At 72.4% G+C, this 57107-nt stretch carries 52 protein-coding genes and 2 pseudogenes (1 of these 54 cut by a window edge); 25 read left to right on the top strand and 29 right to left on the bottom strand.

The window, feature by feature from the left end:
- From ACIRG9_RS10810 to purS, 4 genes and pseudogenes are all read right to left on the bottom strand, one after another.
- Positions 1-120, bottom strand: the beginning of a protein-coding gene (locus tag ACIRG9_RS10810) for a 2-phosphosulfolactate phosphatase (RefSeq protein ID WP_402853392.1). Its footprint begins 630 nt before the window's first position; only the first 120 of its 750 coding nucleotides appear in the window; its start codon is at positions 118-120; the stop codon falls past the left edge of the window.
- Positions 121-591: 471 nt separating this feature from the next.
- Positions 592-3013 (bottom strand): annotated as a pseudogene (purL, locus tag ACIRG9_RS10805) (phosphoribosylformylglycinamidine synthase subunit PurL); the annotation flags it as partial.
- A 67-nt stretch (positions 3014-3080) separates the two neighbouring features.
- On the bottom strand, positions 3081-3764 hold the full coding sequence (gene purQ, locus ACIRG9_RS10800; protein ID WP_402853389.1) for a phosphoribosylformylglycinamidine synthase subunit PurQ: 684 nt from the start codon (positions 3762-3764) through the stop codon (positions 3081-3083).
- On the bottom strand, positions 3761-4024 hold the full coding sequence (gene purS, locus ACIRG9_RS10795) for a phosphoribosylformylglycinamidine synthase subunit PurS (RefSeq protein WP_402853386.1): 264 nt from the start codon (positions 4022-4024) through the stop codon (positions 3761-3763). The genes purQ and purS overlap by 4 nt, the downstream gene beginning before the upstream one ends.
- 420 nt (positions 4025-4444) lie before the next feature.
- Between purS and ACIRG9_RS10790 the strand changes: the two genes are divergently transcribed.
- Positions 4445-5011, top strand: coding sequence for a YbjQ family protein (locus tag ACIRG9_RS10790; protein WP_402854239.1), 567 nt, complete (start codon positions 4445-4447; stop codon positions 5009-5011).
- A 101-nt stretch (positions 5012-5112) separates the two neighbouring features.
- On the opposite strand, the gene purB is transcribed toward ACIRG9_RS10790, so the two are convergent.
- Complete coding sequence (gene purB, locus ACIRG9_RS10785) at positions 5113-6546, bottom strand: adenylosuccinate lyase (protein ID WP_402853383.1); 1434 nt, start codon at positions 6544-6546, stop codon at positions 5113-5115.
- A gap of 209 nt (positions 6547-6755) precedes the next feature.
- Here purB and ACIRG9_RS10780 point away from each other — a divergent pair, with 209 nt between their 5' ends.
- Positions 6756-7496 carry an SDR family NAD(P)-dependent oxidoreductase gene (locus tag ACIRG9_RS10780; RefSeq protein ID WP_402853380.1) on the top strand — a complete coding sequence of 247 codons (741 nt, stop codon included), beginning with the start codon at positions 6756-6758 and terminating at the stop codon, positions 7494-7496.
- A gap of 51 nt (positions 7497-7547) precedes the next feature.
- On the opposite strand, the gene ACIRG9_RS10775 is transcribed toward ACIRG9_RS10780, so the two are convergent.
- The 4 genes from ACIRG9_RS10775 to ACIRG9_RS10760 form a co-directional block, all read right to left on the bottom strand.
- The gene (locus ACIRG9_RS10775; protein WP_402853375.1) at positions 7548-9467 is read right to left on the bottom strand and encodes a hypothetical protein; all 1920 of its coding nucleotides are present in this window, start codon (positions 9465-9467) and stop codon (positions 7548-7550) included.
- Positions 9464-9973: a SigE family RNA polymerase sigma factor gene (locus tag ACIRG9_RS10770; protein ID WP_402853372.1), complete on the bottom strand. Its 510-nt coding sequence runs from the start codon at positions 9971-9973 to the stop codon at positions 9464-9466. Before ACIRG9_RS10770 ends, ACIRG9_RS10775 begins: the two co-directional genes overlap by 4 nt.
- A 72-nt stretch (positions 9974-10045) precedes the next feature.
- Positions 10046-10774 (bottom strand): GntR family transcriptional regulator, encoded by a 729-nt coding sequence (locus ACIRG9_RS10765; protein ID WP_402853370.1) that lies wholly within the window; start codon positions 10772-10774, stop codon positions 10046-10048.
- 1 nt (position 10775) lies between these two features.
- A complete protein-coding gene (locus tag ACIRG9_RS10760; protein WP_402853368.1) occupies positions 10776-11336 on the bottom strand; it encodes a UTRA domain-containing protein in 561 nt (186 codons plus the stop codon).
- A 454-nt stretch (positions 11337-11790) separates the two neighbouring features.
- Between ACIRG9_RS10760 and ACIRG9_RS10755 the strand changes: the two genes are divergently transcribed.
- Both ACIRG9_RS10755 and ACIRG9_RS10750 read left to right on the top strand, forming a co-directional pair.
- Positions 11791-12141, top strand: a complete 351-nt coding sequence (locus tag ACIRG9_RS10755) for a hypothetical protein (protein WP_402853365.1) — start codon at positions 11791-11793, stop codon at positions 12139-12141.
- Between the two features lie 26 nt (positions 12142-12167).
- A complete protein-coding gene (locus ACIRG9_RS10750; protein WP_402853363.1) occupies positions 12168-12680 on the top strand; it encodes a hypothetical protein in 513 nt (170 codons plus the stop codon).
- Positions 12681-12813: 133 nt separating this feature from the next.
- Here ACIRG9_RS10750 and ACIRG9_RS10745 read toward each other — a convergent pair whose 3' ends face one another.
- A complete protein-coding gene (locus tag ACIRG9_RS10745; RefSeq protein WP_402853360.1) occupies positions 12814-14106 on the bottom strand; it encodes an acetyl-CoA C-acetyltransferase in 1293 nt (430 codons plus the stop codon).
- 54 nt (positions 14107-14160) lie between these two features.
- On the opposite strand from ACIRG9_RS10745, the gene ACIRG9_RS10740 reads away from it, so the two are divergent.
- From ACIRG9_RS10740 to ACIRG9_RS10715, 6 genes are all read left to right on the top strand, one after another.
- Positions 14161-15519 carry a 3-oxoacyl-ACP reductase gene (locus ACIRG9_RS10740; RefSeq protein ID WP_402853357.1) on the top strand — a complete coding sequence of 453 codons (1359 nt, stop codon included), beginning with the start codon at positions 14161-14163 and terminating at the stop codon, positions 15517-15519.
- Between the two features lie 317 nt (positions 15520-15836).
- Positions 15837-16670: a MaoC/PaaZ C-terminal domain-containing protein gene (locus tag ACIRG9_RS10735; protein ID WP_402854236.1), complete on the top strand. Its 834-nt coding sequence runs from the start codon at positions 15837-15839 to the stop codon at positions 16668-16670.
- An 81-nt stretch (positions 16671-16751) separates the two neighbouring features.
- Positions 16752-17504: an NUDIX domain-containing protein gene (locus tag ACIRG9_RS10730; RefSeq protein WP_402853354.1), complete on the top strand. Its 753-nt coding sequence runs from the start codon at positions 16752-16754 to the stop codon at positions 17502-17504.
- The gene (locus ACIRG9_RS10725) at positions 17501-18475 is read left to right on the top strand and encodes a serine/threonine protein kinase (protein WP_402853351.1); all 975 of its coding nucleotides are present in this window, start codon (positions 17501-17503) and stop codon (positions 18473-18475) included. Before ACIRG9_RS10730 ends, ACIRG9_RS10725 begins: the two co-directional genes overlap by 4 nt.
- Before the next feature lie 10 nt (positions 18476-18485).
- Positions 18486-19445, top strand: a complete 960-nt coding sequence (locus ACIRG9_RS10720; protein ID WP_402853349.1) for a hypothetical protein — start codon at positions 18486-18488, stop codon at positions 19443-19445.
- Positions 19442-20719 carry an adenylosuccinate synthetase gene (locus tag ACIRG9_RS10715; RefSeq protein ID WP_402853347.1) on the top strand — a complete coding sequence of 426 codons (1278 nt, stop codon included), beginning with the start codon at positions 19442-19444 and terminating at the stop codon, positions 20717-20719. Before ACIRG9_RS10720 ends, ACIRG9_RS10715 begins: the two co-directional genes overlap by 4 nt.
- Here ACIRG9_RS10715 and ACIRG9_RS10710 read toward each other — a convergent pair.
- The gene (locus ACIRG9_RS10710) at positions 20688-21332 is read right to left on the bottom strand and encodes a TetR/AcrR family transcriptional regulator (protein WP_402853344.1); all 645 of its coding nucleotides are present in this window, start codon (positions 21330-21332) and stop codon (positions 20688-20690) included. The genes ACIRG9_RS10715 and ACIRG9_RS10710 overlap by 32 nt on opposite strands.
- A 75-nt stretch (positions 21333-21407) precedes the next feature.
- Here ACIRG9_RS10710 and ACIRG9_RS10705 point away from each other — a divergent pair, with 75 nt between their 5' ends.
- The 4 genes from ACIRG9_RS10705 (at position 21408) to ACIRG9_RS10690 (ending at position 26329) form a co-directional block, all read left to right on the top strand.
- Complete coding sequence (locus ACIRG9_RS10705) at positions 21408-21860, top strand: SCP2 sterol-binding domain-containing protein (RefSeq protein ID WP_402853341.1); 453 nt, start codon at positions 21408-21410, stop codon at positions 21858-21860.
- Position 21861: 1 nt separating this feature from the next.
- Positions 21862-23076, top strand: a complete 1215-nt coding sequence (locus tag ACIRG9_RS10700; RefSeq protein ID WP_402853338.1) for an acyl-CoA dehydrogenase family protein — start codon at positions 21862-21864, stop codon at positions 23074-23076.
- A 28-nt stretch (positions 23077-23104) separates the two neighbouring features.
- Positions 23105-24670, top strand: coding sequence for an AMP-binding protein (locus ACIRG9_RS10695; RefSeq protein ID WP_402853335.1), 1566 nt, complete (start codon positions 23105-23107; stop codon positions 24668-24670).
- Positions 24671-24769: 99 nt separating this feature from the next.
- Complete coding sequence (locus ACIRG9_RS10690; protein WP_402853332.1) at positions 24770-26329, top strand: N,N-dimethylformamidase beta subunit family domain-containing protein; 1560 nt, start codon at positions 24770-24772, stop codon at positions 26327-26329.
- A 336-nt stretch (positions 26330-26665) separates the two neighbouring features.
- Here the strand turns inward: ACIRG9_RS10690 and purD are convergent, their stop codons facing one another.
- The 3 genes from purD to ACIRG9_RS10675 form a co-directional block, all read right to left on the bottom strand.
- Positions 26666-27913 (bottom strand): phosphoribosylamine--glycine ligase, encoded by a 1248-nt coding sequence (gene purD, locus ACIRG9_RS10685; protein ID WP_402853329.1) that lies wholly within the window; start codon positions 27911-27913, stop codon positions 26666-26668.
- Between the two features lie 91 nt (positions 27914-28004).
- Positions 28005-28934: a type IV toxin-antitoxin system AbiEi family antitoxin domain-containing protein gene (locus tag ACIRG9_RS10680; RefSeq protein ID WP_402853326.1), complete on the bottom strand. Its 930-nt coding sequence runs from the start codon at positions 28932-28934 to the stop codon at positions 28005-28007.
- A gap of 164 nt (positions 28935-29098) precedes the next feature.
- A complete protein-coding gene (locus ACIRG9_RS10675; RefSeq protein ID WP_402853324.1) occupies positions 29099-30388 on the bottom strand; it encodes an adenylosuccinate synthase in 1290 nt (429 codons plus the stop codon).
- Positions 30389-30510: 122 nt separating this feature from the next.
- Between ACIRG9_RS10675 and ACIRG9_RS10670 the strand changes: the two genes are divergently transcribed.
- Both ACIRG9_RS10670 and ACIRG9_RS10665 read left to right on the top strand, forming a co-directional pair.
- Positions 30511-31509, top strand: coding sequence for a diacylglycerol kinase family protein (locus tag ACIRG9_RS10670; RefSeq protein ID WP_402853321.1), 999 nt, complete (start codon positions 30511-30513; stop codon positions 31507-31509).
- Positions 31510-32052: 543 nt separating this feature from the next.
- A complete protein-coding gene (locus ACIRG9_RS10665) occupies positions 32053-33813 on the top strand; it encodes a chromosome partitioning protein (RefSeq protein ID WP_402854233.1) in 1761 nt (586 codons plus the stop codon).
- A 144-nt stretch (positions 33814-33957) separates the two neighbouring features.
- Here the strand turns inward: ACIRG9_RS10665 and ACIRG9_RS10660 are convergent, their stop codons facing one another.
- A complete protein-coding gene (locus ACIRG9_RS10660) occupies positions 33958-34386 on the bottom strand; it encodes a DUF3151 domain-containing protein (RefSeq protein ID WP_402853318.1) in 429 nt (142 codons plus the stop codon).
- Positions 34387-34669: 283 nt separating this feature from the next.
- Here ACIRG9_RS10660 and ACIRG9_RS10655 point away from each other — a divergent pair, with 283 nt between their 5' ends.
- Positions 34670-35881 (top strand): hypothetical protein, encoded by a 1212-nt coding sequence (locus ACIRG9_RS10655; protein WP_402853315.1) that lies wholly within the window; start codon positions 34670-34672, stop codon positions 35879-35881.
- Positions 35882-35938: 57 nt separating this feature from the next.
- Here ACIRG9_RS10655 and fbaA read toward each other — a convergent pair whose 3' ends face one another.
- Positions 35939-36961: a class II fructose-bisphosphate aldolase gene (fbaA, locus tag ACIRG9_RS10650; RefSeq protein WP_402853313.1), complete on the bottom strand. Its 1023-nt coding sequence runs from the start codon at positions 36959-36961 to the stop codon at positions 35939-35941.
- A gap of 131 nt (positions 36962-37092) precedes the next feature.
- Complete coding sequence (locus tag ACIRG9_RS10645) at positions 37093-37476, bottom strand: phage holin family protein (RefSeq protein ID WP_402853311.1); 384 nt, start codon at positions 37474-37476, stop codon at positions 37093-37095.
- Positions 37477-37664: 188 nt separating this feature from the next.
- Here ACIRG9_RS10645 and ACIRG9_RS10640 point away from each other — a divergent pair, with 188 nt between their 5' ends.
- On the top strand, positions 37665-37877 hold the full coding sequence (locus tag ACIRG9_RS10640) for a hypothetical protein (protein ID WP_402854230.1): 213 nt from the start codon (positions 37665-37667) through the stop codon (positions 37875-37877).
- Between the two features lie 89 nt (positions 37878-37966).
- On the opposite strand, the gene ACIRG9_RS10635 is transcribed toward ACIRG9_RS10640, so the two are convergent.
- Positions 37967-39028 (bottom strand): LCP family protein, encoded by a 1062-nt coding sequence (locus tag ACIRG9_RS10635; RefSeq protein WP_402853309.1) that lies wholly within the window; start codon positions 39026-39028, stop codon positions 37967-37969.
- Positions 39025-39507 (bottom strand): SigE family RNA polymerase sigma factor, encoded by a 483-nt coding sequence (locus ACIRG9_RS10630; RefSeq protein ID WP_402853307.1) that lies wholly within the window; start codon positions 39505-39507, stop codon positions 39025-39027. Before ACIRG9_RS10630 ends, ACIRG9_RS10635 begins: the two co-directional genes overlap by 4 nt.
- 127 nt (positions 39508-39634) lie before the next feature.
- On the opposite strand from ACIRG9_RS10630, the gene ACIRG9_RS10625 reads away from it, so the two are divergent.
- The 4 genes from ACIRG9_RS10625 (at position 39635) to ACIRG9_RS10610 (ending at position 44593) form a co-directional block, all read left to right on the top strand.
- Positions 39635-39766, top strand: a complete 132-nt coding sequence (locus tag ACIRG9_RS10625) for a hypothetical protein (RefSeq protein WP_402853306.1) — start codon at positions 39635-39637, stop codon at positions 39764-39766.
- Positions 39767-39778: 12 nt separating this feature from the next.
- Complete coding sequence (locus ACIRG9_RS10620; protein ID WP_402853304.1) at positions 39779-41233, top strand: 3' terminal RNA ribose 2'-O-methyltransferase Hen1; 1455 nt, start codon at positions 39779-39781, stop codon at positions 41231-41233.
- A complete protein-coding gene (locus ACIRG9_RS10615) occupies positions 41230-43746 on the top strand; it encodes a polynucleotide kinase-phosphatase (RefSeq protein WP_402853301.1) in 2517 nt (838 codons plus the stop codon). Before ACIRG9_RS10620 ends, ACIRG9_RS10615 begins: the two co-directional genes overlap by 4 nt.
- A 79-nt stretch (positions 43747-43825) precedes the next feature.
- Positions 43826-44593, top strand: a complete 768-nt coding sequence (locus ACIRG9_RS10610) for a DedA family protein (protein WP_402854227.1) — start codon at positions 43826-43828, stop codon at positions 44591-44593.
- 189 nt (positions 44594-44782) lie between these two features.
- Here the strand turns inward: ACIRG9_RS10610 and ACIRG9_RS10605 are convergent, their stop codons facing one another.
- The 10 genes and pseudogenes from ACIRG9_RS10605 to ACIRG9_RS10560 form a co-directional block, all read right to left on the bottom strand.
- Complete coding sequence (locus tag ACIRG9_RS10605) at positions 44783-45160, bottom strand: helix-turn-helix transcriptional regulator (RefSeq protein ID WP_007073957.1); 378 nt, start codon at positions 45158-45160, stop codon at positions 44783-44785.
- Positions 45161-45217: 57 nt separating this feature from the next.
- A complete protein-coding gene (gene pyrE / locus ACIRG9_RS10600) occupies positions 45218-45757 on the bottom strand; it encodes an orotate phosphoribosyltransferase (RefSeq protein WP_402853297.1) in 540 nt (179 codons plus the stop codon).
- Between the two features lie 165 nt (positions 45758-45922).
- Positions 45923-46732: an SDR family NAD(P)-dependent oxidoreductase gene (locus tag ACIRG9_RS10595; RefSeq protein WP_402853294.1), complete on the bottom strand. Its 810-nt coding sequence runs from the start codon at positions 46730-46732 to the stop codon at positions 45923-45925.
- 143 nt (positions 46733-46875) lie between these two features.
- A pseudogene (locus ACIRG9_RS10590) lies at positions 46876-47469 on the bottom strand (hypothetical protein); the annotation flags it as partial.
- Between the two features lie 72 nt (positions 47470-47541).
- The gene (locus ACIRG9_RS10585) at positions 47542-48345 is read right to left on the bottom strand and encodes a hypothetical protein (RefSeq protein ID WP_402853292.1); all 804 of its coding nucleotides are present in this window, start codon (positions 48343-48345) and stop codon (positions 47542-47544) included.
- A 140-nt stretch (positions 48346-48485) separates the two neighbouring features.
- Positions 48486-49115, bottom strand: coding sequence for a DUF4178 domain-containing protein (locus ACIRG9_RS10580; protein ID WP_402853289.1), 630 nt, complete (start codon positions 49113-49115; stop codon positions 48486-48488).
- A gap of 79 nt (positions 49116-49194) precedes the next feature.
- On the bottom strand, positions 49195-50268 hold the full coding sequence (locus tag ACIRG9_RS10575; RefSeq protein ID WP_402853287.1) for a hypothetical protein: 1074 nt from the start codon (positions 50266-50268) through the stop codon (positions 49195-49197).
- A 69-nt stretch (positions 50269-50337) separates the two neighbouring features.
- On the bottom strand, positions 50338-50715 hold the full coding sequence (locus ACIRG9_RS10570; RefSeq protein WP_402853284.1) for a hypothetical protein: 378 nt from the start codon (positions 50713-50715) through the stop codon (positions 50338-50340).
- Positions 50716-50808: 93 nt separating this feature from the next.
- Positions 50809-53400 carry an ATP-dependent chaperone ClpB gene (gene clpB, locus ACIRG9_RS10565; protein ID WP_402853281.1) on the bottom strand — a complete coding sequence of 864 codons (2592 nt, stop codon included), beginning with the start codon at positions 53398-53400 and terminating at the stop codon, positions 50809-50811.
- A 98-nt stretch (positions 53401-53498) separates the two neighbouring features.
- Positions 53499-54599, bottom strand: a complete 1101-nt coding sequence (locus tag ACIRG9_RS10560) for a hypothetical protein (RefSeq protein ID WP_402853279.1) — start codon at positions 54597-54599, stop codon at positions 53499-53501.
- A gap of 31 nt (positions 54600-54630) precedes the next feature.
- Here ACIRG9_RS10560 and ACIRG9_RS10555 point away from each other — a divergent pair, with 31 nt between their 5' ends.
- The 3 genes from ACIRG9_RS10555 (at position 54631) to ACIRG9_RS10545 (ending at position 56945) form a co-directional block, all read left to right on the top strand.
- Positions 54631-55131 (top strand): cation:proton antiporter regulatory subunit, encoded by a 501-nt coding sequence (locus tag ACIRG9_RS10555; RefSeq protein ID WP_402853276.1) that lies wholly within the window; start codon positions 54631-54633, stop codon positions 55129-55131.
- A gap of 7 nt (positions 55132-55138) precedes the next feature.
- On the top strand, positions 55139-56347 hold the full coding sequence (locus ACIRG9_RS10550) for a cation:proton antiporter (RefSeq protein WP_402853273.1): 1209 nt from the start codon (positions 55139-55141) through the stop codon (positions 56345-56347).
- Between the two features lie 169 nt (positions 56348-56516).
- Positions 56517-56945 (top strand): hypothetical protein, encoded by a 429-nt coding sequence (locus ACIRG9_RS10545; protein ID WP_402853271.1) that lies wholly within the window; start codon positions 56517-56519, stop codon positions 56943-56945.
- The last annotated feature ends 162 nt before the right edge of the window (positions 56946-57107 follow it).

The raw sequence follows: 57107 nt of genomic DNA, 5'->3' as shown, positions 1-57107 counted from the left end.
GGTGGTGAACGAGAGCACGTCCACCACCACCAGGGCGGCACAGACCCGGCCGAGTTCCGCCGCCCCGGTCAGCCCCCAGTCGAACCGGGCGCCGGCGCCGGGTTGGGCGAAAACGGCCAAGGCCAGGGCCTCAGCGCTGGTCCGGCGCCGGGTCCGGGTCACCGGGAGTCGCCGCGGAGTCCGCCGGCCCGGCTTCGGCCGGAGCGGAGGTCGCCTCGGAGGCCGCCTCGACGGGGTTGGCGGGGATGTCGCCGGCCGCCTCCGCCGGGGCGTCCGCGCCCTGCGTCGACGGCTCCATCGGACCGGCCTGCGTCGAGCTGGTCCGCAGCGGACCAGCCTGCGTCGAGTCGGCCTGCGTCGGGCCAGCCTCGGCCTCTGCCGGCGCCTGCACGACCGCCGCCGAGCTGTCCGCGCTCGCCGCCGGAGCGTCCGGGGCCTCGGCCGGATCGGTCTGGGCCACTGCCGGCTCGGTCACCGCCTGCGTCGGCTCGGTCACCGCCTGCGTCGGCTCGGTCACCGCCTGCGTCGGCTGGTCATCCGCCGCTACGTCCACCGGCTGCTCGACGGTGGCCGGGCCGCCGACCGGGGCCGCCTCCGAACCGCCGAAGAGGCGCGGCAGGGTCTCGCTGTGCGCGGCGCGCAGCTCGTCCAGGCCGATCCGGAACTGGTCGTGCACCTCCAGGCCCCCGCCGGTCGGGTCGGTGACCCCGATGAACTCCCACGGCACCCCGTGCTCGACGCAGAGGGCGGTGAACGCCTTCTCCTGCCCGCGGGGCACCGAGACCAGCACGCGGCCGGCGGACTCGCTGAACAGGAAGACGAACGGCATCGACCCGCTGGCAAAGTGCTCCGGCACCACCACCCGGGCGCCGACGCCACGCCGCAGGCAGGACTCGACCAGGCTCTGGGCGAGACCACCATCGGAGAGGTCGTGCGCGGAGCTGAGGTGCCCCACCCGGGCCGCGGCGGCCAACAGCTCGGCGAGCTGCCGTTCGCGGGCCAGGTCGACCCGCGGCGGGATGCCGCCCAGGTGTTCGTGAGTCACCCAGGCCCACTCCGAGCCGGAGAGCTCGACGTTGGTCTCGCCGAGCAGGAACAGCTGGTCGTGGTTGCCACCCGGACGCGGCACGAAGCCCATCGGCACACGCTCGGCGACGTTGTCCAGCACGCCCAGCACGCCGACCACCGGAGTCGGGTGGATGGCCGCCGCGTTGGTCTGGTTGTAGAAGCTGACATTGCCGCCGGTCACCGGGATGCCCAGCTCCAGGCAACCGTCCGCCAGGCCGCGGACGGCCTCGGCGAACTGCCACATCACGCCCGGGTCCTCCGGGGAGCCGAAGTTGAGGCAGTTGGTCACCGCGATCGGCTTCGCGCCGGTCACCGCCACATTCCGGTACGCCTCGGCCAGCGCGAGCTTCGTCCCGTGGTACGGGTCGAGGCGCGCGTACCGGCCGTTGCCGTCGACGGAGAGGGCGACGCCGAGGCCGGTCCGCTCGTCGATCCGGATCACGCCGGAGTCCTCCGGCTGGGCGAGCACGGTGTTGCCCAGCACGTACCGGTCGTACTGCTCGGTGACCCAGGTCTTGTCGGCCAGATTCGGCGACGCGATCATGCGCAGCACGGTCTCCCGGAGCGCCTCCGGGTTGTTCGGCCGGGGCAGCGTCTCCGCCCGGTCGGCCTGGAGCAGGATCAGGTCGGCCGGCTCACGCATCGGGCGGGCGTAGACCGGACCGTCGTCGACCAGCGAACCCGGCGGCACATCCACCACGAGCTGATCGCGCCAGGTGATGACCAGCCGGCCCGGCTGCCCGTCGGCGGCCGGCGGGGTCACCTCGCCGATGGCGGTGGCCCAGACGCCCCACTTCTCGGCGGTCTTGAGCACCGCCTCGAGCTTGTCCGGGGCGACGACCAGCAGCATCCGCTCCTGCGACTCGCTGGCCAGAATCTCGTGCGGCTCCATCGAGGGCTCGCGCAGCGGCACCCGCTCCAGCCACACCCGCATGCCGGTGCCGGCCGCCGCGGCGGTCTCGGTGAGCGCGCAGGTCAGGCCGGCACCGCCGAGGTCCTGGATACCGACGACCAGCTCGGCGTCGTACAGCTCCAGGCACGCCTCGATCAGCAGCTTCTCCATGAACGGATCGCCGACCTGCACGGAGGGACGGCGCTGCTGGCTCTCGTCGTCGAAGGTGGCGCTGGCCAGCACCGACACGCCGCCGATGCCGTCCCGGCCGGTCTTGGCGCCCATCAGCACCACGACGTTGCCGGGGCCGGCGGCCTCCTTCTTCTGCAGCCGGTCGACCGGCAGCACGCCGAGGCAGAGCGCGTTGACCAGCGGGTTGCCCTGGTAGCAGGGGTCGAAGACCACCTCGCCGCCGATGTTCGGCAGGCCGAGGCAGTTGCCGTACCCGCCGACGCCGGCGACCACGCCGGGCAGCACCCGGGCGGTGTCCGGGTGGTCGGCCGCGCCGAAACGCAGCGGATCCATCACCGCGACCGGACGCGCGCCCATCGCGAGGATGTCGCGGACGATGCCGCCGACGCCGGTCGCCGCGCCCTGGTACGGCTCGACGAAGCTCGGGTGGTTGTGCGACTCGACCTTGAAGGTCACCGCCAGCTCGTCGGAGACCTTGACCACACCGGCGTTCTCGCCGATGCCGGCCAGCAGCCGATCGCTCGGCGGGGCCTTCTCGCCGAACTGACGCAGGTGCACCTTGCTCGACTTGTAGGAGCAGTGCTCGCTCCACATGATCGAGTACATGGCCAGCTCGGCCTGGGTGGGCCGGCGGCCGAGGATGTGCCGGATCCGGTCGTACTCGTCGTCGCGGAGGCCCAGCTCCGCGTACGGCTGGAGTTCGTCCGGCGTGCCGGTGGCCCGGGGCACGGTGTCCACGCCCGGGGCCCAGTCGTCGGCCGGGCCGGCCTGCGGCAGCACGGCGGCCGTACGCGGCTCCGCCGGGTCGGCCGGGAAGGCGCCCGGCGTCTCCCGCAGGGCCGGGTCCGGATGAGTGGTCATGACCTCTCCTCGCTGCGCTCGCCGCCGCACGGGCGGGGGAGCCGACCGATGATTCCGCCGCGAACGGTCACGCGGGGGCCCCCACCAGGTGCTTGAGCACCGAGGTGAAGAAGCCGAGACCGTCCAGGGAGGGGCCGGTGAGCGCCTCCACCGCGTGCTCGGGATGCGGCATGATGCCGACCACGTTGCCGGCCTCGTTGGTGATCGCGGCGATGTCGCGCTGCGAACCGTTGGGGTTGCCGCCCAGGTAGCGGGCGACGACCCGACCCTCGGCCTCCAGCCGGTCCAGCGTCGCCGGGTCGGCGACGTAGCAGCCCTCGCCGTTCTTGACCGGGATCAGCACCTCCTGGCCCGGCTGGAACGCGTTGGTCCAGGCGGTGCCGACGGCCTCGATGCGGAGGAACTGGTCCCGATTACGGAAGTGCAGGTGCTGGTTGCGGGTGAGCGCCCCGGGCAACAGGTGGGCCTCGCAGAGGATCTGGAAGCCGTTGCAGATGCCGAGCACCGGGAGGCCGCCCCGGGCGGCGTCCACGATCGTCTCCATGACCGGGGCGAACCGGGCGATGGCTCCGCAGCGCAGGTAGTCACCGTAGGAGAAGCCGCCGGGCAGGACCACGGCGTCCACCCCGTAGAGCCCCGGATCCCCGTGCCAGAGCCGGACCGGCTCGGCGCCGGCGACCCGGACTGCCCGGGCCGCGTCCCCGTCGTCGAGCGAGCCGGGGAAGGTCACCACACCGACCCGGGCGGTCACCGGCCCGCGTCCACGGTCTCGTCGGCCTCGACAAGTCGGATGGTGTAGTCCTCGATGACCGGGTTGGCGAGCAGCTGGTCGGCGATCTCCCGGGCCCGGTCCAGGTCCGGCTCACCGGTTAACTCGATCTCGATCCGCCTGCCGATCCGGACCGAGGCGACGTCGCTGACGCCGAGCCGGGGCAGCGCGTTTGCGACGGCCTGGCCCTGAGGATCGAGGATCTCGGGCTTGAGCATGACGTCGACGACGACGCGAGGCACTGGGCACTCCTGACTGTGTACGCAGTTGGGTGCCGGCCCAACAACGGGCGAGCCCAGCCAGCCTACCTGGCAGATTCCGCCTCGACCGCACCGGCCGGGGACAGTTCAGGCAGTGATCGACATTACCGGCGGGGTGCGGGAATGCGGGATGTCCGCGCTTTGCCGGAACGTCCCCCGAGCAGGGGCTTCGCCGCGCCGGAGGACGCCAAATCGTTACATCCACCAATCCCGATCAATCCCTTGCAATGGCAACGGACGATCCCCATTCCGCATCGGCGGAGCTCGATACTATTCGACCCAGAACGTCCAGAAGTCGGATCCAACCGGGTCCGGATAACCTCCGTGGCCCGAGTCTGACCGTCCGGCCCTCCGGCGGTCCGTCTGCGAGGTGACGGCCGGTTGACGCCGCGCGCCACGCAGATGGTCGGCAGCGCGCCGACCGTCCGCGCCGACCCCTTTTGCAGCATCCGATCACGTGGCCACGGCAGACGATCGGGTCACCGCCCGACTGACAGCATCGGAACCGTGCTGGTCGTGACGACGGATCAACTACCCGGCTACGAGATCCGCCAGATCCTCGGCGAAGTGGTCTCCTCGCTGGCGAGGACACGCAACCCCTACCGCGAGGGGGTCAAGAACCTCCGCGGCGGCGCGTACGACCCGATGGCACCGGACAACCTCACCCGCTGGCGTACGGACTCCGTGGCGCGGCTGGGCGAGGAGGCCCAGCGGCTCGGCGCGAACGCGGTGATCGGCATGCGCTTCGACAGCCGGGACTGCGGCGAGATGTGGATGGAGATCTGCGCGTACGGCACGGCGGTGGTCGTCGTACCCAAGATGCCCGAGGTCATGCCCCCCGACCAGCCCATCGTCGCGGCCGACACCGCGCACGAACCGGAAATCGCGACCGCTCCCGGCGGCGTCGCCGAGCCGCCGAGCGCCCCCAACCTCAGCTCCGCCGCCGAAACCCCCACCCGCAACTCCTGACCGGCCGCCAGCGGCGTCGATCATGAGGTTGGCGGCGGAATCAGAGATCCACCTCACCGCCAACCTCATGATCAATCAGGTTCGGGCCGGGGGGTGGGCGGTTAGAGGATGGGGGGTGGGGTGTAGGCGGCGGCCTGGGGGTGGGACTGGACGATTTTGGCGATGCGGGCGGTTACCCGGTCGACCTGGGTGGCGGCGGCGCCGACGAAGGCGTTGCGGTCGGCGACCAGGGTGTCGATGTCGGCGCGGGTCAGGCCGAGGCGGGCGTCCGCGGCGAGGCGGTCGAAGAGGTCGTTCCCGGCCGCGCCCTGCTCCCGCATGGCCAGCGCCACGGCGACCGCGTGCTCCTTGATCGCCTCGTGCGCGACCTCCCGGCCGACGCCGCGCCGGACCGCCGCCACCAGGATCTTGGTGGTGGCCAGGAACGGCAGGAAGCGCTCCAGTTCCCGGTTGATCACCGCCGGGTACGGCCCGAACTCGTCCAGCACGGTGAGGAAGGTCTGGAACAGCCCGTCGGCGGCGAAGAACGCGTCCGGCAGCGCCACCCGGCGGACCACCGAGCAGGAGACGTCCCCCTCGTTCCACTGGTCGCCGGCCAGCTCGCCGACCATCGACAGGTAGCCCCGGATGATCACGGCGAAGCCGTTCACCCGCTCCGATGAGCGGGTGTTCATCTTGTGCGGCATCGCGCTGGAGCCCACCTGGCCGGGCTTGAAGCCCTCGGTGACCAGTTCCTGGCCCACCATCAGCCGGATCGTGGTGGCCAGCGACGACGGCGCCGCGGCCACCTGGGCCAGCGCGGCGATGACCGCCATGTCGATCGAGCGCGGATAGACCTGCCCGACGCTGTCCAGCACCCGGCTGAACCCGAGGTGCTCGGCGACCCGGCGCTCCAGCTCGGCCACCTTGTCGGCGTCACCGTCGAAGAGGTCGAGCTGGTCGGCGGCGGTGCCCACCGGACCCTTGATGCCGCGCAGCGGGAACCAGTCGATCAGATCTTCCAGCCGCTCGTACGCGATCAGCAGCTCCTCGGCGGCGGAGGCGAAGCGCTTGCCCAGCGTGGTGGCCTGCGCGGCGACGTTGTGCGACCGGCCGGTCATCACCAGGCCGGAATACTCGTGGGCGTGCCAGGCAAGCCGGACCAGGGTGGCGACCACCCGGTCCCGGATCAGCTCCAGTGAGGCACGGATCTGGAGCTGCTCGACGTTCTCGGTGAGGTCCCGCGAGGTCATCCCCTTGTGCACGTGCTCGTGCCCGGCGAGCGCGCTGAACTCCTCGATCCGCGCCTTCACATCGTGCCGGGTGACCCGCTCGCGCGCCGCGATCGAGGCCAGGTCGACCTCGTCGACCACCCGCTCGTACGCCTCGACCACCCCGTCCGGCACCGGCACGCCGAGGTCCCGCTGGGCCCGGAGTACGGCGAGCCAGAGCCGCCGCTCCATCCGTACCTTCTCCTCGGGCGACCAGAGGGCGACCAGCTCGGGCGAGGCGTACCGGTGGGCGAGCACGTTCGGGATCGTCGTCACGGCCCTCATTCTCCCGCACCGACCAGGGCGATCTTGGTCGCCCCCGCCGGGTCGGCATGATCCACTCCATATGCGGCATGTGGGGGTATCCGGCCTCCAGAAGACCGCGATGTGCCGCATCCCGAGTCACCCCAACGCCCAGGGCGGACCGATCGGGCGGCCCGGCGAGCCGGATAGGGTGATCATCCTCCCGAGTCGACCGACAGGAATGGGGAAGCGTGTCCAGACTTACCGGCAGGGTCGCCCTCGTCACCGGCGGGAGCCGCGGGATCGGCGCCGCCGTCGTACGCCGGCTGGCCGAAGACGGAGCCCACGTCGCGTTCACCTACCGCTCGGCCGAGGACAGCGCGAAGGCCGTGGTCGCCGACATCGAGTCGTACGGCCGCACCGGCCTGGCGATCCAGGCCGACAGCGCCGACGGTACGGCGGTGGTCGACGCGGTCGAGCGGACCGTCGCCGAGCTGGGGCGGCTGGACATCCTGGTCAACAACGCCGGAGTCTTCTCAGCCGGGCCGATCGACAAGGTCAGCCTCGACTACCTCGACCTGGCCATCGCCGTGCACGTACGCGGGGCGTTCCTGGCGACGCAGGCGGCGGTGCGGCACATGGGCGACGGCGGGCGGATCGTCAACATCGGCAGCAGCTTCGCCAGCCGGGTCCCCGACCCGGGGGTCAGCGTCTACGCCATGACCAAGACCGCGGTCAACGGCCTGACCAGGGCACTCGCCCGCGAGCTCGGTCCCCGCGGGATCACCGTCAACCTGGTCCTCCCCGGCTCCACCGACACCGACATGAACCCGTCGGACAGCGGCACCTCCGACAAGCAGCGGTCACACATCGCCCTCGGCCGGTACGGCACGCCGGACGACGTGGCGGCCACGATCAGCCACCTGGTGGGCGAGGGCGGCCGGCACATCACCGGCGCGGCCATCGCCATCGACGGCGGCGCAACCGCCTGATCCGGCGTTGCCCGGGGTCGGCGTGTGAGCCGACCCCGGGTGCGACGGCGGTCAGGGCAGCAGGTTGAGCAGGTCCGGATGGCCCGCCAACTCGGTCGCCTGGTGCAGGGTGAGCGGGGGCTTCGTCCCGCCCTGCACACCCTTCGGCCACACGTGCACGAGGTCCTGGCTCTCCGGCATGTCCGTGGCCGCCCCGCTGTTCGGCACGTTGTCGAGCACCACCTCGACCGTGCCCCGGTCCGGCCGCTGCACGAAGACGTCGTAGGCAACCGTCCCCGACGAGCGCGACACGATGACGACAACCCGGTTGCCGTCCGGACGGGTCGATTCGGTGCACTCACCGCCGTGCGGGTGCCGCTCGTGTAGCTGCGACGAGATCGACCGGACCATCTCGCAGCTCACTGCGAATCCCATACGGCGCTGAACGACGATCTCCCCGTCACCGGCCAACCCGGCCCGCTGCACCAGGAAGACGAACGACACCGCACTGGTGCGGTTCAGTCCGTCGAACTCGGCATGGGAGGGACTGACGAAGATCGTGCCCTCGGGCGACACTGCGTCCAAGGCGGTGCCGGCGGCCGTGAGCTCAGCCTCGTTGTAGTACTGCCGAGGACCGCCGAAGCCCTGGCCACTGACGGTGCCACGAGGCGGGGGTGGCGCCAGCACAAGCGCGGGGTCGAGGGCGACATCGACCAGCTGTGCCAGCGACAGCGCCGGCTTGTCCTGCCCGACGGACAGGTACACCAGGCTGTTGTCCGGGCGCAGCACCTCGACCAGGAGACTCCCGTCCGCTGCAGGGCGGTGCAGGTCACCGGCCCAGCCGAAGCCTCTCAACAGCTGCCGGGCCCGAATCCTCTCACCGCCCGGTCCGGTCGTGACGGTGCAGCTGAGCCCGGCCGGGCCGGCGACGGGGCAGGGCGGCGCACTCTCCCAGACGGCTTGCCCCTCCCGAACCAGGCGCAAGATGACATTTCCCCCTCGGTTACCCACTCGGAACCAGGCACCCAGGCTTGGCTCGTCCACATTCAGCCGTGTCCTGGCGTCGTCAACCGGCCCGGCACTGTCCTTGCCGCCCCACTTGGTTGTCCAGGTGAACCCGGGCGCCTGCTTGCGGAAGGCGGCCGTCAGCGCGGTTTCAAGCCGGGCGGCATCCTGCTGCGTGCCGGCGACGGTGGTGACGGTCGAACTCGGGGCGGGGGAAGGGGGCGGCATCGGGGCGAGGACGATCGTTTGGTCGAGAGCGACCGTGGTGAGCTGCTCGACAGTTAGCGGTAGCCGGGAGTCCTCGCCGGTCGTCGTCGCGTTCACCAACACCAGCGATCCGTCCCGCCGTAGGACCGCGACCCTCCCCTTCTCGCTGCGGCGCGGAAGGCGGTCACGCAAGTCCGGCGGTACCTGCCGTTCCCAGGACCCCCGTTCGAACTTGATCTTCTCCCCGTGCGGGCCGCTCCGCTCCCCGCACTCGTCCGCGTTCTTGCTGCACGAGGTGCCTCCCTCCCGTTCCCAGGAGGCCGCGCCGTCGCGTCTGATCTGCACCTGGACGGATACGTCCACGCCCCCGATCCGGACGCCGCCCTCCCCCAGGTAACCGGAGGCCAGGGTCGCGCCGCCACTGGGCTGGGATTCCCAGTTCGGAGTCGTGCTGGCGAGAGTGCCCTCCGCCGCCCAGGTCAGCCGGGGCTCCGCGCGCAGCAGGGCGGCGACCACGGCGGCATCGATCCGATCCAGGTCCTGGTCGGTGCCGGGGACAGTGGTGATGGTCGGCTTCGGCTTGGCCGGTTGAGCGTGCGGCTTGCCAATCAAGGCGGTCGTACCGAACGCGACGGCGGCCACCGCCGCCGCGACCGCCGTGGTGCCCGCGCCGATCCGCAGCCGGCGGACACGGCGCTCCCGGCCGATCACTCGGTCCAGGTCCACGGTGGAGATCGGGACATCGCCGATCAGGTCGTCGAACAGCTGCTGGTACGTCATGACAGCTCCCCACTGGCCGACGGGGCCATCAGCAGGCGCAGCGTCTCCAGGCCGCGGGCGGCCTGGCTCTTCACGGTGCCGGAGCTGATACCGAGGGTGTCGGCGGTCTCCTCCACTGAAAGATCGCAGTAGAAGCGGAGCACGAGCACCGCGCGCCGCCGGGGCGGCAGTTGCCCGAGCAGGTCCAGCAGCATCTCCCGATCAGCCAGCGAAGGCTCTGGCAGCACAATGTCCGCGTGGTCCGGCACCTCGTCCGTCGCCCACTCGCGCCGCCAGGGCCGGCGCTGCTCGTCCAGCCAGGCGTTGGTCAGCATCCCCCGCACGTACGCGTCGACGTTCTCCGCCGCACGGACCCGCCGCCAGTGCCGGTAGAGCTTGCCGATGGTGATGGAGACCAGGTCGTCGGCCGTGTGCCAGTCGCGGCAGAGCAGGTACGCCGTCCGGCGCAACGCCTCCAGCCGGGCGACCACGAACTGCCGGTACTCGTCCTCGTCAGCCCGATTCACGACCCGGGATCCCTCGTTCGCCTCATGCCCAGGTGACGGAGGGACCCCTGGCCGGGGTTGCCTGGCGCGGGATCACGTCGCGGACGTCGGCCCCGACAAAAGCTGCTGTTCGTAGCGCAGCTCGTGGAGATGGCTGCCCTTGACGAGCACCGACACCTCGACGGGTCGTCCGCTGGCGGCATAGATCACGCGGTGCTGACGGATCACCGGGACGTACGGCGGCAGGTTCAGCATCTCGACCTCATCGGGCGTCGGCATCCGCGCCGACACCCGATCGATCATTTGCCCCTGCGGCAGGCCAAGTTCCGCCAGGACGCCGCCCGCACCACCGCTGATCTTCTTGCGCTCGGCGAGTTCGGTACCGGCCGCGAGGGAACTCGGGTAGTAGGACCACGACACCTCGACGGGCTCGCCGCCCTGCAGCAACAGGCGGTGGCGCAGCACCACCTTCTCGTCCTCGCCGAGGCTCAGGCCGTTAGCGACCTCCGGCGGCGGGACGGTCTCCGACACGTCCAGCAAACGGTACGAATATCCGCTGGATCCGGGAGTGAGATAGGCCGAGGCCGTCACCACCTGTGACGGCCGTCGACGCACAAAGACCCCCTTGCCGACCTCGCTGTAGATCGAGCCTTCCGTCTTGAGTGCACCGAGGGCTCGCTGGATCGTCGCCGTCGCGGCGGCATAGCGGGTCACCAGGCTCGGGATCGAGGGCAACTGCGAGCCAGGCGCGAACTCCCCGGACATGATGCGAGCGCGGAGGTCCGCCGCGACCTGCTCGTGTCGAGGGCGCCCGTCGGTCACCTCAGCTCCCCCCGTCAGGATCGTTGATTGTCATCTCGTATCGCAGGCGCCGGCCCTGCGGCACCATCGTCATCACGCTGGCCTCGATCGGCACTCCCTGATGAGTGCTGAGCAGCCGTGTGAGGCCGAGCACCCACTCCTGCCCGCTCAGGTCGAGCACGCGTCGTTCGGCCTCGTCAGGCATCCGCGTGTAGACGTCCTCTCGCACCAGCCCGGGTTCGTAGCCCAGCGTGGCGAGCAGACCAACCGCTCCACCACGTATCTTGCGCGGCTCGGCGAGTGCCGTGCCCCGAGCGATGGAAGTCGGGTAATACGAATCCGTCAGCTCCACGGGGCGATCGTCCAACAGCATCAGTCGCCGACGGACGACGACCGGCGTGGCCGGCTCGACCTGCAATGCTTCGGCGACCTCGGCCACCGGCACGATCTCCGCGACTTCAAGTAGGCGCTGGGCGCCCACGCCGCCTTGTTGTGCGGCGTCAGCAGCCCAGACATCGCCCTGTCCGGCGGATGCGGGAAGGACGTACGGCATCGACATGCTGAGCCACGCCCGGTCATTCATCGCCCGCCTCCCGTCCGTGCCACCCGTCCGGCAAGGGTAGATCTCTTCCGGCGGCGTGTCGCATCTTCAGCATCCTTGGCACCTTATTCAAAAGGCAGTAAGGTTGTTCTCGAAAGAAAACGGACCGGGGTGGGGCTGGTTTGGCGGCCTCTCCCACTCCCGGTCCGGCATGAGTCGAAGGGAGCAACCACAGCCGGATCGCGTCCCGGGGACGACTCCCCTTCTGTCTACCACCCGTACGCGCTCGCGCGTACCCGGGCGGTGGTGTGGCGCGTCCAGCCGTGACCGCTCCCGACCAATCCGGTGCCCGCGCCGACCCGACGACGCGACGCCGGACCGTGACGGGGCGGGCGTACGGCCCGTCGTACGGCAGCGACCCGCCGCCGGCCGCGCACTCCCCCTGCGGCCGGCGACCCCGCCGTGCGCCCGCCCCTCCGTCGGACAGGAGTGGAAGATGGGCGTCTACCAGTCAACAAACAACCGGTTGTGGTGCCGCGACGAGGCGGAAGCCGAGGCGGCACGCGAGATTCTGAACAGCCACATACCCGATCCGGAGAGCAACCTCTGCGCGATCTGCCTGGTGCCCGGACCATGCCGGCCGGCGAATGCGGCGGCGAATCGGCTGGTCGACCTGGGCCGACCGGTGCCACCGTCGGACGAGCCGAGGCGTCGGCGTAGCGGCTGGCGGGGCTGGCTCGGGCCGCAGCGGCGGACGATGCCCCGGCGAGCACCGCTGCTGACCTTCGCCTGGGTGCTCCGGCTCGGCGCGCCTGCAGCCGGATCGGACGCCTGGATCACGCTGTGACGCGCCGACGTGCTGCGCGGTTCGGTGTGGGTGACGTCGTAGCGATACCGGAGCAGCACTACTGCTACGGCCTGGGCACGCTGACGCTGCGGCTGATCGAGGTGGGTCGCCGCGAGCGGCACAGCGACGGGATCTGGATCAACCTGCGGGGCATCGAGTTGGGCCATCCCGCCGGCCCGCGCCAGCGACGGGTACTCGCCGGGTTTGACGCCGTACGGGTCCGCCCGGCTCCCGCTCCGTCGGCGCATGTGCCCACCCGCCCTGGCTGGGGTTGCGCCGCCTGTGGCCACGACTGGCCGTGCCCGAATCGCCGGCGGCGTCTGCTCAAGGAGTACGCGAAGAATCACGCGGCGCTCGGCATCTATCTGAGCCTGCACCTGGCGGATGCGGCGGCAGATCTGCGCTACGCGCCGGCCGACGCTCTTTATTCGCGCTTTCTCGGCTGGCTGGGACAGGATCGGGACGGGCCGGATCGACCGGTGAAGGCGGTCCAGAGTCAGGCCACGCCTGCCCCCTCGCCGCGAGCCACCGAATCTTGATATCACTTCTGCGGATGGACGGGTCCGAGAAGCACCGGCCGGCCGCCGCGTGAGCGAGGCTTTCCTGGTCGACACCAGCGCACTGGTGCGGTTCTACCGCCGGCAGACGAACCCGGCCTGGGACCAGACCGGCTCAGCGCTCCAGGATCGCGGTCACGCCCTGGCCGCCGGCGGCGCAGATGGAGATCAGGCCGCGCCCGCTGCCCCGCTCGGCGAGAAGCTTGGCCAGGGTGGCCACGATCCGGCCGCCGGTGGCCGCGAACGGGTGGCCGGCGGCCAGCGAGGAGCCGTTGACGTTGAGCCGGCCTCGGTCGATCGGCCCGAGCGGCGCGTCCAGGCCCAGTCGTTCCTTGCAGAACTCCGGCGACTCCCAGGCGGCCAGGGTGGCCAGCACCTGCGAGGCGAACGCCTCGTGGATCTCGTAGAAGTCGAAGTCCTGCAGCGTCAGGTGGGCCCGGGCCAACATCCGGGGCACCGCGTACGTGGGGGCCATCAGCAGCCCCTCGTCGCCGTGCACGAAGTCGACCGCGGCCGTCTCCGACCAGGAGAACCAGGCCTGCACCGGCAGGTGGTGCTCCCGCGCCCACTCCTCGCTGGCCAGCAGCACGGTCGACGCGCCGTCGGTGAGCGGGGAGGAGTTGCCGGCGGTCATGGTGGCCTGTTCGGCGTCCGGCCCGCCGGTGCCGAACACCGCCCTGAGCGAGCCGAGCTTCTCCAGGCTGCTGTCGGGGCGGAGGTTCTGGTCGCGGGTCAGCCCCAGGTAGGGGGTCATCAGATCGTCGAAGAACCCCTTCTCGTACGCGGCGGCGAGGCGCTGGTGCGAGCGGAGCGCCAGCTCGTCCTGGGCCTGCCGGTCGATGTGCCAGCGCAGCGCCGTCCGCGCGGCGTGCTCGCCCATGGACAGTCCGGTACGCGGTTCCGCGTTGCGCGGGATCTCCGGCTTGAACGGCTGGTGCGGGCGGAACCTCGCGGCGGCCTTCAGCCGCTCGCCGACGGTCCGGGCGGAGTTGAGCTGGAGCAGCGTGCGGCGCAGGTCCTCGTTGAGGGCCAGTGGCGCGTCCGAGGTGGTGTCGACGCCGCCGGCGATGCCGACCTCGAGCTGCCCGAGGGCGATCTTGTTGGCGACCAGGATGGCGGCTTCCAGCCCGGTGCCGCAGGCCTGCTGGATGTCGTACGCCGGGGTGTGCGGGTCGAGCTTCGAGCCGAGCACCACCTCGCGGGCGAGGTTGAAGTCCCGGGAGTGCTTGAGCACCGCCCCGGCGACCAGCTCGCCGACCCGCTGCCCGGCCAGGCCGAACCGGGCGACCAGGCCGTCCAGCGCCGCGCCGAGCAGGTCCGCGTTGGACGCCTGCGCGTAGCGCGAGTTGGACCGGGCGAAGGGGATGCGGTTGCCGCCGATGACCGCGACCCGCCGGACACTCTGCACGATCGGCCTCCTCTAAGCTGTTGCCCGTACCCTACTCGCCAGTAGGCTACGCCTATGACCGACAGGTACGCGAGCTTCGTCCAATCGGGGGCCGGTCGCGCGCTGGTCAAGCGCCTCGGGCTGCCCGACCCGCCTCGACTGCGCCGGCACACACCCGGTGATCCGCTCGTTCCCGGGCCGGTCCTGCTCGGCTCCGCGACCGGCGGCCGGCTCGCCGAGCCGGTCGGCAAGATCCTCACCGCCGCCGGGGTCGAGCTGGCCGACCCGACCGCCACCCCCGGCGCCGCCTCGCGCTTCGCCGCTCTGGTGTACGACGCCACCGGCATCACCGACTCGACCGAGCTGCGCCAGCTCTACGACTTCTTCCACCCGCAGGCCCGGGCCGTGCTGCCCAGCGGCCGGGTGGTGGTGCTCGGCACCCCGCCGGCCGAGTGCGGCTCGCCCCGCGAGGCGACCGCCCAGCGCGCCCTGGAGGGGCTGACCCGCAGCATCGGCAAGGAGTTCGGCCGGGGCGTCACCGCCCAACTGGTGTACGTCACGCCGGCCGGGAACGCCGGCACCCCGGTCAGCCTGGAGGCCACCCTGCGTTTCCTGCTCTCGGGCCGGTCCGCGTACGTGTCGGGGCAGGTGGTCCGGGTCGGCACCGGCACCGCCACCGTGCCGGCCGACTGGGATCGGCCGCTGGACGGGCAGGTCGTCCTGGTCACCGGGGCCGCGCGGGGCATCGGCGCGGCGCTCGCCGGGGTGCTCGCCCGGGACGGCGCCCAGGTCATGGCGCTGGACGTCCCCGACGCGGGGGATGCGCTGGCCGCGGTCACCAACGAGATCGGCGGCAGCGCGATACAGCTGGACCTGACCGCCCCGGACGCACCGACCCGGCTGGCCGAGCACCTGGCCGGCCGGCACGGGCGGGTCGACGCGGTGGTGCACAACGCCGGCATCACCCGGGACCGGACCCTCGGCCGGATGGACGCCGACCGCTGGGACTCGGTCATCGACGTGAACCTCTCCAGCCAGGAGCGGATCAACGACGTGCTGCTGGAACGCGACCTGATCCCGGCCGGCGGGCGGATCGTCTCGGTCTCCTCGATCGCCGGCATCGCCGGCAACCGGGGGCAGACCAACTACGCGACCAGCAAGGCCGGCGTGATCGGTCTGGTCGACTCGCTCGCCCCGGTGCTGCACGAGCGCGGCGTCAGCCTCAACGCGGTCGCGCCCGGATTCATCGAGACCCGGTTGACCGCCCGGATGCCGCTCGGGCTGCGCGAGGCGGGCCGGCGGATGAACAGCATGGCCCAGGGCGGCCTGCCGGTCGACGTGGCCGAGACGATCGGCTGGCTGTCCTGGCCGGCGACCGGCGCGGTCACCGGCAACCTGATCCGGGTCTGCGGCCAGAGTCTGCTGGGGGCGTGATGGCGCGGCGGAAGCAACGGCGGGCGGAAGAGCCGGCCGAGGAGCTGTCGGTGCACGAGCTGATCGAGGGCCCGACCCAGGATCTCACCGCGGCCCGGAACGCGGTCGCGGCGGCTGGCGGCGGCCCGAGGCAGGCGCCCGACGAGACCCAGGACCTGTCCGGCCTGGCCGCCGAAGCCACTCAGGACCTCTCCGGCCTGGCCGCCGACGCCACCCGGGACCTGTCCGGGCCGGCCGCGGCGGTCACCCGGGAGCTGGCGGTGGTCGCCGGGACGGCCGTACGGGCCGGCGAGCGGGTCCGGATCGACCTGCCCCGGATGCCGGCGGCCGGGGCGCTCTACCGGCGCGCCCTGCTCGGGGCGCTGCCCGGTACGGGCGGGCGGCGCGGGCCGGACCTGCCCGAGGTGGAGCTGACCGTCAGCGGGGTGACCGTGGACCGGGCGCACCTGGCCGACTACGACCGGGTCTGCGGGTTCCGGCTCGCCGACCGGCTGCCGGCCACGTACCCGCACGTGCTGGGCTTCCCGCTGGCATTGCGGCTGATGACCGTGGCGGAGTTCCCCGTCCCGTTGATCGGAATGGTGCACGTGGCGAACCGGATCACCGTGCACCGGCCGGTGGATGCCGGCGAGACCCTGGACTTCCGGACGTACGCGGAGCACCTGCGCCCGCACGAACGGGGCCGGCAGCTCGACGTGGTGCTGATCGGCTCGGTCGGGGGCGAGGAGGTCTGGCGCGGCGTCTCGACGTACCTGGTGAAGGAGCGGACGGCGGGCGGCGGCCCGCGGCGCGACCGGGGTGACCGCCCGGCCCCGCCGGCCCCCTCGGCGCAGTGGCAGGTGACCCCCCGGGTGGGGACCGACTACGCCCGGGTCTCCGGCGACCACAACCCGATCCACACCTCCCGGCTCGGGGCGCGGCTGTTCGGGTTCCCCGGCCCGATCGCGCACGGCATGTGGAGCAAGGCCCGCTGCCTGGCCGCGCTGGCGGGCCGGCTGCCGGAGGCGTACACGGTGGACGTGGCGTTCAAGCTGCCGGTGCCGTTGCCGTCGATGGTGGCCTTCGGCGCCACCGCGACCGGCGGGGCCTGGGACTTCGCCCTGCACGACGCGCGGTCGGGCGCGCCGCAGCTGGTCGGCACCGTCCGCTGAGGAAGGGAGGGGGTTGGCGTTCGCCGTCCCGTGCGCTAAGTTGTTCTCATATTGAGTTGTTCTCATAACGAGAGGGACGCCGTGAACGAGCAGGACTTCCTCGCCGCGTACGACCCCCGGGACTATCCGGCCGTCGCGGTCACCGTCGACGTGGTGGCCCTGACCATCCGCGAGGGCGCGCTGCACCTGCTGCTGATCCGTCGGGGCGCCCCGCCGTACGAGGGGCACTGGGCGCTGCCCGGCGGCTTCGTCCACCCAGACGAGGACCTGGCCGCCGGCGCCCGCCGGGAGCTGGCCGAGGAGACCGGGCTCGGCGGCGAACGGCTGCGCCGCGTACACCTGGAACAGCTCGGCAGCTACGGCGCTCCCGACCGCGACCCCCGGATGCGCATCGTCTCGGTCGCCCACCTGGCGTTCGCTCCCGATCTGCCCGACCCGGCCGCCGGCACCGACGCCGAGGACGCGGTCTGGCTGCCGGTGACCGCGCTGACCAGCCGGCAGCTCGCCTTCGACCACGCCCGGATCATCGACGACGGGCTGGAGCGGGCCCGCTCCAAGCTGGAGTACACCCCGCTGGCCACCCGCTTCCTCGAACCCGAGTTCACCGTCACGGAGCTGCGGGCCGTCTACGAGACGGTCTGGGGGCATCCGCTGCACGCCGGCAACTTCCACCGCAAGGTGCTCTCGGTGCCCGGCTTCGTGGAGAGCACCGGCGCCAGCACCGAGCGCGGCGGCGCGCGCGGCGGGCCCCGGGCCAAGCTCTACCGCGCCGGCGACGCCCGGCTGCTGCACCCGGCACTGCTGCGTCCCGCCCGCGAGGAGACGGTCCGGTGAGGACCGAGGAGGCCATCCGCATGGTCGCGGCGGCCCGCACCGACGCCGACCTGTTCGGCGCCGACATGTCCAACCAGCGCTATCGCAGGCTGGTCGCGGCCCTGCACCCCGACCGGCTGGGCACGGCCGACCCGGCGGTACGCGCCGCGGCCACCGACGCGCTGATCGAGGTCACCACCCGGTGGCGGGGAGGAGGCGGCATGATGCTCGGTGACTACACGCTCCGCCGGCTGGCGTACGCCGGAGACCTGGCCGACCTGTACGACGTCGGAGCGGACCGGCTGCTCAAGCTGCCCCGCGACCCGGCCGACAACGACCTGATGACCCGCGAGGCGCACGCCCTGCGGGTGATCGCGGAGCGGGGCGACCCACGTTACCTGCCGTACGTGCCCCGGCTGGTCGACTCGTTCCGGGTCCGGGACGCGGCGACCGGGGCGGACCGGCTGGCCGACGTGCTGGCCGCCGTGCCCGGGCTGCGCAGCCTGGAGGAGGTGCGCCGGGCGTACCCGGACGGGCTGGACCCGCGCGACGCGGCCTGGATGTGGCGGCGGCTGCTGGTCGCCCTCGGCCTGGCCCACCGCGCCGGGGTGGTGCACGGCGCGGTGCTCCCCCGGCACGTGCTGATCGAGCCGGACGCGCACGGCCTGGTGCTGGCCGACTGGTGCTTCTCGGTGGCCGACGGCGGCGTGGTCCCGGCGCTGGTCCCCGGCGACGAGGACTGGTACCCGCCGGAGGTGACCGGGCGGCGGCCCTGCGGCCCCGGCACCGACCTGGCCATGGCCGCCCGCTGCCTGACCTGGCTGATGGGCGACCGCACCCCGCACGAGCTGCACGCCTTCGCGGCCGGCTGCGCCCGACCGGCGCTCGATGCCCGGCCCGACGACGCCTGGCGGCTGCTCGGCGAACTCGACGAGGTGCTGGAGCGGCTGTACGGCCCCCGCACCTTCCGGCCCTTCACCCTCAACCCCTAGGGAGGCTGCCATGGGCAGCGGAATCTGGTCCACCGACGTGTACGACGCCGCCGACCGCTACCGTCGGGCCACCGGCGCGAGCGCCTTCTCCTACAGCGACAGCGGAGCGCGGAGCGTGCACCCGACGCTCGACCCCCGCGGTGCGGTCCGGGAGAGCCGCGACTCCGACGAGCACCCGCAGTCGACCGCGATCGCGGTGCTGTTCGACGTGACCGGCTCGATGGGCCACGTCCCCCGGGTGCTCCAGAGCAAGCTGCCGCAGCTGCTCGGGTTGCTGCTGCGCCAGGGGTACGCCCGCGACCCGCAGCTCATGTTCGGCGCGATCGGCGACGCCACCTGCGACCGGGTGCCGCTGCAGGTCGGGCAGTTCGAGTCGGACAACCGGATGGACGACGACCTCGGCCGGATCGTGCTGGAAGGCGGCGGTGGCGGCCAGATGTCCGAGTCGTACGAGCTGGCGATGTACTTCATGGCCCGGCACACGGTCACCGACTGCTGGGAGAAGCGCGGGCGGCGGGGCTACCTGTTCATCATCGGCGACGAACTGGCGTACCAGCGGGTGGACCGGCGGCAGGTGGCCCGGCTGATCGGCGACGATCTGGGCGAGAGCGTGCCGCTGCGGCAGATCGTCGACGAGGTGACCCGGCGCTGGGACACCTACTACCTGCTCCCGGCCGGCAGCGCGTACGCCGGCAGCCGCAAGGTGCTGGACTTCTGGCGCGGCCTGCTCGGGCAGAACGCCGTCGAACTGGACGACCTGGACGCGGTCTGCGAGACCATCGCGCTCACCGTCGGCCTCGGCGAGCAGGCCATCGACCTGGACGAGGGGCTGCGCGACCTGGACCGGGCCGGCTCGACCGCCGGCCGGACGGTCTCCAAGGCGCTGGCGACGCTGCGTGGTGGCCGTCCGACGTCGGGGGCGGCGCTGCCGTTCACCCCGACCGGCGGAAGCGGGGTCACCCGGCTGTGAGGCACGTGATGGTGGTCGACCTCGGCTACGGCGACGCCGGCAAGGGCACCGTCGTGGACTGGCTCTGCGCGAGCCGGCCGGTGCACACGGTGGTCCGGTTCAACGGGGGCGCGCAGGCGGCGCACAACGTCGTGCTGCGCGACGGGCGACACCACACGTTCGCGCAGTTCGGCGCCGGGACGTTCCGCCCCGGGGTGCGTACCCACCTGTCGCGGCACGTGGTGGTGGACCCGCTGGCGCTGGCCGCCGAGGCCGACCACCTCGCGGCGGTCGGCGTGCCCGACGCGCTCGGCCGGCTGTCCGTGGACGGCGAGGCGCTGCTGGCCACCCCGTACCACCGGGCCGCGAACCGGGCCCGGGAGATCGCCCGGGGAGCCGACCGGCACGGCTCCTGCGGGCTGGGCGTGGGTGAGGCCGTCGCGTACGGCCTCACCCACCCCGACGAGGCACCCCGGGTGGCGGACTGCCGCCGCCCGGCGGTGCTGCGCCGCCGGCTCGCCGCGCTGCGGGACCGGCTCACCGCCGAGCTGGGCCCGCTGGACGCCCCGCCGGTCGAGGACTGCCTGCCCGCGTACGCCGGGTTCGCCGAACGGGTGGCGATCGTGGACCGGGGCTACCTGGCCGGGGTGCTGCGGGCGGGGACCTGCGTCTTCGAGGGGGCACAGGGGGTGCTGTTGGACGAGTGGCACGGCTTCCACCCGTACACGACGTGGAGCACCACCACCTTCGCCAACGCCGAGGCGCTGCTCGCCGAGGCGGGCCTGGCCGGCGCCGCCCAGAGGCTCGGGGTGCTGCGGGTGATGACCACCCGGCACGGGCCCGGGCCACTGGTCACCGAGGACCCGGCGCTGCCGTACACGGACCCGCGCAACCCGACCAACCCCTGGCAGGGCCGGTTCCGGTTCGGTCACTTCGACGCGGTCGCCCACCGGTACGCCCTCGACGTGGTCGGCGGGGTGGACGGATTGGCGCTCACCCACCTCGACCTGGCCGGCCCGGAGCTGCGGATCTGCCGCCGCTACGACACCCTCGACCGGCTCACCCCCGGCCCGCCCGGCGACCTGGACCGCCAGGCCGCCCTCACCGCCCGCCTGCTGTCGGCCCGCCCGGTCTACGACACCCCACCCACCCACTGGCCCACGGCGGTGGCTGACGCCCTGCAAACCCCCCTGGTACTCGCCTCCCACGGCCCCACCGCCAAAGACAAGTCCGTTAGCGGGGTTCCCTTCTCTACCGGAGGCGTTATGAAGGTGCCCTTCCTTCTTCCCAGCTAGCGCCGCGGAGGAGCTGGTCGGCGCCGAGCCAGGCGATGTTCATCATCCGGCCGGCGGTCCGTTCCGGGTCCGCCTCCGGGTGGTCGGCGAGCCAGTCGGCCAGCGACTCGCTCGCGCCGACCAGCGCGTACGCGACGACCTCCAGGTCGGTGGCGTGCACCTCGCGCCCCCGGGCCCGCAGCGCGTGGTCGAGCATGCCGGCCACCACCTCGACCAGGCGGTTGCGCATGGCGGCCAGTTCGGCGGCGAACGGCTGGGAGCCGCGGGCCTGCCGGTAGAGCACCGCCCAGCCGTCCCGGTGTCCCCCGACGAAGCCGAAGAAGGCGCGCAACCCGCGCCAGAGCCGCTCGTCGGCGGGCAGGTCGGGGGCCGCCGCCCCGGCGATGGCCGCCGTCATCCGGGTGCCCTCCCGGTGCAGGCAGGCGATGAAGAGCTCTTCCTTCGTGCCGAGATACGCGTAGACCATCGGCTTGGAGATGCCGGCGTCGTCGGCGATCTCGTCCATGCTGGCCGCATGGAAACCCCGACGTGAGAACACTCTGACCGCCGCGTCGAGCATCTGCTGCTCGCGTACGGCCCGGGGAAGGCGCTTGAAGGCGGGCGTGCCGGACACCTTGCGAGCATACCTACTCCTGCGTAGGGTTACGCCTGAGTAACCACGTCTGCCCGCCCCGAGAGGTGCAACCCCATGACGGACTTCGACCCGGCCAACTTCGCGAACGTCAGCCCCAAGGAGTTCGCGCAGCTGGTCAAGTCCACCCCCGACGACAAAATCGCCGAGGTCATGTCCGGCGAGAAGCGTGGCAAGATCCTCAACGAGGTCTTCGGCCGCATGCCGTCGCTGTTCCGGGCCGACCGTGCCGGCGCCACCAACGCGGTCATTCACTGGAACATCACCGGCCGGGCCGACGGCGGCACCGACACCTACGAGATCGTCATCGAGAACGGCGCCTGCACCGTCTCGGACGCCCCGGAGCGGGACCCGAAGCTCGGCCTCACCATGGGCCCGGTCGACTTCCTGAAGATCGTCTCCGGTGGCGGCAACCCGGTCATGATGTTCATGACCGGCAAGCTCAAGGCCAAGGGCGACCTGGGGCTGGCCGCCAACATCGCCAACCTGTTCGACATCCCCAAGGCCTGAGATGGCCGAGTTCTCGCTCGACCTGAACGAGGAACAGCGGGACCTCCGCGACTGGGTGCACGGCTTCGCCAGCGACGTCGTGCGCCCGGCCGCGGCCGACTGGGACGCCCGCGAGGAGACCCCCTGGCCGATCATCCAGGAGGCGGCGAAGGTCGGCCTGTACGGCTTCGAGTTCCTCGCCACCTGCTGGGCCGACCCCACCGGCCTCTCCCTGCCGATCGCCAGCGAGGAGCTGTTCTGGGGCGACGCCGGCATCGGGCTGAGCATCTTCGGCACCTCGCTGGCCGTCGCCGCCATCTACGGCGCCGGCACCCCCGACCAACTCGTCGAGTGGGTGCCGCAGTGCTTCGGTGACGTCGACCAGCCAGCGGTCGCCGCGTTCTGCAGCACCGAGCCGGAGGCCGGCTCCGACGTCGGAGCCATGCGTACCCGGGCGGTCTACGACGCGGCCAGCGACGAGTGGGTGCTGAACGGACAGAAGGCGTACGCCACCAACGGCGGAATCGCCGGGGTGCACGTGGTCACCGCCTCGGTCGAGCCGGAGCTGGGCTCGCGCGGGCAGGCGGCGTTCGTCGTACCGCCGGGCACGCCGGGGCTGACCGCCACCCGCAAGCTGCGCAAGCTCGGGCTGCGCGCGTCCCACACCGCCGACGTCTTCCTCGACGACGTACGGGTGCCGGGGCGCTGCCTGCTCGGCGAGCGGGACGCCCTGCTGGCCCGGCTCGACCGGGCGCGTTCCGGGCAGCGCGCCTCCGGCCAGGCGGCGATGCGTACCTTCGAGCTGTCCCGCCCTACCGTCGGCGCGCAGGCGCTCGGCGTGGCCCGCGCCGCGTACGAGTACGCCCTGGACTACGCCAGGGAGCGGGTGCAGTTCGGCCGCCCGATCATCGACAACCAGGCGGTCGCGTTCGCGCTCGCCGACATGCGGACGGAGATCGACGCGGCCCGGCTGCTGGTCTGGCGGGCGTCCTGGATGGGGCGCAACAACCGGCCGTTCACCGCGGGCGAGGGCTCGATGTCCAAGCTCAAGGCCGGCGAGGTGGCCGTCTCGGTCACCGAGAAGGCCGTCCAGTTGCTCGGCGGCGCCGGCTTCCTGCGTGACCACCCGGTCGAGCGCTGGTACCGGGACGCCAAGATCTACACCATCTTCGAGGGCACCTCCGAGATCCAGCGGCTGGTCATCTCCCGGGCCATCTCCGGGATGCAGATCCGCTGACCGCCGGTCCCCGAGGGAGGGCTGCGGCATGGACCTGCCGTTCGTCGTCGCCACGCTGACCCGACGTGGACTGCTCAACCCGGGCCGTCCCGTCCGGGTCGCCGCCCAGCTCGGCGCGCTGCGCAGGTGGGGCTGGGGCCTCGCCGGCGAGCTGCGCCAGGCCGCCGCGCGCGATCCGGGGCGTACCGCCGTGGTCGACGAGCACGGGGTCACGCTGACGTACCAGGAACTGCTGGACCGGGCGGAGCGGCTGGCCCGGGCGATGCGGGCCGGGCTCGGCGTCCGGGCCGGCGACCGGATCGGCATGCTGTGCCGCAACCACCACGGGCTGATCGAGGCGATCGTCGCGGCGACGCTGCTCGGCGCGGACGCCGTACTGGTCAACACCGGGCTCTCCGCGGCGCAGCTCACCGGCGTGACCGAGGAGCAGGCGCTGCGCGTGCTGGTGCACGACGCCGAGTTCGCCGAGCAGGTCCTCGGCCTCCCCGCCGACGTGCCTCGGATCGACGAACGCGGCCAGGAGGAGCTGATCACCGGTGCCCTCCCCGGGGACCAGCTCCAGCCACCGAAGCAGGACGGCCGGACCATCGTGCTCACCTCCGGCACCACGGGCACGCCCAAGGGCGCCTGGCGGCCCACGCCGAACGGCTTCGGCCCGCTGGTGTCCATCATCGACCGGATCCCGCTGCACGTCCGGGACACCGTGATGATCGCCGCGCCGATCTTCCACACCTGGGGGTACGCCGCCCTCCAGGTGGCCTTCGCGCTGCGCGCCACGATCGTGCTGCACCGCCGGTTCGACCCGGCCGCCACGCTGGCCGCCCTGGCGGGGCAGCCCTGCGACGCGCTGTTCGCCGTACCGGTGATGTTGCAACGGCTGATGGAGGTGCCGCCGCCGGATCCCCGCCCGCAGCTGAAGGTCGTCGCGGTCAGCGGCTCCGCGCTCCCCGGTGGGCTGGCCACCGCGTTCATGGACCGCTACGGCGACGTCCTGCACAACCTGTACGGCTCGACCGAGGTCTCCTGGGCGTCCATCGCCGACCCGGCCGACCTGCGCCGAGCACCCGACACCGCTGGCCGGCCCCCGCACGGCACCCTCCTGAGGATCCTGGACCGGGGCGGCGCCCCCGTCCCCGACGGCCAGGTCGGGCGGATCTTCGTGGGCAACGAGATGCTCTTCGACGGGTACACCTCGGGGGCGGGCCGGGAACGCCACGACGGCCTGCTGGACACCGGCGACCTGGGCCGGCTCACCGCCGACGGCCTGCTCTTCGTCGACGGGCGGGTCGACGACATGATCGTCTCCGGTGGTGAGAACGTCTTCCCGTCCGAGGTGGAGGACCTGATCGCCCGGCTGCCCCAGGTCCGCGAGGTCGCGGTGATCGGCGTAACCGACCCCGAGTACGGCGAGCGGCTCGCCGCGTTCCTGGCCCTGCGTCCCGGCGAGACGCTCGACGCGGAGGCGGTCCGCGAGTACGTGCGGCACTACCTGGCCCGCTTCTCGGTGCCCCGGGACGTGGTCTTCGTGAAATACCTGCCGCGCAACGCCACCGGCAAGGTGCTCGTCCGCGAACTGCGCCGCTACTACGGCTGAGTCGGACACCACAGGGGACAGACGGGACCAATCCACCAGTGGTACCTTTCCTCCGCCGGCTGTTCCGGCAGGTTCGCTCACTCCACCGGGAGCAGTCCGATGGTCCGACTTCGCCGGCGCTGGGCACTCGGCCTCCTGCTGGGCGGAGTCTCCGCCGGCGCGCTCGGCGCCGTTGAGCCCGGCCTCGGCCGGCGCCGCGAGGCCACCCTGACCCGCCGCCAGCCCACACCCGTCAAGGTCGACAACCGGCCGGCACCCGTCGCGGTGGAGAACCAGGCGGCCGGCGAGCCCTTGTCGCCGCCGGTCGGTGTCCGTTCCTCCGACGACCGCCAGCGGCAGATCCAGGGGTACGCCTCAGCGACCAGCGTCGCCCCCGGCGAGTCCATCGACTTCCACGTCGCGGTCAACCCGGCCGGCCAGTTCCGGATCACCATCCACCGCCTCGGCTGGTACGGCGGTGCCGGGGCGCGCACCATGCTGGCCAGTCCTGACCTGGCCGGGACGCCGCAGCCGGTGCCGCTCGCCGACCCGAAGACCGGGATGATCGCCTGTCGCTGGCCGGTGTCCTGGACCCTCCCGGTGCCCGACGACTGGACCTCCGGCCTCTACCAGGCGGTGTTCACCTCGGCCGCCGGCTGGCAGGCGAGCACCCCGTTCGTCGTACGCGACGACCGGCGGGCCGCCGCGCTCTGCGTCGTGCTGCCGGTGACCACCTGGCAGGCGTACAACCAGTGGCCGGAGAACGCGGCGACCGGCAAGAGCCTCTACAACGGGTACGACCCCGCCGGGCGGCGGGACCCGGCGTTGCGGGCGTGGGAGGTCTCCTTCGACCGGCCGTACGCGGACGCGGGCGAGCCCAGCCACTTCAGCCGGGACCGTGACGCGATCCAGTGGCTGGAACGCAACGGCTACGACGTCAGCTACGCGACCAGCTTCGACCTGCACTCGGGGCGGCTCGACCCCCGGCGGCACCTCGGGCTGGTGTTCTGCGGGCACGACGAGTACTGGTCCTGGGCGATGCGCCGGGCGGCGGAGTCGGCGCTGGCCCGCGGCACCAGCCTCGCCTACTTCGGCGCGAACAGCGTCTACTGGCGCATCCGGGTCCGCCCGGCCGACGACGGCCGGCCCGACCGGGTGGTCGCCTGCAGCAAGACGCTGCCCGACCCGGGCGAAGACGGGTTCGGCCCGACGGTCACCTGGCGCAGGGCCGGGCACCCCGAGCAGGCGCTGCTCGGCGTGCAGTACAACGGCATCATCCGGTCCCCGAAGCCGCTGATCGTCCGGTCGGCGCAGCACTGGGTGTGGGCGGGGACCGGGGCGGCCGACGGCGACCGGATCCCCAACGTCGTCGCCGGCGAGGCGGACGGCCTCCACGCAAACGTGGCCCGGCCCACCGAAGTCGACGCCACCATCCTCAGCGCGTCGCCGTACCAGGTGCGGCAGGGCGGAACCCACGTACAGAACACCCACGTGTACGAGACGCCGCAGGGCGCGGTGGTCTTCGCCGCCGGCACCCTCGGCTGGACCATGGCGCTGAACCGACCGAAACTCCGGGACGAACGGATCGAACGAGCCACCGCCAACGTGCTCGACCGGATGATCAGTCGCTCGTCGGGCGGCGCCGGCGGCACTCCCCCCACACCGGCAGCCCGGCCCTGATCCGCCGCTTCCGGCCCGCCATGATCGACCGCGTCCGGCCCGGGCCCTATTGACCGCTTCCGGCCCGGCCCTGATCGACCACTTCCGGCTCGGGCCTGAGCGGGCCCTCCGGCTCGGGCCTGATCCGCCGCTTCCGGACCGGCTATCACCCGTTCTCAGCGTGGCCGCACCTCCGCCGCCTCCGCGGTCTGAGGCTCCTCCGCGTGCGGCGCTCCGTTCTGAGGCTCCTCCGCGTGCGGCGCTCCGGTCTGAGGCTCGGCGTGCGGCGCTCCGGCTTGCCCGACGTCCGGCGGCGAACCGCATCGTCGGGCCAGGAGGTGGACGTCAGGCGGCCCGTCAGGACGGCACGGTGATCCGGCCCGCCACCGCGGCGGCGGCGATGTCGGTGCGGTGGTGCGAGCCGGCCAGCTCGACGCCGCGTACCAGGGCGTAGGCGGCGTCCCGCGCGGCGGCCAGGTCGGGGCCGGTGGCCGTACCGCAGAGAACCCGGCCCCCGGCGGAGCGCAGCGTGCCGTCCGCGTCCCGTCGGGTGCCGGCGTGGATGATCCCGGCGCGGTCCGCGCCGCTGATCACATCGCCGGTACGCGGTGCCGCCGGGTATCCCTCGGCCGCGACCACGACGGTGACCGCCGCGCCGTCCCGCCAACGCAGCGGCGGATGCGCGGCGAGGGTGCCGGTGGCGGCGGCGTGCAGCAGCCCGGCGAGCGGCGTCTCCAGCAGGGCGAGCACGACCTGGGTCTCCGGGTCGCCGAAGCGGGCGTTGAACTCGATCACCCGGGGGCCGGCGGCGGTGATCGCCAGGCCGACGTAGAGCAGGCCGGCGAACGGGGTGCCCCGGCGGCGCATCTCGGCCAGCGTCGGGTGCACGACGTCGCGCATCACCTCGTCGACCAGGCCGGGCGGCGCCCAGGGCAGCGGCGCGTACGCCCCCATGCCGCCGGTGTTCGGCCCGGTGTCGCCGTCGCCGACGCGCTTGAAGTCCTGGGCCGGCAGCAACGGCAGGGCCGCCTCCCCGTCGGTGACCACGAAGAGGGAAACCTCGGGCCCGGCCAGGTACTCCTCGACCACCACCCGGCCGCACTCCGCTGCGTGCTCCTCGGCGACCGCCCGGTCGTCGGTCACCACCACGCCCTTGCCGGCGGCCAGCCCGTCGTTCTTCACCACGTACGGGGGCCCGAACTCGTCCAGCGCCCTGGCGGTGCCCTCCTGGTCCGTGCAGGTGTACGCGCGGGCGGTGGGCACGCCGGCAGCGGTCATCACGTCCTTGGCGAACGCCTTGGAGCCCTCCAGCCGGGCCGCCTCCGCCGACGGACCGAACACGGGGATGCCCTTGGCGCGTACCGCGTCGCCGACCCCGGCCACCAGCGGCGCCTCCGGCCCGATCACCACCAGGTCGGCACCGAGCTCCACGGCGAGCGCCGCGACGGAAGCCCCGTCGGAAGCGTTCACCTCCCGCACCGAGGCAACGCCACCGATCCCAGGATTCCCCGGCGCCGCCACCAGCACGTCAACGGCCGGATCCGCGGCCAACCCGAGCGCGAGCGCATGCTCCCGCCCTCCACCACCCAAAAGCAATACCCGCACGACCCCGCATCCTACTGTCCCTACCACCCCGCCTCGTTGATCATGAGGTTTGCGGCACTTACCGAGATCGACTCCGCCGCCAACCTCATGATCAACCCGCCCGTCGTGCCGCCAGAGCGCGGCGGACGACGCTGGGGATGCAGTCGGGGCGGAGCGTGTCGCCCCAGGTGAAGCGGAGAACAGTCCAGCCGGCGTTGACCAGTCGGTTCTGTCGATGCCGGTCGCCGAAGAGGGCGTTCGGGGTCTCGTGTGCCTCCCGGCCGTCAGCCTCCGCTATCACCCGCGAAGCACGCCAGCCCATGTCCCCGACACCGAGCAGGTAACCGTCATCATCCCTGACCTCCAACTGGAGGCAGTCGGGCGGCACCCGTCCGTCGACGCACCGGAGGCGGGTCCGCGTCTCCAGCGGGGACTGCGCGAGCCCGTTGGCCTCGGTCAGATAGCGGCGAGCGGCTACCGCGCCTCGGCGCCCCCTGATCATCGAGAGAATGGAAGGCAGTTCGTCGTCCCTGACCAGCCCTCGGTTCAAGGCGGAATCAAGCACTGAAACGGCAGGGTATCGAGGTTGCCTGAGGATGAGTTCGGCCACCGTCAGCAGGGGAGCCGTAACGGGGATGCCGTCAACCGCCGTCACCGCGTGGGGCGGGTGATCCAGCTGATGCACGATGATGGCGGGATCCCGAATGCGAGCACCCCTGGCCGCCCGTCCCGGCAGACAGACATGGATCTCGTCAAACCTTCGCAGGCCCGCTATCCCATGAAGCTCGGCAGCCGTCGCGAGAACCGCATGAGCCGCCGGGCCCAACGACAGCACCGCAGCCCGAATCCGGCTCCGACGCAGCACCGCCTCTTCGCTCGGGACGGCAACCAGGTAGACCGCTCGGGCGACTCGACGCCAACGCCCCATCGCAACCTGGTTGTCGATCTCGTGGCGGCTGAACCCGGCCGCGAGTGCCTGCTCCCGAGTCACCACCCCGCCCTGGCGGACGGCGACGGCCCCGAGAATCTGACGACGATCCACGGAGCATCAGGCTCCACCCCCCGCCCACCCCACGCAGACCCCTGTGGACAACCCACCCGCCCTGTGGAAAACCCAGAGGCACTCACTTGTCGATCATGAGGTTGACGGTGAGATGGATCTACGATCCTGCCGCCAACCTCATGATCGACGAAGCGGTGGCGGGGTTAGGGGAGGAGGGGGTGGCGGAGGACGTTTTCCTCGCGGCCTGGGCCTACGCCCACCACGCTCACCCGGGTGGCGCAGAGCTCCTCGATGCGGGCGATGTAGCGGCGCGCGTTTTCGGGGAGGTCGTCCTCGGTTCTCGCCTTGGTGATGTCCTCCCACCAGCCGTCCAGCTCTTCGTAGATCGGGGTGGCGTGGTGGAAGTCGGTCTGCGTCATCGGCATGTCATCGAATCGCTTGCCGTTGATTTCGTAGCCGACGCAGATCGGCACCTTCGGCAGGCCGGTGAGCACGTCCAGCTTGGTGATGACCAGGTCGGTGACGCCGTTGAGGCGGCAGGCGTACCGGGCGACGACGGCGTCGAACCAGCCGCAGCGGCGCTCCCGGCCGGTGGTCGTACCGTACTCGTGGCCGACCTTGCGCAGGTGCTGGCCGTTGTCGTCGAACAGCTCGGTCGGGAACGGGCCCGAGCCCACCCGGGTGGTGTACGCCTTGCTCACCGCGATGACCCTGGTGATCGCGGTCGGCGGGATGCCCGCGCCCACGCACGCCCCACCGGCCGTCGGGTTCGACGAGGTGACGAAGGGGTACGTGCCGTGGTCCATGTCGAGCATGGTCGCCTGGGCACCCTCCAGCAGCACCGTATCGCCGCGGTCCAAGGCGTCCCAGAGCATCACCCGGGTCTCCGCGATGTACGGCGTGAGCCGCTCGGCGTAGCCCAGATATTCCTCGATCGTCGCGTCGACGTCGATCGCCTTGCGGTTGTAGACCTTGAACAGCAGCTGGTTCTTCTCGCGGAGCGCCAGCTCCAGCTTCTTGCGCAGGATGCCGGGGTCGAGCAGGTCCTGGAGCCGGATGCCCATCCGGGCGACCTTGTCGCCGTACGCCGGGCCGATGCCCCGGCCGGTGGTGCCGATCCGGGACGAGCCGAGGTAGCGCTCCACCACCCGGTCCAGCGCCCGGTGGTGCGGCATGATCAGGTGCGCGTCGCCGGAGATCCGCAGCCGGGAGACGTCCACGCCCCGCTCGGCGAGACCGTCGATCTCCTCCAGCAGCACCTTCGGGTCGACCACCACGCCGTTGCCGATGACGATCATCGCGCTGGGCGAGAGCGCGCCGGATGGCATCAGGTGCAGCGCGTACTTCTGGCCGTCCGGGGTGATCACCGTGTGGCCGGCGTTGTTGCCGCCGGAGTAGCGCACCACGTAGTCGACCCGCCCGCCCAGCAGGTCGGTAACCTTGCCCTTGCCCTCGTCGCCCCACTGAGCACCGATGAGCACGATCGCTGGCATCTTCTCCGCCTCCAGAAGGCTCGGGTGCCAGGTGGCGACCGGTTGGCGAGCCCGGGGTGTCAGGCTAACAAGTAAGGACGGCGGAACCGGCAGGGGTTCGTCGAGAAGCAGGAGGCTCCTTCGTGTACGACGTGGTGCTGCTCACCCTCGGCTCGGAGCGGGATGCGTCCGGGGGCTGCGGCAGCGGTGGAGCCTGCTGCGGTGGCGCCGACGAGGCCGCCCCCGACGCCAAGACCGCGGAGCGCTGCGAGACGCCGCGCGTACCGGTGCTGGCCTGCGCGGACGCTCTGACCGCCCGGGGTGCCCGGGTGGTGACGGTGACCGCCCGCTCGGACGCCGAGATCGACGAGGTGCTCGCCCGCCTCGACGGGCCGCCGCGTCCCGACGGCCTCACCTGGCCGGACCCGGACAGCAAGACCCGGCTGGTGGTCGCCACGGCCAGTGACGGTCAGTTGCGCGCCGTGCTACGCCGGCTGGTCCGGCGGTACGCTCCGCCGCCGAGCCGCCGTCCGGCCGACCTGGCCGACAACCGGACCGTCCCCGACCTGCCGCCGGTCGGCGTACTCCCGCTCGACCCGGCCCGGGGCGGGACGGCGCGGGACCTGGCCGAGCAGCTCGGGCTGCCCCGCGATCCGGCGGCGGTGGCCGGCGCGGTGCTGGACGGCACCGTCCGCCGGCTCGACCTGCTGCGCAACGACGGCGGTTCGGTGACCCTGGACGGCGCGCTGCTCGGCGCGGCCGACGAGGCGGGCCAACCGCTGCGCTGGCGGGCCCGGGTGGAGGTCGACAGCGCCGTCCTCTCCGACGGCGAGGGACCGATCCTTGCCTGCGCGATCGGCAACGCCGGCGGGTACGCCCGGCTGGACGACGTGGCGCTGCTGGCCGACCCGGACCCGACCGACGGCCGGGTCGAGGTGGCGGTGGCCGTGCCCGTGGTGACCCGGTCCGCGCTGGGCCGGAAGCGGGTACGACTCGAGGTGCGCCGGGCACGAGGACGGGCGGTGGCGGTCGTGCCCCGCGACGAGAAGGTCCCCTTCCTCGACGACGGCGTCGAGGGCGAGCTGAGCCGTAAGCGGTCCTGGTGGGTCGAGCCGGGCACCTGGGCGGTCTGGACGGTCTGACCTCCGTCGATTCGGTCCGACCCCTCGGTCAACCGGACGGCCTATCCTCGGCAGGAGGAATGGGGAGGAACCGTGGTGCACGAGAACGCCGACCGGGCCCACGTACCGGGCCAACCGCAGGTGCCCGAGCGGGACATCGAACCGCTCTGGCCGCCGGATCCGACCGACCCGAACACCGCCGCCCCGCCGTGGGCGGCCGCCCAGCCGGCCGCGCCGGCCTGGCCCACCCCGCCCGCGTCGACCGCCTGGCCGCCGGCACCGCCGCAGCCGACCGATCCGACCAGCCGACCGCGGCCCGACCGGACTCCGCCGGACACCGCCAACGGCACGGGCATCGCCCGCACGGTGCAGCCCTCGATCGACCTGGACCTGCCGTTCACCCTCGACCACCCGCTGGCCGGCCCTGACTGCCGGGCGGCGGACTCGTCCCGAGCTGCCTCCCCGCCCACCACCGACGGGGCGGCAGCCGAGGCGGCCGGCCCGCCAACAACCGGCAAGGCGGCCACCCCGCCCACGGCCGGCAAGGCGGCGGCCGGGGCAGCCATCCCGCCCACGGCCGACCGGGCGGCCGGCGAGGTGACCGTTCCGCCCGCGGCCGACCCGGCGGCGTCCACCCCGCTCGCGGCTGGCGAGGCGGCCACTCCACCCACTGCCGGCGAGGCCGCAGCCGGGGCAGCGATCCCACCCACGGTTGGCGGGGCGGCGGACGGGCCCGGCCAGGGCGGTGACGCCGCGGCGACGGCGGGCAGCCGGAGCGAGTCGCCGTGGACGCAGCCGCCGCAGCGGCTCAGCAACCCGGCGAGCGAGCCGCCCGGCGGAACCCCGGCATCGCCACCGGCGGACGCCGCCGCCGGCCCGGTGACGCCTCCGGCCGCCGGCGCGACCACAGCCAGGCCGACGTCAGCCGAGGTGGGAACTCCCGAACAGACGACAGCCGAGGCGGCAACACCCGGGCCAGCCGATCCCGGGCCGACAACAGCCGGGACGGTTCCCGGGCCACCGGCAGCCGGGCCAGCCGATCCCGGGCCGGCGGCCGCCACCGACCCGGCGGCGGACGTTGACGCGGCGGGCGGCGTGGGATCGGCGCCGCGACTCGGGCCGTTCCCGCCCGCGCCGGGGGTACCGCTGCGCCAGCCGCCGTACGGGGACGGCACGGCGTACCCGCCGGGACCGGTCGGGTACGGACAGCCGGGGCACCCCGGGGCACCGGCGTACCCGCCGCCACCGCAGGCGGGCGGGCCCACCCCGCCACCGGGCCAGTACCCGCCGGCCTGGCCGCAGCAGGGTGCCGCGCCTCAGCAGCCCGGCCCGCCCGCCGCGCAGCAGCCGGCGCCCGCCACCACGTATCCGGCGCCGGTCTGGACCCCGGAGAGCGGGGCCACTCCGACGGCCGAGGACTTCGCCCGCCGCCGCCAGGCCAGACCGGCCGACCCGGTGGCCACCATGGGCGTACGGGCGGTGGTGAACCGGATGGGGCTGGTGCGGCTCCCGCCCGGGCGGCACGAGCAGGAGGCCAAGCGGGACATCGAGATGGTCCGGCGCAACTTCGGCGGGCTGCGCCAGGTGACCGTGGTCAACCCGAAGGGCGGCGCGGGCAAGACCGTCGCCATTCTGCTGCTCGCGATGACCTTCGGCCAGAAGCGTGGCGGATACGTGCTGGCCTGGGACAACAACGAGACGCAGGGCACCCTGGGCATGCGGGCCCAGCAGGACTTCCACTCCCGTACGGTCCGGGACATGCTGCGCGACCTGGGACAGTTCCAGGGCCCGCACGGCCGGGTCGGGGACCTGTCGCAGTACGTCCGCTCGCAGGGCGAGGGGATGTTCGACGTGCTCGCCTCGGACGAGTCGGCGACAGGTGGGGAGATGCTCACCGCCGCCGCGTTCGCCGAGATCCGCGAGGTGGTCAGCCGCTTCTACAAGCTGATCTTCGTGGACACCGGGAACAACGTCCGGGCCCAGAACTGGCAGGCCGCGATGGACGCCACCGACCAGCTCGTGGTCACCATGTCAGCCCGTAACGACTCGGCGGAGACGGCCGCCCGGATGCTCGACCACCTGGAGCAGAGCGGCCGGCAGCGACTGGTCCGGCAGGCGGTGACGGTGGTGTCGATGCCGCCGTCACGCAAGGAGATCGACCTGCCGGCGATCCAGCAGCACTTCGCGGCCCGGACCCGGGCGGTGCTGCTGGCACCGTACGAGCGGCTCATCGACACCGGCGAGCCGATCCGGTACGGCCAGCTCTCCTCGGCGACCCGGGACGCCTGGTTGAAGATCGCAGCCGCGGTCGCCGAGGGGCTCTAGGGCGCCCTGGATGGGGGAAGCTCCGTTCAACAAGATCGCGGAAACAGCGGCCTCCGAAGTGGTTGGAGGCGACTACTTCACGGGTTGAGCGCGATCTTGCGACGGCCGGTCCGATCTGATCGCCGGACCGGCCGTCGACGCGGGTCAGTGACTGGCCAGGGCGTCCGCGGCAGCCGGATCACAGTCGCGGAGGAACTGGGCGCAACGCGCCGCCTCGTCCGCCTCGCCGATCTCGCCCGCGGCCCGGGAGAGCACGTAGAGGCAGCCGAGGAAGCCCTGGTTGGGCTCGTGCGACCAGGGCACCGGGCCGTGCCCTTTCCAGCCGCTACGGCGCAGCTGGTCCAGGCCCCGGTGGTAGCCGGTCCGCGCGTACGCGTACGCCGGGATGACCTGGCCCGCGGCGAGCGACCGGGCCCCGAGCGCCGCCCAGGCCGCGCTGTGGCTGGGGAAGCTCGCCGCGGCCTCGGCGTACGCCTCGTCGGTGTCCTGCTCCGCGGCGGCGGCCAGCGCGGCGTCGGCCTCCTCGTGCACGGGCAGAAGGGTGGCCGGTGGCTCAGGCAACAGGTTCTGCATCGCCCCATTCAACCCGCATCTCGGCCGGCTACGCGAGAGGGTCGGGCCAGCCGGTTGGGCTGAACGGCTGAGGGTTTCGTCACGCCTGCGGTGCCGGCCCGCATACCGGTGGCCCATGCCGGGCGGCGACGTTTTCCACTACAACTGAAAGTCCGGAGCCTCCCCAGGACCGGTTGTGCAGGAGCCCGGCGGCCAGGCCGCCGGGCTCCTGCCCGTTCCGCCGGGTTTGCCGGGTCGGTTCCGCCGGCTTGGCCGGGTTGCCGGGCCCGGGCAGGATGATCCCGTGCCGACCCCACCTCCCGCGGACGTCATCGAGCCGCACGACCCCAGCGTCGACGAGATCCAGACCCGGGCCGAGTTCGACCGGCGGTTCGCCGCGGGGACCCTCGCCGGACTGACCGTGCAGGGGTTGCGTCTCGACCTCGATCCGGTCCCCGACCTGCGTGGCGTCGAGGTCGCCGGGACCCTCTTCGTGGGCTGCCGGTTCGCCGGACGCGAGGTCGGCGCGGACCTGGTTCGGCGTGGCGCGAACGTGGTCCCGCCCTTCTCCGGGCTGCCCTACCCGACCCAGCCGGCCCATCTCTACAGTGCAGACGACCTGGCCGCGGGCTTCGCGGACGCGGGCTTCGCCGGGATGTACGACACCCGGGTGTACGCGCACTTCCGCGCGCACGGCGGCGCGCTGCCGGACGTCCGGGAGGCGCTCGGCCAGCGGCTGCACGACCACGGGGTGGACAACGCGCTGGCGGACGCCACCCGCGCCTGGCTGGCGGTGCACGGACCGCAGTCCGTGGTGGGCGTGATGGGCGGGCACGCGGTACGGCGGGGCAGCGTCGCGTACCGGATGGCGGCGGTGCTGGGCTGGGAGTTGGCGCGGGCCGACCGGCTGGTGGTGACCGGCGGCGGTCCCGGTGTGATGGAGGCGGCCAACCTGGGCGCGTTCCTCGCGGCCTGGCCGGCGGAGGAGCTGACCGCGGCGATCGACCTGCTCGCCACCGCTCCCGACTTCACCGACCACGACCGGTACACGGGGGTGGCGCTGCGGGTCCGCGAGCGGTATTCGGCCGGCCCGGGGTTGCCCACGCCACGGCCGGCGGCGGCCGGTACGGAGTGGGCCCGCTCAGGCGGGCTGGCCATCCCCACCTGGCTGTACGGGCACGAGCCGGCGAACCTGTTCGCCGGACGGATCGCCAAGTACTTCTCGAACGCGATCCGCGAGGACACCATCCTGCGGCTGGCCCGGGGCGGAATCGTCTTCGCACCCGGCCGGGCCGGGACCGTGCAGGAGGTGTTCCAGGCGGCCACCAAGACCTACTACGGCACGGACGGCGCGAGCGGGGCGTACGTCTTCCTGGACCGGGAGTACTGGACCACGGAGCTGCGGGTCGAGTCGCTGCTGCGCCCGCTGTTGGCCGCGTCCCCCTTCGGCGACCTGTCGACCACCGTGCACCTCACCGACGACGTGCACGAGGCGGTCCGGCTGCTCACCGAATAAAGGAAGGGCCCCTTGTTAACAGACGGGTGTTAACAAGGGGCCCTTCCTTTCAAGCGGTCACTTCATCTTGGTGCCGGTGGAGCGCAGCGCCTCGCAGGCCTCCACGACGCGGGCGGCCATGCCGGCCTCGGCGGCCTTGCCCCAGACGCGCGGGTCGTACATCTTCTTGTTGCCGACCTCGCCGTCGACCTTCAGCACACCGTCGTAGTTACGGAACATGTGGTCCGCCACCGGCCGGCTGAAGCAGTACTGGGTGTCGGTGTCGATGTTCATCTTCACCACGCCGTAGTCCAGCGCCTCGCGGATCTCCGACAGCAGGGAGCCGGAACCGCCGTGGAAGACCAGGCTGAGCGGCTTCTCCTTGCCGTACTTGGCGCCGACGGCCACCTGGATTTCGTGCAGCACCGCGGGGCGGAGCTTGACATTGCCCGGCTTGTAGACGCCGTGCACGTTGCCGAAGGTCAGCGCCGCCATGTAGCGGCCCTTCTCGCCGAGGCCGAGCGCGTCGACCATGGCCAGGCCGTCCTCGACGGTGGTGTAGAGCTTCTCGTTGATGGCGTTCTCGACGCCGTCCTCCTCGCCGCCGACGACGCCGACCTCGATCTCGAGGACGATCTTGCCCTTGGCGGCCTCGGTGAGGAGCTGCTCGGCGATCTCCAGGTTCTCCGCCACCGGCACGGCCGAGCCGTCCCACATGTGCGACTGGAACAGCGGCTCCTCGCCGTTCTTGACCCGCTCCTGGGAGATGGCCATCAGCGGCCGGACGAACTTGTCCAGCTTGTCCTTCGGGCAGTGGTCGGTGTGCAGCGCGATGTTGACCGGGTAGTTCTTCGCCACCTCGTGGGCGTACTTGGCGAACGCGACGGAACCGGTGACCATGTCCTTGACCGACGGTCCGGACAGGTAGTCCGCGCCACCGGTGGAGACCTGGATGATGCCGTCGCTCTCCGCGTCGGCGAAGCCCTTGAGCGCCGCGTTCAGCGTCTGCGAGGAGGTCACGTTGATCGCGGGGTACGCGTACCGGCCGGCCTTGGCCCGGTCCAACATCTCCGCGTAAGCCTCGGGGGAAGCGATGGGCATGTCGAACGCTCCTTACTTACCGCTCTCGGCCGTGCAGGCCGCTGTCTTCCTTGGTGCGCCGGACCGCGCTGTCCACCGCCGGCAGTATCCCGTAGAAGGCGGCGACGGGCACAACCGACCCGGGAACGCCCTCACCGGGCCTCCCGCCGGTCCGGCACCACGACGCTGATCAGCCAGGTCACCACGGCCATCACGATCGCGCCCCAGAAGGCGGCCCAGAAGCCGTCCACCTGGAACGGCAGCTGCAGTTGCCGGGCGATCCAGCCGGTGAACAGGAACAGCAGGGCGTTGACCACGAGCGCGAAGAGACCGAGGGTGAGCAGGTAGAACACGCAGCCGAGCAGCCTGATGACCGGCTTGAGCACGGCGTTGACCACACCGAAGATGAACGCCACCACGAGCAGGGTGACCGCCGTGTCCGTAGTGTTACGGCCAGTCACCTCCACTCCAGGCACGATCACGGTGGTGATCCACAGCGCGATCGCGGTGATCGCCAGTCGGATCAGGAAGCGCACCTCACCATCCTGGCACGGGCATCGCGCGGGGAGGGACAATCCGCCGACTCCGCCGGGTGGCGTCGCCCGGCGTGGCCAGCGGATCCGGACCGCCGGGCCCACGCCGTTGGGCCCGGCACCGAGCGGCGACCGGAACCAGCCCGTACGGTGTGGTGGTGACCGTCCGTACCGAGATCCAGGGAGGGACGATGGGTCAGCCCGACGAGGACTTCGCCCCGAGCGACCACCTCGCTCCGGAGGAGCGGGACCTGGAGGCGGAGCCGGCCGACGCCGTCGAGCAGGCGGCGGTGATCAACCCTGAGGACGGGGAGACCGAGCCGCACCGCGGCCTGGAGGTCGGCGACTGGGACGCGATGGAACAGGCCCGGGTGGTCGTCGCCGACGAGGACGACTACCGCTGACGCCGTTTTTGGACGGCAGGCACGCCCACCCAAGGCATGCCGCGCTCGGCGTACGCGGCCCGGCCGGTCACGCGGGGCGGCGCCCCCGGTCAGCGGATCGGGGTGACCCGGTCCGGGTTCGCCGCCGCCCACTCGGCCAACCGGTCCTCCCGGAATGCGGCGAGGAAGGCCGGGGCGGTCTTCGGGTCCGCACGCAGCCGCCAGGTGGGGCCCTCGCCCTCCAACACCTCAACCGGCAGGCTGAGCCCGACCGGCTCGACCGAGGCCAACTCCGGGACCACCCGCAGCAGGTCCAGCACCGAGTCGCCGGCCACGGTCAGCTCCGGGCCCACCTCGGCGATGAGGCGGGAGAGCCGCAACGGGTCGCGCAACACGTCCTGCGCTTCGGCCCGCCGGACCAGGCCGGCGGCGAAGCGCTGGGCGTTGCGGTCCCGGTCCAGACCACCGTCGGACAGCCCCCGTCGCTGTCGCAACAGGTCGACCGAGGCGGCTCCGTCGAGGCGCTGGCAGCCGGCCGGGAAGACCCGGCGGGTGTGGGCGGACGTGATCTTCTGCGGCAGGCAGAGCTCCACCCCGCCCAGCACGTCGGTCACCTTCCGCAACGCCGGGTAGGTCAGCACGGCACCGCCGTCGAGGCGTACGCCGGTCAGACCGGTGACGGTCCGTCCGATCAGGTCGTAGCCCCGGCTCAGGTCGGCGGGGCCGGACCCGGCGCCGTGGTAGAAGGCGGCGTTGAGCTTGTCCTGGTGCAGCCCGGGGATGTCGACCTCCAGGTCGCGCGGGAGCGAGACCAGGTACGGCCGGCTGCGGTCGGCGGGAATGTGCACGACCAGCACCGAGTCGGCCAGCGGTGAGCGCTGATCCGACGTCGAGTCGATGCCGACCAACAGCACGTTCAGCGCGCCGGTGGGCGTCGCCGACGACGACGGTTCGCCCAGCAGCTGCGGGGTCTCCGGGGACGACGGCGCGATCGCCGTGAAGCCGGCCAGCGCGGCGGCGACCAGCGCCAACGCCGTACCACCGAGCCGGAGCCGGAAGCGGCGGCGCCGGCGGCGGCCCACGGTCCGTTCGATGGCGGTCCGGACCGGACCGGTGGGCGGGGTCAGCGCCTCCAGCCGCGCGAAGGCGGCCCGCAGGTCATTCTCGATCATGAGCAGACCTCCACGTACTCGGCTCGCAGGGTGGCCAGCGCCCGGGAAATGCAGGACCGGACCGTGCCGACGGCGCAGCCGAGGATCTCCGCGATCTCGGCGTCCGGCAGGTCCTCGTAGTAGCGGAGCACCAGAGCGGCGCGCTGCCGGCGAGGCAGCCGGGACAGCGAGGACCACAACTCGTCCCGGTCCACCGCGGACTGGGCGTGGTCGGTCTGCGCGGGCACCTCGTCCGGTTCGCCACGGAGCAGCACCCGGCGCGCCCACGAGCCGCGCCGCCAGTCGATGAACTGGTTGGTGAGCATCCGGCGGACGTACCGTTCCGGCACGTCGCTGCGGGCCACCCGCCGCCAGTTCAGCTGGACCCTGACCATGGTCTCCTGCACCAGGTCCTGCGCCTGGTGGGGATCCCCGGTCAGCATGACCGCGTACCGCAGCAGGGCGCTCAGCCGGGTGTCGGCGAACTCCTCGTACGTCACTGCACCTCCCGCTGTCCCGCCCTGTTGACGGGTCTGGGACAGCCGAGGATTGCACTACCGGGAAATCAACGCCGCCTCCGCCACCCCCGCCGCTGCGGCCGACTCGGCCGTCAAGCCGGGCCGGTACATGAACGACACGACCATCGCCGCCGGCGGCGCGGGCACGGTGAAGCCCACCGGCAAGCCGGGCGCCGACGCGTACCGGTGCTTCAGGCGAACCCGTCCGGAAAACCGGACGACGCATGATCGACGCGACTGACACCATCTACGGGTGCTGCTGACCCTGACCACGACCCACCGTCCCGCGACCGACCTCGGCCACCTCCTCGTCAAGCACCCGGAGCGCGTGCAGAGCTTCGGCCTGCCGGCGGGCACCGCGCACGTGCTCTACCCCGAGGCGGACGAGCAGCGGTGCACGGCGGCGCTGCTGGTCGAGGTGGACCCGTTCAAGCTGGGCGGCGGTCGGGGCCGCAGGCAGGCGGCCACCCCGGACAGCTTCACCCTCGGGCAGTACGTCAACGACCGCCCGTACGCCGCGTCCAGCCTGCTCTCCTCCGCACTCGCCAAGGTGTTCCGGTCGGCGCTGCGCGGGGAGTCCCGCGACCGGCCGGAGCTGGCCGCCACCCCGATCCCGCTGGAGGTAAGGGTGCCGGTGCTGCGCTGCCGGGGCGGTGCCGAGCTGGCCGTACGGCTCTTCGCCCCGCTGGGCTGGGCGGTGACCGCCACCCCGATCCCGCTCGACGAGGCGTACCCGGAGTGGGGCGACAGCCGCTACGTCGACCTGACGCTCACCGGCGCGCTGCGGGTCGCCGACGCGCTCAACCACCTGTACGTGCTGCTGCCCGTGCTGGACGACGCCAAGCACTACTGGGTGGCGCCGGACGAGGTGGACAAGCTGCTCCGGGCCGGGGCCGGCTGGCTCGCCGACCACCCGGAGCGGTCCCTGATCACCCGCCGCTACCTGGCGCACAGTCGGGCCCTCGCGGGAGAGGCGCTGGCCCGCCTGGCCGAACTGCGGCTGGCCGACGAGGCACCCGTCGACGACACCGTCGACCCGGTCGGACCGGCGGAGGAGCCGGATCGGAAGCGCGCCTCACTGGCGCTACGCCGGCGCGAGGCGGTGCTGGCCGCGCTGCGCGACCAGGGGGCGTCCCGGGTGCTGGACCTGGGCTGCGGTGGCGGGGCGTTGCTCGCCGCGCTGGTCGCCGACCGGCGGTTCACCGAGATCGTCGGCACCGACGTGTCCAGTCAGGCGCTCACCCTGGCCGCTCGACGGCTGCGGCTGGACCGGCTGCCGGAGCGGCAGCGGGACCGGATCAAGCTGTGGCAGTCGGCGCTGACCTACCGGGACGACCGGCTGCGCGGGTACGACGCGGCGGTGCTCATGGAGGTGATCGAGCATCTCGACCCACCGCGCCTGCCGGCGCTGGAGGACGCGGTCTTCGGGCACGTCCGGCCGGGAACGGTCGTGGTGACCACCCCGAACGTCGAGTACAACGTCCGCTACGAGGGGTTGGGCACGGGCCGGTTCCGGCACGCCGACCACCGGTTCGAGTGGACCCGGGCCGAGTTCGCCGCCTGGGTCGACCGGGTGGCGGTGGCCCACGGCTACGCCGCCACCCTCGGCGGGGTCGGCGACGACGACCCCGAGGTGGGCAGTCCCACGCAGCTCGCGGTTTTCACCAGAACGGAAGAAGCGGCCCGGAAGGAGGAGATCCGCGCATGACCAGCCTGGACATTCCCGAGCTGGCGCTGGTGGCGCTGATCGGCGTCTCCGGTTCCGGCAAGTCCACCTTCGCCAGCCGGCACTTCGCGCCCACTCAGGTGCTCTCCTCGGACACCTTCCGGGGCCTGGTGGCCGACGACGAGAACGACCAGTCCGCCTCCGGCGACGCGTTCGACGCGCTGCACCACGTCGCGGGGCTCCGGCTGCGCCGGGGCCGGCTCACCGTGGTCGACGCGACCAACCTCCAGCCGCACGCCCGGGCCGGCCTGGTGAAGGTGGCCCGCGAGCACGACGTGCTGCCGGTGGCGATCGTGCTGGACGTGCCGGAGGCGCTGGCCTGGGAGCGTACGCAGGGCCGGGCCGACCGGACGCACGGCCGGCAGGTGCTCACCCGGATGCAGCGGAACCTGCGGCAGTCGTACGGGCGGCTGGCCCGGGAGGGCTTCCGCAAGGTGCACGTGCTGCGCGGGCTCGAGGAGATCGACGCCGCCGAGATCCGCTACGAGAAGCTCTTCAACGACCGGCGCGAGCTGACCGGGCCGTTCGACATCGTCGGCGACGTGCACGGCTGCCGGGAGGAGCTGGAGGCGCTGCTGCTCCGGCTGGGCTACGCGCTGCGCCGCGATGACACGGGCCGCCCGGTGGACGCCGTGCACCCCGCCGGGCGTACCCCGGTATTCGTCGGTGACCTGGTGGACCGCGGCCCGGACTCCCCCGGCGTGCTCCGCCTGGTGATGGGCATGGTGTCGGCCGGCCACGCGATCTGCGTGCCCGGCAACCACGAGCAGAAGCTGCTGCGCAAGCTGCGCGGCAGGGACGTGCGGCTCACCCACGGCCTGGCCGAGACGATGGCCCAGATGGAGTCGGAGCCTGCGGAGTTCGTCGCGGACGTGGCGACCTTCGTCGACGGTCTGGTCAGCCACTACGTGCTGGACGGCGGCCGGCTGGTGGTGGCGCACGCCGGCCTGAAGGAGGCGTACCAGGGCCGGGCGTCCGGCCGGGTCCGCGCCTTCGCGCTCTTCGGGGAGACCACCGGCGAGACCGACGAGTACGGCCTGCCGGTGCGCTACCCGTGGGCCCGCGACTACCGGGGCTCGGCCATGGTCGTGTACGGCCACACGCCCACGCCGGAGCCGGAATGGGTGAACAACACCATCTGCATCGACACCGGCTGCGTCTTCGGCGGCCGGCTCACCGCGCTGCGCTACCCGGAGAAGGAGCTGGTCTCGGTCCCGGCGGTGAAGGAGTGGTACGCGCCGGCCCGCCCGCTGGTCGCGCCCGGCGCGACCCGCCCGGACACCGTGCTGGACCTGGCCGACGTCACCGGGCGGCGGCACCTCACCCACGCGTACGGGTCGCTGACCGTGCCGGCGGAGAACGCCGCCGCTGCGCTGGAGGTGATGAGCCGGTACGCGGTCGACCCCGGCCGGCTGGTCTGGCTGCCGCCGACGATGGCGCCCTGCTCGACCTCGACCGTCGACGGTTTCCTGGAGCACCCGGAGCAGGCGTTCGCGGACTACCGCGCGGCCGGTGTCGAGCGGGTGGTCTGCGAGGAGAAGCACATGGGCTCGCGGGCCGTGGTGCTGGTGGAACGGGAGCCGGGTCGGTTCGACGGCGGGGTGGTGCACACCCGTACCGGCCGGCCGTTCTTCGGCCCGTCGCTCGACGACGAGCTGCTGGCCCGGGTGCGCGCGGCGGTCACCACCGCCGGCCTCTGGGCCGAGCTGGACACCGACTGGCTGCTGCTCGACGGTGAGCTGCTGCCCTGGTCGGCGAAGGCGGGCAGCCTGATCCGGGAGCAGTACGCGGGGGTGGGTGCCGCCGGCCGGGCGGCCCTGCCGGCGGTGCTCGCCGCGCTGGACATCGCCGCCGCACGAGGGCTGCCGGTGGCGGAGCTTCGCGGCCGGATGGCCGACCGGGAGTCCGAGGTGCGGGCGTACTCGGCGGCCTACCGGGCGTACGTCGGGCGCACCGACGGGCTGCGCGGGGTGACACTGGCGCCGTTCGCCGTGCTGGCCGGCTCCGGGGTGAGCTACGCCGACCGGGACCACGGCTGGCAGCTGGCGCTGGCCGACCGGCTCTGCGCGGCGGACCCGGAGTTCTTCACCGCGACCCGCCGGCAGGTCGTGGACCTGGCCGATGACGCGGCGGTCGCGGCGGCGACCGAGTGGTGGCTCGCGCTGACCGCGGCCGGCGGGGAGGGCATGGTGGTGAAGCCGTACGCCGGCCTGTCGGCCCGTTCACCGAAGGGTTCGCTGCTGCAACCGGGGATCAAGTGCCGGGGGCGGGAGTACCTGCGGATCATCTACGGCCCCGGCTACACCGATCCCGGGCAGCTCACCGCGCTGCGTAAGCGCTCGCTGGGGCGCAAGCGCGGGCTGGCCCTGAGCGAGCACGGTCTCGGCCTGGCCGCCCTGGACGCGCTCGCCGGGGACGCCCCGCTCTGGCGGCGGCACGAGCTGGTCTTCGCGATCCTGGCCTGCGAATCTGAGCCGGTCGACCCCCGGCTGTGACCGGTACGCCCGGTCCGGCGCGGTTCCGGACCGGGCTTGGGTACCCTTTGTGGCCGTGGACACAGCAGAGAAGACCCGGATGCTCTCCGAGAGTGTCGCCCTGAACCCGCTCGATCCGAAGGACCTGATCCACACCTTCGGGTTGGTCGGCGTCTGGGTGATCCTCTTCGCCGAGACCGGCCTGCTGGTCGGCTTCTTCTTCCCCGGTGACTCGCTGCTCTTCCTGGCGGGGGTGGCCGCGTCGCCGGTGGCGGATGCGATCTTCGGCGCCGGCACCCGGCTGAACCTGGTCGCCCTGCTGATCGGCGGGCCGCTCTGCGCGATCGCCGGTGCCCAGCTCGGCCACTGGCTCGGCGCCCGATACGGCCGGCGGATGTTCGACAAGCCCAACTCCCGCCTGTTCAAGCGGGAGTACGTGGAGAAGGCCGAGTACTACTTCCAGAAGTTCGGCCCGGCGAAGGCCGTGGTGCTGGCCCGCTTCATTCCGATCGTGCGGACCTTCCTCAACCCGGTGGCCGGCGTGCTCGGCATGCCGGCCCGGCAGTTCCTGCTCTGGAACGTCGTCGGCGCGTTCCTCTGGGTGGACGGCATCCTGCTGGTCGGCTACCTGCTGGCCGATCAGATCTACAACGCGATCGGCGACAAGATCGACCGGTACATCCTGCCGGTGGTCGCCCTGATCATCGTGATCTCGGTACTGCCGATCCTCGTCGAGTTCCTCCGGGACCGGCGTGCACGCAAGCGCGGCGAGTCGGTCTCGATGGTCGGCGCGGCCGACGCGATCGGGCGGGAGGCGGGGGACGACGACGACCCGCGGCTCGGCGGGCGCGGCCAGCACCGCCGCTGATTCACCGGCAACGCCGATGGCCGGTCCCCCTGGTGGGGGGCCGGCCATCGGCAAACAACCTGTCGACCTGCGGATGGCACCGATGACGGACAGCCGTCATCGTCCGGTGGTGACGCCACCCCTGGTACGCCACCCGTCGCCGCGCCCTAGGGACGCGGCTTCAACCATCCAGCTCGGACACGTCCGGTTTCAGCGGGCCTTCTTGGTGGCCCGCTTGCGCGGCGGGGTGAGCAGATCCGCGATCGTGGCGATCGCGGTCGGCACCAGCCGGTAGTACGCCCAGACACCGCGCTTCTCCCGCTCCAGCAAGCCGGCCTCGGTGAGGATACGCAGGTGGTGACTGACCGTCGGCTGAGAGAGGCCGAGCGGTGCGGTGAGGTCACACACGCACGCCTCTCCCTCGGGTGCCGACTGGATCAGGCTGAGCAGCCGCAGCCGGGCGGGGTCCGCGAGGGCCTTCAGCACCCCCGCGAGCCGCTCGGCATCGGCCCGTTCGATCGGCTCGCCGGCGAGCGGCGAGATCTGAGGCATGGTCATTTCAGCCAACGCAGTTCCCACGTATTCCATCCTTCCACCAGCAGCATCGATCCGCCTGCATATGAGCAAATCCGAATCGGCAAACTTTTACGCCACAAGGCCGAGGTCAGCCAACGTATAGGCCGCCCGATATGGCAGTCCGGCGGCTCGCACCGCGTCGCCGGCGCCTCGATCAACAATAACCGCCACTCCGACCACGTCGGCCCCGGCCTCACGCAATGCCTCGACCGCGGCCAACACACTGCCGCCGGTGGTCGAGGTGTCCTCGACCGCCAGGACCCGGCGACCTGCCACGTCCGGTCCCTCGACACGCCGCTGGAGACCGTGCGCCTTGCCTGCCTTGCGAACTACGAACGCGTCCAGCGGCCGTTCGGTTTCGGCCGCCGCGTGCAGCATCGCCACCGCGACCGGATCGGCCCCGAGGGTCAGCCCACCGACCGCGTCATATGCCCAGTCGGCGGTGAGGTCACACATCACCCGACCGACCAACGGTGCCGCGCGGTGATGCAGCGTGACACGACGTAGGTCGACATACCAGTCCGCCTCACGACCTGACGAGAGCACCACGCGTCCGTGGACCACAGCCAGGTCAGTGATGAATTTACGCAGGTCGTCGTGGTCCCCCATGGCGATAGAGGGTACTGCGCAACTCTGGGAGGCGTGTGTCGGGTCCTCCCGGGTCAACCCTGCGGGCGACCGAAGGGTGGCGATATCCGGCTACGCTGTGCAACCGTCCATCCGGGTCGCGCGTGCCGATGCCGTCGTCAGGGCACCCACCCGACCGCCCCGGGGTCAGTCGGCACCGCCCGCGGCCCGCCCCCTGGTGTCTCGCGAGACGCCGCGCAGCAGCCGGCGGGGTGCGTGCCGCAGGCCCGCCACGGCCAACTTGTACCTCCAGCTCGGCACGCTGACCAGTTTGCCTTTCCGCAGGTCACGCAGCCCTTCGTCGACCACATCGGCGGCCCGTAGCCACATCCAGTCCGGCGTACCGGACATGTCGATGCCGGCCCGCTCGTGGTAGCCGGTACGGGTGTAGCCGGGGCACAGCGCCATCACCCGCACACCCAGCGGCGCCACCGACTGGCCGATCGATTCACTGAAATTCGTGACCCACGCCTTGCTGGCCGAGTACGTCGAACCCGGCATCGGCACGCCGAAACCCGCGACGGAAGAGACATTTATCACTGCCCCTTCGCCGCGCCGGATCATCGGCCCCAGCGCCGCATGGGTCAGTTTCAGCACCGCCAGCACGTTCAGCCGAAGCAGCCGGGCCTCGTTCTGGACGGCCGACCGGACGAACGGGGTGTTGAGGCTGATCCCGGCGTTGTTCACCAGCATTCCGACCGGAGGCTCGGCGGCGAGCCGGCGCTCGACCGTGGCGCAGCCGTCGTCGGTGGACAGATCGGCGGAGATGGTCTCGATCCGGCGGTCATACCGGTCGGCCAGTTTGGCGGCGGTGGCATCGAGCCGGCCGGCGTCCCGGGCCACCAGGACCAGGTCCCACCCGTCCGCGGCGAGCCGACGGGCGAACGCCTCACCGATGCCGAGGCTGGCACCGGTGATCAAGGCACGACGCGAAGCGGGTCGCGTCGCGCCGGTCACGGACGGTCCTCGGAGGGTGGGGTCGACGTGGCGCCGGGCGGGCCGTAGAACGGCGGCGCCGAAGCGGCCGCCGGCGGACCGTAGCCCGGAGCGGCTCCGGCGCCGGTCGGCCCGGCCGGGGGCGTCGGCCCGGCAGGGGGCATGGGCCCGGCCGGGGGCGGCGCGGCGGGCGTGCCGCGGCGGAAGAACGCACCAGCCGCGGGGAGGACCAGCAGTACGGCGGCCAGCAGGTACCCGAGGAGCTGCGCCACCGACGCGGCCGCGTTCAGCGGGATCCACCAACCCGGATACGCGTCGCCGACGAGGGCGAGCAGATCGGCGGTGACCTGCTCCTCGGCACCGAGGCGCAGCGGTTCGGCTCGCTGACCGACCAGTATCGCCAGGCCGCAGCAGCCGCAGAACAGGCCCAGCCCCGAGACGACCCAGGTGGCCGTACGGGCGCCGGGGCGACCGGAGAGCAGGCCGAGGGCGAGCCCGACGAGCAGCAGCGCCATGAGCACGCCGAGCACGGCTGCCAGCGTGGTGGAGGCGCGCAGCAGCGACACGACGGTGTCGATCTCGCCGGCGCTGGCTCCGGTCCCGGACGCCGCCGTGCGGAACCGGTCCACCGTGCCACCCGTGATGATCAGGTTGGCGACCGCGTACGCCACGGCGCCGACCGCCATCAGCAGCAGCACCGCCGCGGCCGAGACGACCACCCCGGGGCGGCGGGGCGGTGCCTGAACGGGATACGACACGACAGATCCCTCCGGTAGGCGTCGGCTTGCAACCTACTCGGAGGGATCGTCGGCGTCGCTGTTATCGGAACGTCAGCTTCCCGAAGGCGGCTCGGGTTCGCGGCGTTCGCCAGGCCCCGGCTGACCGGGCTGACCACCGGCGGGCGGGTAGCCGGGAACCGGCGGCTGGCCCGGGGCGGACGGATAGCCCGGAGCAGGCGGCTGGCCCGGCGTCTGCGGGTAGCCCGGAGCAGGCGGGTAGCCCGGAGTCTGCGGGTAGCCGGGCGCCGGCGGGTAGCCGGGGTAGGTGCCGCCGGGCACCGGCGGCTCCCAGGTCGGCTGCGGCTTGCGGAAGAACTCGTTCGACTTCGGCAGGGCCAGCAGGATCAGGGCAACCAGCAGGGACAGCAGGGAAAGCAGGCTGATCGCGGTGGTGAGCGGGCCGTACCAGGACGGCAGGGCGTCCTCCAACCGGCGCTGGATCTCCTGGCTGCTCGGCATGTCGCCGCTGGTCGAGCCGCTGGTCGTCAGTCCGCCGGACGCGTTGCTCACCAGGCCGAGGCCGGTGCAGCAGAAGAGGATGCCACCCAGCACCCAGGTGGTGATCCGGGAGCCGTTCTTCCCCTGGTTGTTCAGCAGGGCAAGGACAACGAGCCCGATCGCGATCAGCAGCGAGATCACGGCGCCGGCGACGGCGGCCACGGCGGCGAAGTCAGCCGCCTGCTCGGCGGCGGTGCCCCGGTACGCGTCCCGCAGCACCTCCCGCATCGTGCCGATGATGGACAGCGTCAGGATCAGATTCACCACCTGGATGGCGGCGACGAGGATGAGCAGCCAGCTGGACGACGTCACCACGCCCGGACGGACGCGGCGCGGCGGCCCCGAGGTATCGACCATGATTCTCCTTCCCTAGATCACACGACCACCGTAGCCAGCGCGGTCGAGGTGGGCACGGCACGAGAGCCGGACCCGCCGCGCGGCCCGACGGAGGGCACCCCTTCGCAGAACACGTGGACACTCTGCCGGTTGAGCGACGCTCAGGCCACCTGCTCCGGGCCGCCCTGCGGATGGATCATCACCTCGGCAGGGTGCAACCTCTCGCCGAGCGCGACCTGCCAGCCGGCCTCCCCGTACGCCTCGAAGGAGAGCCGGGCCCCGCCGGGCGCCTGATAGTCGTGGTAGCGCATGGTGCCGCGCGGATCGAGGCCGGTGCCCTCGGTGGCGGTGTAGCGCGCCTGGCCAGACTCGTCCCAGGCGTACCGGCGGCCGGCGACGTCCAGAGTGGGAGCGCCCGGGGTGACGGTGGCGGACGGCTCGGCGGTCCAGAGCACCAACTCCAGGTCCGGGTCCTCCTCGACGGAGAGCCAGCGCTTGACCCCGCCGGCATCGTCGATCAGGTGCTCGGCCCAGCTCCAGCCGCCCTCGACCAGGTGCACCGAGCCGCGGACGGTGTACGAAACCTGGCGGATCTCCACGGTGTCGCCAGGCTTGAGCCAGCGCGGGTCGCCGCGCCGGACGTCGGCGTCCCGGTCCCGGAACGGGGCACCGGCGGCCCGCGGGCGTGGTCCGGAGCGGGCCTTGCGCCGCCCAACCACGGCGATCACCACACCGGTCACTACGACCAGGCACCCCAGCGCCGCCACCAGGTACACCATCGAATTGTCCACAGACCGCCTCCCCACCTGCGTCGGCGGAGACTAACAACCCGGTTCGCCTCGCCAAACAGCTCCTCCGCTGAGTCCGCGGTCAGCTACCGGACGGGCCGTCAGCCGGGCCGGTGGATGGCCCGGCGGCACCCGGGCCGGCATCGTCCCTGGCCGGCTCCACGGACGGGCCGTCGCCCGGCGTCGGGTCCGCCGGGCCCGTGCCCGGCGTCGGGTCCGCTGGGCCGGTGCCCGGCGTCGGGTCCGCCGCGCCCGTGCCCGGCGTCGGGTCCGCTGGGCCCGTGCCCGGCGCGGCCCACGGGCTGGCGTGCTGGGTGGACGCCCAGGGGCCGGTGGGCGGGTATGCCAGGTGCAGGGCCGGGTCAGGGCAGAGCGGGTAGCCCGCCGGAGGCGGCATGACGGCCGACGGATAGCCCGACGCGGGATGACCCGGGTAGGCGGCGGCCGGGTAGCCCGGCGGGTATGCCGCCACGGGGTGGACCGGCGCATAGGCGGCGGGGTAGACCGGCCAGTAGCCGTACGGCACGGGCGGCACGGCGGCCGACGCGGGACGGAACCAGCGGCCGGATTCCGGGACCAGGAGCAGCACCACGACCGCCAGGGTGAGCGCCAGCACCAGCAACAGGCCGAGGCCGCCGACCGCCAAGAGTTCCCCCGGATCGCCTTGGTCGTAGAGGGCGTCGAGGAACTTCGACTGTTCCCAGTCGGTGCCCCCGGCCTCGGGGTCCAGCGTGGGGTCGAACTCGGGACCACCCATTGCCAGCATGAACGGGATCATCAGCAGGCCGCCGCCGCACTGCCCGAGGCAGAGCAGCAGTTGCGCCCCGGCCGCGACGAAGACCAGGATCCGGGCGGGATTGCTGCCCCTGCACAGGGGCAACGCGGTGGCGGCGAGCCAGGCCGCCAGCAGCAGCGCGGGGACACCGAGGGTCACGGCCGTGAAGACGTTGCCCGAGCGCTCGTCCGACACCTCCACCGGATCGGCGTCGGGGACCCGCCGCAGCGCCTCGTCGATCTGGCCGTTGTAGCGCACCGCCGCGAAGACCACGACGCCGACCAGGACGAGCAGAACGGCGACGATCGCGATCTGCAACCAGAAGGCGACCGTGACGACGGCGGGCCGGGCGGGCCGGACGGGAGCCGTGGGGGAGGTCATGGTTGGCAAGGTACGGGCCGACCGCCACCGCCGGCAGAGCCGATCGGATCGACCACCGTGCCGAGTGGATCACTCGTCGGCGAGCCGCTCCGCGGCGTACTCGCCCAGCGTGGTCTGGTCCATCAGGCAGCCGGTGAACGTGGTGAGTTCCCCGTCGTCGGCGCGCAGCCGGCTCCAGGCCGCCCGACCGGCTGCCCGGTCGACGGTGTCCAGCAACGCGGCGGCGTACGCCTTTCCGGCGGGTGATCCCTGCTCAAGCAGCCGGTCGACCTGCTGCCGGGCCTCCGCCGGATGCTCGTCCAGCGCCCGCTCCACCCGCTGGTACGCCTCCGTCGCGGGCAGCAGGGTGCCGGCGATCCCCACCCCGCCGAAGGCGAGCGTGTCCGCCGCCACCAGCTCCCGGACATCCGCGTCCAACTCCCGCTCCCAGTTCCCGATCTCCGCCATGCCCCATTCTTTCCCCACCGACGCCCGCCCCGATACCTCGACGGGTCCGGCCGGATCCGCGGGTGCGGATCCGGCCGGGTGGGCGGGAGTGGGTCAGGACGCGGTGACGGTGAGGGCTTCCTTGGTGTCGGCCAGGTCCACCCGGACCGTGTCGCCGTCGCGGATCTGGCCGGCGAGCAGGGCCTTGGCGAGCTGGTCGCCGATCGCCGACTGCACCAGCCGCCGCAGCGGGCGGGCACCGTAGACCGGGTCGTACCCGTACTCGGCGAGCCAGATCCGGGCGGTGTCGCTGACCACCAGTGCCAGACGGCGGTCGGCGAGACGGGCTCGCAACCGGTCGAGCTGGATGTCGACAATGGCCCGCAGGTCCTCGCCCTGGAGGGCGGCGAAGACCACGATGTCGTCGAGGCGGTTGAGGAACTCCGGCTTGAAATGCGACCGGACCACCGCGAGGACACCCTCCCGGCGCTCCTCCTCGGTCAACGTCAGCTCGCTGATCACCGACGAGCCCAGGTTCGAGGTGAGGATCAGGATCGCGTTGCGGAAGTCCACCGTACGGCCCTGGCCGTCGGTGAGCCGGCCGTCGTCGAGCACCTGGAGCAGCACGTCGAAGACGTCCGGGTGGGCCTTCTCCACCTCGTCCAGCAGGATCACCGAGTACGGCCGGCGGCGCACCGCCTCGGTGAGCTGGCCGCCCTCCTCGTAGCCGACGTAGCCGGGCGGGGCGCCGACCAGGCGGGCCACGGAGTGCTTCTCGCCGTACTCACTCATGTCGATGCGGACCATGGCCCGCTCATCGTCGAAGAGGAACCCGGCGAGCGCCTTGGCCAGCTCGGTCTTGCCGACGCCGGTGGGGCCGAGGAAGAGGAAGCTGCCGGTCGGGCGGTCCGGGTCGGCGACGCCGGCCCGGGCGCGGCGGACCGCGTCGGAGACGGCGGCGACCGCCTCGGACTGGCCGACCACCCGGGCGCCCAGCGAGTCCTCCATCCGGAGCAGCTTGGCGGTCTCGCCCTCCAGCAGCCGGCCGGCGGGGATGCCGGTCCAGGAGGCGACCACGGCGGCGATGTCGTCCGCGCCGACCTCCTCCTTCAGCATCGCGCCGTCGGCCTGGAGCCGGGCCAGTTCCTGCTCGGCCTGTTCCAGCTCGGTCTTCAGGGCGGGGATCCGGCCGTACCGCAGCTCGGCGGCGCGTTCCAGCTCGCCGTCGCGCTCGGCCCGCTCGGCCTCGCCGCCGAGCCGCTCCAGCTCCTCCTTCGCGGTGGAGAGCTTGGTGATGTGGCTCTTCTCCAACTGCCAGCGCTCGGAGAGCGCGGTGAGCTGTTCGCGCTTGTCGGCCAGCTCCCTGCGCAGCCGCTCCAGCCGCTCGGCGGAGGCGGCGTCCGGCTCCTTGGCCAGCGCCATCTCCTCGATCTCGAGCCGGCGTACCGCCCGCTCGATCTCGTCCACCTCGACCGGGCGGGAGTCGATCTCCATCCGCAGCCGGGACGCGGACTCGTCGACCAGGTCGATCGCCTTGTCCGGCAGGAACCGGTCGGTGATGTAGCGGTCGGACAGGGTGGCGGCGGCGACCAGCGCGGCGTCGGTGATCCGTACGCCGTGGTGCACCTCGTAGCGCTCCTTGAGGCCGCGCAGGATGCCGATGGTGTCCTCGATGGTCGGCTCGCCGACCAGCACCGGCTGGAAGCGGCGCTCCAGCGCCGGATCCTTCTCGATGTGCTCGCGGTATTCGTCGAGGGTGGTCGCGCCGACCATCCGCAGCTCGCCGCGGGCCAGCATCGGCTTGAGCATGTTGCCGGCGTCCATCGAGCCCTCGCTCTTGCCGGCGCCGACGACGGTGTGCAGCTCGTCGAGGAAGGTGATGACCTTGCCGTCGGAGTTCTTGATCTCCTCCAGCACCGACTTCAGCCGTTCCTCGAACTGGCCGCGGTACTGCGCGCCGGCCACCATCGCGCCGAGGTCGAGCGAGACCAGCTTCTTGTCGCGCAGCGACTCAGGCACGTCACCGGCGACGATCCGCTGGGCCAGGCCCTCGACGATGGCGGTCTTGCCGACACCCGGCTCACCGATCAGCACCGGGTTGTTCTTGGTACGCCGGGACAGCACCTGGATCACCCGGCGGATCTCGGAGTCCCGGCCGATGACCGGGTCGATCTTCCCCTCGCGGGCGCTGGCGGTCAGGTCCACGCCGTACTTGGCGAGGGCCTGATAGGTCTGCTCCGGGTCGGCGGTGGTGACCCGACGGTCCCCGCCGCGTACGGCCGGGAAGGCGGCGACCAGGTTCTCCTCGGTGGCGCCGGCGTTCCTGAGCGCGACGGAGACCGCGCCACCCACCCGGGCCAGCCCGGCGAGCAGGTGCTCGGTCGAGGTGTACTCGTCGCCCAGCGGCCGGGCGATCTGCTCGGCGGCGCCGATGGCGTTGACGAACTCGCGGGCCAGGGTGGGCTCGGCGATGCTGGAGCCGTGCGCGGCGGGCAGGGCGTCGACCGAGCGCTGGGCGACCCGGCGCAGCTCGGCGGGGTCGGCCCCGACGGCGCGCAGCAGGCCGGCGGCGGTCGAACCCTCGGTGTCCAGCAGCGACAGCAGCAGGTGCCAGGGCTCCACGGTGGCGTGGCCGCGCTGGTTCGCCAACGCGACGGCACCGGTGATGCTCTCGCGGCTCTTGGTGGTGAGGCGTTCCGTGTTCATGGGCTCCCCCGGATCGGCGTGTCCACTGGAACCGACACAACCAGAGTTGAGTCTATTCCGCTCAACCCTATCCCTGTGATGCCAGTCACCCTGGCCTGTCAGTCGCGGACCAGGACCACGCGGATCCACTGGCGGTTGCCGATCGGGCCGGCGGAGAGGACGACCTCGTCCGGGGCCTTGGCCACGAGCGTGCCGTCACCGAGCAGGTCAAGCTGATGCTCAGGGCCGACCGGCCAGCTCACCCGCTCGTACCGGCCGCCCACCACCACGCCGACGCCGTCCGGCCCGGTCACCGCCACCCGCCCGGCGTCGACCGGCGCCACCGAATACACCTGGTCCGGGTGACCGGCGGCTCGCATCAGCTGCCAGTTACCCCGATAAATCCAAAGCGCCGGAAAGCCCATCCCGTCCGGCCGCTTCCCGATCAACCAGATCTCACCGTCGGGCGCGGCCATCACCCGCAGCACGCCCACCTCGCCGTCGGGTGCCGGCACCGGGCTCCGCTCCCAACTCCGCCCCTGGTCCGTCGAGATCGCGGCGTACGGCCGCCCGTCGGCCGCACCGGCCGCCACCAGCATGCTTCTGGCCTCGCGCACCGTGTTCACGGTCGGCAGATCGGGCTGGACCGGCAACGGCTGCAGCCGACGACCGTCCCAGCGAGCCACCTTTCCGGCGTCCTCGGTCACCTGGAACCGGCCACCAGCACCCAACAGCACCGGCGGCGGCGCGACTCCCGGGTAGTGGGTGAACGTGACGCCGCCATCGGTCGAGGCGTACCAGCCGTACGGTTCGGCGGCCAGCACCAGCAGGCCCTTCGGGGCGTAGAGCTGCTGGTTCTCGGCGACCGACCGAGGGTGTCGCAACGCCTTCCAGGACCGGCCTCCGTCGTGGGTGGCGAAGAGCAGCGCCGGGCAGTTTCGGCCGGGTGGCCGGCCGTCACAGGTGGCGAAGAGGGCGTACGCCTGCTCGGCGTCGACGAACTCGATGGACGGCGGGTCGTACCGGTCGGGTACGGCGATCCGGACGATGCGGGACTCGTCGACGTCGGCGACCGCGGGCCGGGCCGAAGCGGTGGCGACCGCCCCGGGCGACGCGGACGCCCGGTCCGGCGGCGGACGCCGGACATCCCCGATCGAACAGGCCATCAGCAGCGGCATCGCCAGCAGCAGTGCCGTAACGTAGCCCGGTCTCCGGTGCACCACACCTCCAGTGCAAGGTAGCCTCGCCCGCGTGCGAGTACGTGTTGAACAGATTGACTTACCAGGGATCGGCGTACGTCACGATCTGGTAACGGAGTCCGGCCGCCGGCTCGGCGTGGTCTCCCACCGCAACGGCCGTCGCGACCTGGTCCTCTACGATCCAGACGATCCGGACTCATGCCAGGCAGACATCCCCCTGACCGACGACGAGGCGGAGGCGCTCGCCGACATCCTCGGCGCGTCCCTGATGCTCAGCCAACTCTCCGGGCTGCGCGAACAGGCTGCTGGGCTGCTCACCGAGCAGATCGCCATCCCCGCCGGCACCAAGTACGTCAACCGGCGACTCGGCGACACCCGCGCGCGTACCCGCACCGGGGCGTCCATCGTCGCGGTGCTGCGCCACGGCGACGTGATCGTCTCGCCGGACCCCACCTTCCGCTTCGCCGCGGGTGACGTGGTGGTCGTGGTCGGCACCCGGCAGGGCCTCGACGGGGTGAGCGCGATCCTCGCCGAAGCAGACCCGGACGGCTGAGGCGCGGATGCACGAAACCACGACTCTGCTCGTCGAGGTCGGCGCGCTGCTGCTCCTGCTCGGCCTGCTCGGCCGACTCAGCCGCCGGTTCGGCGTCTCACCCATCCCCCTCTATCTACTCGCCGGACTCGCCTTCGGCACCGGCGGCATCCTCCCACTCAACGCCAGCGAGGAGTTCTTCGCCGTCGGCGCGGAGATCGGCGTGATCCTGCTGCTGGTCATGCTCGGCTTGGAATACAGCGCCGGCGAACTGGTGGGCAACCTCCGTGCCGCGGCCCCCGCCGGCCTGATCGACGCGGTGCTCAACGCGCTGCCCGGCTTCGCCTTCGCGCTGATCCTCGGCTGGGGCTGGCTCGCCGCCGTGGTGCTCGCCGGCGTCACCTGGGTCTCCTCGTCCGGGGTGATCGCCAAGGTGCTCGGCGACCTCGGCCGGGTCGGTAACCGGGAAACGCCGGTGATCCTCTCCGTCCTGGTGATCGAGGACCTGGCGATGGCTCTCTACCTGCCGCTGCTCACCGCGCTGCTCGCCGGGATCGGCGTGATCAAGGGCGGCCTGGCGCTCGGCGTCGCGGTGTTCACCGTGGTCGCCGTGCTGTTCGTCGCCATCCGGTACGGCCACCTGATCTCCACGGCGCTCTCCGCGAAGGACCCGGAGGCGCTGCTGCTCGGGGTGCTCGGCCTGACCCTGCTGGTCGCCGGCCTCGCGGCCAAGCTCCAGGTTTCCGCGGCGGTCGGGGCGTTCCTGGTCGGCATCGCCCTCTCCGGGCCGGTGGCACACCACGCCACCGAGTTGCTGTCGCCACTGCGGGATCTCTTCGCGGCGGTCTTCTTCGTGTTCTTCGGGCTGGTCACCGACCCGAGGGACATGCCCCCGGTGCTGCTGCCGGCGCTGGCGTTGGCCGTGGTGACCATGGGCACGAAGCTGCTCACCGGTTACCTGGCCGCCCGGCGGGCCGGGATCGCCGAGCCCGGTCGATGGCGGGCCGGTTTCGCGCTCACCCCGCGCGGCGAGTTCTCCATCGTCATCGCGGGGCTCGCCGTCGCCGCCGCACAGCCGGTGGAACCCAGGCTGGCGGGGCTCGCCACGGCGTACGTGCTGATCACCGTGGTGGCCGGGCCGCTGCTGGCCCGACTGCCGGACATGCCCTGGTTCAAGCAGTGGTTGCGCCGGCGTGCCGCCGCCAGGCCCCCCGCACCGGTGCCGGCAACCGACTGAGTGCGTCGGGCCGGGTCGGCCTAATGGTCGACCCGGCCCGGCCAACGGTTGCCGAATTGATTCCGGGAAGGTCTACCGCCGGTACGCGGAACAGCGTTACCGTTTCGCCCCAGCAGCCAGGTTCCGCGGGTGGCCGGTGCCCCCGCCGCCGGAGACGGAAGGTTGGCCGGTGAGCGTGCAGGAGGGGACGTTCCGCGGCTTCGCCAATCCGGTCGATCCGTCGCCGGCCGAGCTGCGCGCCTGGGCCTATCAGCCCAACTCCGTGCCGCTCACCTCGATGCCCCCGGACTGGGACCTGCTGGTCTCCGGTGACCACTTGGTGGGGACGCTCTTCGAGTTGGCCATGGACACGGCCTGCCCGGCCCGCCGGTTCGCCCTGCACTGCCTCTACATCTACGCCGCCGACGGCATCCGGACGAACTTCCGGGCCCACCCGAAGCGCCGCTTCCGGAAGCTGGTCGAGCAGGCCGAGCGAGCTGGCGACGGGCTGATGCGCAACTGGGCACACAACAGCCGGGTGCTGCTCGCCCGCCCGGACCTCTTCGTCTACCGCGACTGGTGCGAGGGCGGCCTGGTCCGAGAGAACCGCCGGCTGTAGCGCCGAACGGGCCAGGACCCCCTCACGGCATCACCGCGTCCCGGCCCACACGTCACCGACGGACGAACGGGCCAGGACCCCCTCACGGCATCACCGCGTCCCGGCCCACACGTCACCGACGGACGAACGGGCCAGGACCCCCTCACGGCATCACCGCGTCCC

The sequence above is a fragment of the Micromonospora sp. NPDC093277 genome, from assembly GCF_044765245.1.
In the GTDB taxonomy this organism is placed as follows: Bacteria; Actinomycetota; Actinomycetes; order Mycobacteriales; family Micromonosporaceae; genus Micromonospora.
This window is presented reverse-complemented; position numbering and strand designations above follow the sequence as displayed.

Bases quoted from the DNA above. Each gene is read 5' to 3' on its own strand.
- ACIRG9_RS10790 (WP_402854239.1), top strand. From the start codon at position 4,445: ATGGTCGGCAGCGCGCCGACCGTCCGCGCCGACCCCTTTTGCAGCATC.
- purB (WP_402853383.1), bottom strand. From the start codon at position 6,546: ATGAGGGCCGTGACGACGATCCCGAACGTGCTCGCCCACCGGTACGCC.
- ACIRG9_RS10775 (WP_402853375.1), bottom strand. From the start codon at position 9,467: ATGACGTACCAGCAGCTGTTCGACGACCTGATCGGCGATGTCCCGATC.
- ACIRG9_RS10760 (WP_402853368.1), bottom strand. From the start codon at position 11,336: ATGAATGACCGGGCGTGGCTCAGCATGTCGATGCCGTACGTCCTTCCC.
- ACIRG9_RS10755 (WP_402853365.1), top strand. From the start codon at position 11,791: ATGGGCGTCTACCAGTCAACAAACAACCGGTTGTGGTGCCGCGACGAG.
- ACIRG9_RS10740 (WP_402853357.1), top strand. From the start codon at position 14,161: ATGACCGACAGGTACGCGAGCTTCGTCCAATCGGGGGCCGGTCGCGCG.
- ACIRG9_RS10735 (WP_402854236.1), top strand. From the start codon at position 15,837: ATGCCGGCGGCCGGGGCGCTCTACCGGCGCGCCCTGCTCGGGGCGCTG.
- ACIRG9_RS10720 (WP_402853349.1), top strand. From the start codon at position 18,486: ATGGGCAGCGGAATCTGGTCCACCGACGTGTACGACGCCGCCGACCGC.
- ACIRG9_RS10705 (WP_402853341.1), top strand. From the start codon at position 21,408: ATGACGGACTTCGACCCGGCCAACTTCGCGAACGTCAGCCCCAAGGAG.
- ACIRG9_RS10700 (WP_402853338.1), top strand. From the start codon at position 21,862: ATGGCCGAGTTCTCGCTCGACCTGAACGAGGAACAGCGGGACCTCCGC.
- ACIRG9_RS10695 (WP_402853335.1), top strand. From the start codon at position 23,105: ATGGACCTGCCGTTCGTCGTCGCCACGCTGACCCGACGTGGACTGCTC.
- ACIRG9_RS10690 (WP_402853332.1), top strand. From the start codon at position 24,770: ATGGTCCGACTTCGCCGGCGCTGGGCACTCGGCCTCCTGCTGGGCGGA.
- ACIRG9_RS10675 (WP_402853324.1), bottom strand. From the start codon at position 30,388: ATGCCAGCGATCGTGCTCATCGGTGCTCAGTGGGGCGACGAGGGCAAG.
- ACIRG9_RS10660 (WP_402853318.1), bottom strand. From the start codon at position 34,386: ATGCAGAACCTGTTGCCTGAGCCACCGGCCACCCTTCTGCCCGTGCAC.
- fbaA (WP_402853313.1), bottom strand. From the start codon at position 36,961: ATGCCCATCGCTTCCCCCGAGGCTTACGCGGAGATGTTGGACCGGGCC.
- ACIRG9_RS10640 (WP_402854230.1), top strand. From the start codon at position 37,665: ATGGGTCAGCCCGACGAGGACTTCGCCCCGAGCGACCACCTCGCTCCG.
- ACIRG9_RS10635 (WP_402853309.1), bottom strand. From the start codon at position 39,028: ATGATCGAGAATGACCTGCGGGCCGCCTTCGCGCGGCTGGAGGCGCTG.
- ACIRG9_RS10625 (WP_402853306.1), top strand. From the start codon at position 39,635: ATGAACGACACGACCATCGCCGCCGGCGGCGCGGGCACGGTGAAGCCC.
- ACIRG9_RS10615 (WP_402853301.1), top strand. From the start codon at position 41,230: ATGACCAGCCTGGACATTCCCGAGCTGGCGCTGGTGGCGCTGATCGGC.
- ACIRG9_RS10610 (WP_402854227.1), top strand. From the start codon at position 43,826: ATGCTCTCCGAGAGTGTCGCCCTGAACCCGCTCGATCCGAAGGACCTG.
- ACIRG9_RS10605 (WP_007073957.1), bottom strand. From the start codon at position 45,160: ATGGAATACGTGGGAACTGCGTTGGCTGAAATGACCATGCCTCAGATC.
- pyrE (WP_402853297.1), bottom strand. From the start codon at position 45,757: ATGGGGGACCACGACGACCTGCGTAAATTCATCACTGACCTGGCTGTG.
- ACIRG9_RS10585 (WP_402853292.1), bottom strand. From the start codon at position 48,345: ATGGTCGATACCTCGGGGCCGCCGCGCCGCGTCCGTCCGGGCGTGGTG.
- ACIRG9_RS10575 (WP_402853287.1), bottom strand. From the start codon at position 50,268: ATGACCTCCCCCACGGCTCCCGTCCGGCCCGCCCGGCCCGCCGTCGTC.
- ACIRG9_RS10570 (WP_402853284.1), bottom strand. From the start codon at position 50,715: ATGGCGGAGATCGGGAACTGGGAGCGGGAGTTGGACGCGGATGTCCGG.
- clpB (WP_402853281.1), bottom strand. From the start codon at position 53,400: ATGAACACGGAACGCCTCACCACCAAGAGCCGCGAGAGCATCACCGGT.
- ACIRG9_RS10550 (WP_402853273.1), top strand. From the start codon at position 55,139: ATGCACGAAACCACGACTCTGCTCGTCGAGGTCGGCGCGCTGCTGCTC.